This window comes from Bradyrhizobium sp. KZN70725, from assembly GCF_055264925.1.
In genome coordinates this window covers 55024-111168 of the sequence record NZ_JBUYWT010000020.1, presented here as the reverse complement: position 1 = coordinate 111168, position 56145 = coordinate 55024, and the positions used below count along the sequence as shown (strand labels likewise).

Below are 56145 nucleotides of genomic sequence, written 5' to 3'. Positions count from 1 at the left end.
CCAAGCCGCTCCGGCTGATCGTGCCGTTCCCGCCCGGCGGGCCGAACGACATCATCGCGCGGGTGATCGGGCAGAAGATCTCGGAGCTCGCAAGGCAGCCCGTGATCGTCGACAACCGCGCCGGCCAGGGCGGCGTGCTCGGCACCGACGCGGTCGCGAAGGCGGCGCCCGACGGCTACACGGTGGCGATCGCGAGCGCCGGCGCGCTGGCGATCAGCCCCAGCATGGAGAGGGTTGCCTACGACACGCTGAAGGATCTCGCGCCGGTGACGCTGGTCGCGACCGTGCCGGAGATGCTGGTGGTCGCCGCCAACGTGCCGGCGAGGAACATGAACGAACTGGTCGCGCTCGCCAGGGCGCAGCCGGGTAAGCTCAACTTCGCCTCCTCCGGCCCCGGCAGCCTGCCGCATCTCGCCTGCGAATTGTTCAAGCTGACGGCCAAGATCGACATCGTGCACGTGCCCTATCGCGGCGCCGCGCCGGCGGTGAACGACCTGTTGGGTCAGCAGGTGCAGATGACCTTCCTCGACCTGCCGGTGATCCTGCCGCAGATCAAGGCGGGCGCGCTGCGGCCGATCGCGCTCGGTGGGCGCGAACGCGCGCCGACCGCACCCGACGTGCCGACCACCACCGAGGCCGGCATGCCCGAACTGGTCATCGAGAACTGGTACGGCATGGTCGCGCCCGCACGAACGCCGCCCGCGATCGTCGCAAGGCTGAACCAGCTCGCCACCGCGGCGATGGCCGATCCGATGGTCAAGCAGAAGCTCGCCGAGCAAGGCCTGACGCTGGCCGGCGACACGCCGGAACATTTCCGCGACTTCATCGCCGCCGACATCAGGAAATGGGCGAAGGTGATCCAGGACGCCGGCGTGGTGACGACGAAATGAGCCAGCCGTCAGCGCTGCGCTTCGGCGCGCAGATAGTCCACAAGTTGCTTGGCCGCCCGCGGCAGCGCCTTGAAGCTGCGCGCGCAGATCGTCAGCCGGCGGTTGGCCCAGGCGTCGCGGATCCTTATCGTCGTGATCGGCATCGACGCCGCGCAGCGCCGCGCCGCGGTCTCCGGGATCACGGCGATGCCGACATCGGCGGCGACCATCTGGCAGATCGCGTCGAAGCCGCGCAGGCGGGCGCGGAAGCGCAGCCGCGCCCCGAGCTTTGCGGCATGCCGCGAGATATGAACCTGCAGCGCGGATGTTGCCGTGAGGCCGACGAAATCGCGGCCGACCACTTCCTGGAAGTCGATCTGGCGGCGGCCGCCGAGATCGCCGCGACGCGACGCCACCAGCATCAAGCGGTCCTCGCTGAACAGGAACCGCTCGACGCTGTCGGGCAGCGCGTGTTCCGCGGCGAAGCCGAGATCGGCGGCGCCGCTGGCGATCGCGGTCGCGATATCGGTGCTCTCGCGCTCCTCGACGTCGACGCTGATGTCGGGATGCTCGTGCAGGAAGGCCGCGAGCGCGCGCGGCAGATGCTCCGAAAGGCCCGAGGTGTTGGCGAGCAGCAGCACGTTGGCGCGCACGCCGCTGGCATAGGCGGCGAGATCGCTTTGCAGCGCCTCGACATTGTGGATCACGATGCGGGCGTGGCCGAGCAAGCTCTCGCCCGCCGCAGTAAGTTCGACGCCGCGGCGGCCGCGCTTGAGCAGCGCGACGCCGAGCGCTTCCTCGAGGCCCTTGATCCGCTCGCTGGCCGAAGCCAGCGCAAGGTTCGCGCGCGCCGCGCCCTGGGTGATGCTGCGCGCATCGGAAACCGCGATGAACAATTGCAAATCGGTCAGGTCGAACCGCATGACGTTTCCCACCCCATACCTTCGGGTCGTCCGAAGGCTAACTCCGTAACCTCCAGATTGTGCCGTTCGCATCGATCGGTCAATGTGCCGCCATGGTCGACCATCTCCTGATCTTCATCGCTTTCGCCTTCCTGCTCGCCGGCTTCGTCAAGGGGACGCTCGGCCTCGGCCTGCCGACGGTCGCGATGGGGCTGCTCGCAACCACGATGGCGCCGGGCCAGGCGATTGCTATCGTGATCGTGCCGGCGATCGTCACCAATATCTGGCAGACCTTCGTCGGCCCCTATCTGCGCGACATCATCAAGCGGCTGTGGCCGTTGATGCTCGGCACCGTGGCGGGCATCTGGATCAATGCCGGGCTGCTGACCGGGCCTTACGCGGCCTACGGCACCGTGGTGCTGGGCGTGCTGCTGGTGATCTACGCGATCGTCGGGCTGAGCCGGTTCAGCTTCAAGGTCGCGCGGCGCGACGAGAAATGGATCGGCGGCATCGTCGGCGTCATCACCGGGCTGATCTCGGCGGCGACCGGCGTTCAGGTCATCCCCTCGATGCCTTTCATGCAGGCGATCGGCATGGAGAAGGACGAACTGGTGCAGGCGCTCGGCGTGTTCTTCACCACTGCGACCGTGGCGCTCGCGTTCAACCTCACGGCATCGGGCCTGCTGACGGCAGCCACCGCGCTGCCGGGCGCGGTCGCGATGGCGGCGTCGTTCACCGGCATGTTCATCGGCCAGGCGGTTCGCACACGGATGCACCCCGAGGTGTTCCGCCGCTGGTTCCTGATCGCGATGATCCTGCTCGGCATCTATCTCGCCGGCAGCGCACTGCTCAAGATCCACGGCTAGAGCGGCAAAGCGAGAGCCTCAAGGCGCGAGCTAGCGCGCCTCCAGCGTCGCGACGCGGACGCCGAGATAGATGAAGAGCGCGCCGAGCGAGCGGTTGATCCAGGCGATCACGCCGGCCGATTGCCTGATGTGGCCGGCAGCCCGCGCCGCGAAGGCCGCAAGACCAAGGCACCACAGCGTGCCGCCGGTGATGAAGATCAGCCCGAGCACCAGGAAGGCGAGCGTCTTGTGCGGCGAATCGGCCGCCACGAATTGCGGCAGGAAAGCCAGGAAGAACAGCGCCACCTTGGGGTTGAGGATATTGGTCAGCGCCCCCTGCCAGAACACACGCGAGATCGAGGTCTCGCCGCCCTGCCCCGTGATGTCAGCGACTGGTCTGGCGCGCGCCAGCAGCATCTGCAGACCGGTCAGCACCAGATAGGCCGCGCCGACCAGCTTGACGGCCAGGAACGCGGTCGACGAGGCCATCAGCAGCGCCGACAGCCCGATCGCCGCACCCAGCACATGAACCAGGCAGCCGCAGCTGATTCCGACCGCCGCAGCGGCTCCGCCGCGCCATCCGAGCTGAATCGTGCGCCCGATGATATAGGCGGTATCCGGCCCCGGTGTGACGTTGAGCAGCAGGCCGGACAGGACAAACAGCCAAAGTTCGTGAATTCCCAGCATGGCAGTGAGATTAACCTATGCAAGTAACCGCCCGGAAAGGATGATCAGCCAGCCGGCGCCATCCCAGCGACACACGAATTCAGTAGAGAAACCACTGTACGATCCGTTGGTCGCATGCCAATTCCTGCTACTATGCATTATAGGTGCCTGCAAACCGGGCTTCCGCCGGACCCGGCCTGTCTTGTAAGTATCGGATTCGGTCACCTCGGCTAAGTGGCCATTCCAGGGCACAGGAGACATGGAAAGACGGCTCGCTGCCATTCTTTGCGCTGACATCGCCGGCTATTCCCGCATGATGGGTGCCGACGAGGCGGGGACGCATGCCTCGTTCAAGGCGCACCGCAGCGCGATTTACCCGATCATCCTCAATCATGGCGGCCGAATCGTCAAAAACACCGGCGATGGCTTCCTCTTGGAATTTCCGAGCATCATCGGCGCGATCGAGGCCGCCGTCGCGATGCAGACCCTGATGGCCGAGCGCAACGAACATTTGCCGGCCGACCGCGCCATGCACTTCCGGATGGGCGTCCACATGGGCGACGTGATGGCCGACGAGGACGAGGTGTTCGGCGACGACGTCAACATCGCAGTCCGTCTCGAGACGGTCGCAACGCCCGGCGGCATCGCGGTGTCGGACAAGGCCCGCACCGAAGCGGGACGGCGGCTTGCCGTCACCCTCGTCGACGCCGGCCCGCACCGCTTCAAGAACATCGCCGAGCCGGTCAATGTCTGGACCTGGGCGCCGGCCGGATCCGATGCCCAGGAGCAGGTTCCGGACGACGGCCCGCATCTGCCGGGGCAATACCGGACCGCAATCGTCGGCGTGCTGCCGTTCGACAATCTGAGCGGCGGCGCCGACGAATATTTCTCGGACGGCCTGACCGAGGACCTGATCCACGCGCTGTCGCTGCAATCCTTCTACCGCGTGCTGAGCCGCAACTCGACCTTCGCCTACAAGGGCAAGAACGTCTCGACGCGGCTGATCGCGCGCGAGATCGACGCGACCTATCTGATCCAGGGTTCGGTACGGCGCGCCGGCAACAAGATCCGCGTCTCCGCCGAGCTGATCGCGCCGGAGAAGGGCGAGCAGCTGTGGACCGGCCGCTACGACCGCGACATGGGCGACCTGTTCGCGATGCAGGACGAGATCACCGCGAATCTCTCCGCCGCCGTCGCGCAGGAGATCTATCGCGCCGAAGCATCGGCACCGGCGCGCTCGCCGAACGCCGAACTGACGGCGTGGGATCGCTTCCTGAAGGGGCTGTCGCACTACTACCAGCAGACCAAGGACGATTGCGAAACCGCGATCGCGCTGTTCAAGGAAGCGATCGAGCTCGACCCCGCGCTGTCGATCGCGCGCGCCTATCTGGCGCTGATTCAGATCCAGAGCATCCAGTTCGGCTGGATTCCGAGCACGCGCGAATTGTGGGCCTCGTCGGTCAGCCTGGCCGAGAGCAGCGTGCGGCTCGACCCGCGCTCCTCGTTCGCGTTTTCGCTGCTGGCCTATCTGCACGCGATGCAGGGCCATTACGAAGCCGCGATGGACGCCATCAAGCGGGCGATCGAGCTCAACCCCTACGACATGGGCGCGCGCGGCGTGCTGGGAATCTGCCACATGGTGATCGGCGACCATCGCAAGGCGGTCGATCTGTTCTCGACGGCGGTCCAGCGCGGCAACAGCGACCCGCGCTACCAATGGGCGGCGCTGAACGCGTTCAGCCATTATCTGCTCGGGCAATATGACGCGTCGCTGTCGTGGTCGCGCGAGGGGCTGTATCTGAACCCGAACCATCTGCAGTGCCTTGCGGTGCGCACCGCAGCGCTCGCCCAGCTCGGCCGCGCCGACGAGGCCGCGCAGGCGGCCGAGGCCCTGCTCGCCAACCATCCCGAGCTGACGGTCGAGCGTCACTTGCGCAATTTCCACTGGAAGAACCCGGCCGACATCGCGCATTATCGCGACGGCCTCTTGAAAGCCGGGCTGCCGTTCGGCAAACTCGCTCTGGTTGCATCCACCTCGAAATTCGCCGTCGACTCCTGAGCGAATTCATCCACCGGTAATGGATGCTTTTTAAGCTGAAGCTTTTCAGGATGTGGTTTGATGTCCGATACGGCTGCAAGCGCGGCGCCCGCCCCGCAGATTTCTCCTGACAATCCGTGCCCTTTCCTGCGGGCGCTCGCCGCCGGCAACTATGTCGGCGGCCATATCGTGCCGCTGCCTGAACTGACCGGGACCATCGGGCGCGCAACCGGCAAGACCGGGTTCGAGGGATTCACCGCGCGGGCGAAGATCTTCATGGTGGCGCAGATCGCCAACGGCCTCGGTCCTTTCAGCCAGCTGCGCAGCCTGTTCCAGGGCGCCATTCTCGACGCGTTACGCAACGGCCCGCTCGACAAGCACGGCGCCGGCTCGCGCATCCTCGACCAGCACGCGGTGGTCCATGAGGACGAGATCGCGCGGCTCGCGACCTTCGGCAGCGACCACAAGGCACCCGACGGCAGCGTCGAACGCGGGCTGTCGGCCGCCGAGATCAAGACCTTCATGGCGGCGAACTTCCAGCGCGCCAAGGACGAGCATCCGCCGTCCTACGGCATCCTGCACTGCTACTATCCGCTCCTGATGCTAGGCGAGTGGCCGGTGCTGCTCGACATCATGGGCAAGGGCGAAGGCAAGGACCGCTATCTCAGCGTCGCCGAGGTCAGGACGCTGTTCGTGGACAAGCGCTTTCCTGACCGGATCGTCGCGCTGCTACAGCGCTAGATTTTTGTTGGACGCGTTTTCTTCACGCGAACCGGTTTCCGCTTCGCTCGAAAACGCCATGTTTCACTTGAACAGCGGCGTGCCCGGCACGAACGCATCGAACGCCGCCCAGAATTGGCCGCGGTAGCGGTCCTGCTCCTGCAGGATTTCGTGCTTGGAGCCGGCGATCACCAGATGCGAACCGGCGCGCAAGTGATAGGCGAACTCCTCGATCGCGGCCGTCGACACCACCTCGTCATTGCTCGCCGCCAGCATCAGGATCGGCTGGCGGATTTCGGACGGATACGACGTGCCGCGGAAGGTGCGCATCGCGGTGAACGCGGTGTCGGCCCATGCGATCGTCGGCGCCGCGATGCCGAGCGTCGGATCTTCTTCCAGGATCGCCGCGTTGCGGGCATGGCGCACCGGATCGCTGGTGACGGGATTGCCGATGAAGGGCGCGAGGCCGACCAGTTCGTCGCTACCGCCGGGAACATAGCGGCCGCCCTGCCCGGCCAGCCGCATGATCCGAAGCAGCGCGCTCGGGAAGAACGACACGCGGCGGCGCGGCAGGTCGATCATCGGCGCCGACAGCACCATGCGGTCGAACCAGCGCTTGCCGGCATGCGCGAGGCGCAGCATCACCGCACCGCCCATCGAATGCGCCAGCGCGAAATAGGGCGGCGGGCAATCCGGCAGCACCACCTGCTGCACGAAGGTCTCGACGTCGACCTCGTAGTCGGCGAAGTCGCGCACATAGCCCTTGCGGGGATCGCGCAGCCGGCGCGACGAGTGGCCCTGCCCGCGCCAGTCGATCATCGCCACCGCAAAGCCACGGTCGCGCAGATCGCGCACGGTCTCGAAATATTTTTCGATCATCTCGCCACGCCCGCCGAACACGCAGACCGTGCCCTTGCGGCCGGGCGGCGGCGCCCAGCGCGCAAAGCGCAGCTCGGCCCCGTCTGGTGTCTTGATGGTACCACTGACAACGTCGTCCGGAACCGGGTTGGCGGGAATCGAGACGAGCGTCATGAAGGGGACCGGAGTGGTGAGACAGGGTGGAGATCAAGGACGCCGGCGCCGAAAAATGCGACGCGGTTTCCGCCTCTTGAACGCGACGTGACCCCTCCCATATCATTTCCGTGCAGGCCGCTACCAGTGCTTCGGAACCGAAACATCAGGCTGCACACATCTAAGCCCGGCCCGATGGCGGGCGGGTAACTGAAACAGTCGCTCAATGGAGGACTATTCCTATGCGTAGCTACGACCTCACTCCGTTCTATCGTTCCACCGTCGGCTTCGACCGCCTCTTCAACCTGCTCGATCAGGTGACCTCGGACGGCAGCCCCGGCTATCCCCCCTACAACATCGAGCGCACCGGCGAGAATGCTTACCGGATCAGCGTTGCGGTCTCCGGCTTCTCGCAGGCCGAGCTTTCGATCGTCGCGAAGGAGAACACGCTGACGATCAAGGGCGAGAAAACCGCCAACGAGAACTCCGGCAACGGCGCCGAAGTGCTCTATCGCGGCATCGCCTCCCGCGCCTTCGAGCGCGTCTTCCAGCTTGCCGACTTCGTGCAGGTGAAAAACGCTTCGCTCGAGAACGGTCTGCTCCACGTCGATCTCGTCCGCGAGATTCCCGAGGCCAAGAAGCCCCGCAGCATTCCGATCGGCGGGGGCGAGAAGGCTCCGCAGGTCGTTGACGGCTCGGGCGGCAAGGTCGCCGCCTAAGCAACAAATCCCGCGTCAGCAGATATTGGCTGATCGCGAAAACGCCCCGGGAAACCGGGGCGTTTTTTGTTGCCGGTAACCGCTACTCCAATCCCTGCACCTTGGGCATTGCCTGGGTCGGCAGGATCGCGGGCGCCGGCGGCGGAGCACCCTGACCGACGGTCGGAGCCTCGGCTTGCTGGACGGCTTGCTGCGCAGCCTGGGCCTCGGCCGGCTTCGGGGCTGCGGCCTGCTCGGCCGTCGCGGGTGTCGCTGCCTGAGCAGGCTGCGGCGTGGCCGCCTGCGGGACGGCGGCCTGGGCCGCCGGGGCCGGAGCCTGGGCTGCCGCCGGCGCTTGGGCTGCCGCCGGAGCCTGGGTCGCCGGAACCTGAGCCGCCGGAACCTGGGCTTTGGCCCCCAGCGGGTTCCGCTTCGGCACCGGCACGCGGCTGGCGACATGCGGGATGGGGAGTGGCGGGCGCGGCACCCGGGCCTGGATCGGCCGCGGCATCGGCCCGACGGGACCGTCGGTCGCGCTCATTTCCTCTTCGTAATTGTCGCCGAGCCGGGAGGCCGGCGTGAAGCGGATGATGTGGCCGTCGCGGGCATCGATCACCAGCCGGCCGTCGTCGCCGCCCTGGTCGATCACCGAGATCGTGTAGACGAACCCGCGCTGTCGGGGCGCGCCAAGCGGCAAATAGCCGTTCTCGCGGAGCACGGTATAGACCTCGACCGGCGGCAACAGGCTCGGGACCCGGCCAAAGCGCGGCGGCGGCGGAACCTCGGGCATGGCGGCATAGGGCCCGTCCATGTCGGATACCCTGACCAGAAGCGGGCTGCCGATCCGGGCGGACGTCGCCAGCTGGGCCTCGGCCGAGGCTGCGCTGAGCGCGAGGACGGCGGCAGCAACCGAACCTGTGAACAACTTCATCGCCGTAACTCCTGTCTGCCCCGCCCTGGAGCGTTTCCGCTCTCTTGCCGGCTTGCCCGGGGCAAAACTTCAGTTTCAAATTCGGCGGTCCTTGGTCCCTCCTTGGGCCAGATCACGGCGTGTTTGCTTCGAATCGGGGGCGCCACATGCCCGTCGAGCCGTTCGATCCGAGCATGCGGGCGAGGACTTCCTCGCGCTTGTGTGATAGACAAAAATTTGGCAAGGTCTAAGTTAGGACAGTAGAGCTGTCTCAATTTCGAGGCCATCCCGGCATAGGGATTGCAACGAGACCTCGGCGCCCCGAGCTCCGAGAATGCTGCAGGCAGGGCCGTTCCTCAGGGGACGTTGAAACGCCCGTCGTCTGAATTTAGGAAAATGCGGCTCGCGGCGGACGAGCGGTGGCCCGGTGGGTGCCGCAACGTCCAAGGTGCGCCAAATACGGTGGGGCCCTTACGAAAGGGAGAGGACACATGAGCGGGTCGGAATTCGAGCGCGAAAACATCGTGGCAGGAACGCTGTCGGCGACCGCGGACTCGAAAGCCGCCGAGCCCGCGCGTGAGTTGCATACTTGGCGCCCCGAAGCCGAGGGCCTGTACGATCCCAGCCTGGAAAAAGACTCCTGCGGCGTCGGCTTCATCGCCAACATCAAGGGCCAGAAGTCGCACCAGATCGTCTCCGACGCGCTGAACATCCTGTGCAACCTCGAGCATCGCGGCGCCGTCGGCGCCGACCCGCGCGCCGGTGACGGCGCCGGCATCCTGGTGCAGATCCCGCACGCCTTCTTCGCGCGCAAGACCGCGGAGCTCGGCTTCAAGCTGCCGCAGCCCGGCGAATACGCCATCGGCGCGCTGTTCATGCCGCGCGATGCCGCGTGGCGGAACGTGATCAAGAGCATCATCGCCGACGAGATCAAGAACGAGGGCTTCAGGCTGCTCGGCTGGCGCGACGTGCCCAGCGACAATTCATCGCTCGGCGTCACCGTGAAGCCGACCGAGCCCTACCACATGCAGGTCTTCATCGGCCGCAATGGTGCGGCCAAGACCGAGGACGATTTCGAGCGCCACCTCTACATCCTGCGCAAGTCGATCTCGCAGGCGATCTATCAGCGCCGCGACCGCGGCATGGCGGGCTACTATCCGTGCTCGCTGTCGTGCCGCACCGTGATCTACAAGGGCATGTTCCTCGCCGACCAGCTCGGCAAGTACTATCCCGACCTGCATGAGGCCGACTTCGACAGCGCGCTGGCGCTGGTGCATCAACGCTTCTCGACCAACACCTTCCCGACCTGGTCGCTGGCGCATCCCTACCGGATGATCGCCCATAACGGCGAAATCAACACGCTGCGCGGCAACGTCAACTGGATGGCGGCGCGACAGGCTTCCGTGCATTCGGAGCTCTACGGCAAGGACATCAGCCGCCTGTGGCCGATCTCCTATGAGGGCCAGAGCGACACCGCCTGCTTCGACAACGCGCTCGAATTCCTGGTGCAGGGCGGCTACTCGCTGCCGCACGCCGTGATGATGATGATTCCGGAAGCGTGGGCCGGCAATCCCCTGATGGATGAGCAGCGCCGCGCGTTCTACGAATATCATGCCGCGCTGATGGAGCCGTGGGACGGCCCGGCCGCGATCGCCTTCACCGACGGCCGCAAGATCGGCGCGACGCTCGATCGCAACGGCCTGCGCCCGGCGCGCTATCTCGTCACCAAGGACGACCGCATTGTGATGGCGTCCGAAATGGGCGTGCTGAAGATTCCTGAGGACCAGATCGTCACCAAGTGGCGGCTGCAGCCCGGCAAGATGCTGCTCGTCGACCTCGAGCAGGGCCGCCTGATTCCCGACGACGAGATCAAGGCCGACCTCGCCAAGAGCCATCCCTACAGCGACTGGCTGCATCGCACCCAGATCCAGCTCGAGGAACTGCCGGATGCGCCGGCCAAGGGCGTGCGCTCCAACCTGCCGCTGCTCGATCGGCAGCAGGCGTTCGGCTACAGCCAGGAAGACATCGCGATCCTGATGACGCCGATGGCCGCCACCGGCGAGGAAGCCGCCGGCTCGATGGGCAACGACACGCCGATCTCGGCGCTGTCGGACAGGCCGAAGCAGCTGTTCACCTACTTCAAGCAGAACTTCGCGCAGGTGACGAACCCGCCGATCGATCCGATCCGCGAGGAAATCGTCATGAGCCTCGTCTCGATCATCGGGCCGCGGCCGAACCTGTTCGACCTGCAGGGCGTCGCCTCGACCAAGCGCCTCGAGGTGCGGCAGCCGATCCTGACCGACGCGGATCTCGAAAAGATCCGCTCGATCTCCGACGTCGCCGAGACCCACTTCAAGTCGCGCACGCTCGACACCACCTTCCACGCCGGGTTCGGCGCTGCGGGCATGGAGCAGGTGCTCGACGAGCTCTGCGCGCGCGCCGAGGGCGCAGTGCGCGAGGGCATCAACATCATCATCCTGTCGGACCGCATGACCGGCACCGACCGGATTCCGATCCCGTCGCTGCTGGCCTGCGCCGCCGTGCATCATCACCTGATCCGCACCGGCCTGCGCACCTCGGTCGGCCTCGTCGTGGAATCCGGTGAGCCGCGCGAGGTGCATCACTTCGCCTGCCTCGCCGGCTACGGCGCCGAAGCGATCAACCCCTATCTCGCGTTCGAAACCATCCTCGCGATGAAGGACCGGCTGCCCGGCGCGCTCGACGACTACGAGATCGTCAAGCGCTACATCAAGTCGATCGGCAAGGGCCTGCTCAAGGTGATGTCCAAGATGGGCATCTCGACCTACCAGTCCTATTGCGGCGCGCAGATCTTCGACGCGGTCGGCCTGAAGGCCGACTTCGTCGCCAAGTATTTCGCCGGCACCCACACCCGAATCGAGGGCGTCGGCCTCGGCGAAATCGCCGAGGAGACCGTGCGGCGTCATACCGACGCGTTCGGCGACGGCCAGATCTACAAAAGCGCGCTCGATGTCGGCGGCGAATATGCCTACCGCACCCGTGGCGAGGACCACGCCTGGACCGCGGAATCGGTCTCGACGCTGCAGCATGCCGTGCGTGGCAATTCGCAGGAGCGCTACCGGGCGTTCGCCAAGATCCTCAACGAGCAGTCCGAGCGTCTCTTGACGCTGCGCGGCCTGTTCCGGATCAAGAGCGCCGAGGACGACAAGCGCAAGCCGGTCAAGCTCGAGGACGTCGAGCCGGCCAAGGACATCGTCAAGCGGTTCTCGACCGGCGCGATGTCGTTCGGCTCGATCTCGCGCGAGGCGCACACCACGCTCGCGATCGCGATGAACCGGATCGGCGGCAAGTCGAACACCGGCGAAGGCGGCGAGGAGTCCGACCGCTTCAAGCCGATGCCCAACGGCGACTCGATGCGCTCGGCGATCAAGCAGGTCGCCTCGGGCCGGTTCGGCGTGACGACGGAATACCTCGTCAACTCTGACATGATGCAGATCAAGATGGCGCAGGGCGCCAAGCCCGGCGAAGGCGGCCAGTTGCCCGGCCACAAGGTCGACGCGACGATTGCCCGCGTCCGGCATTCGACGCCGGGCGTCGGCTTGATCTCGCCGCCGCCGCATCACGACATCTACTCGATCGAAGACCTCGCCCAGCTGATCTACGACCTCAAGAACGTCAATCCGGACGGCCAGGTCTCGGTGAAGCTGGTGTCCGAGGTCGGCGTCGGCACGGTTGCCGCCGGCGTCGCCAAGGCGCGCGCCGACCATGTCACCATCGCGGGCTTCGAGGGCGGCACCGGTGCCTCGCCGCTGACCTCGATCAAGCATGCCGGCTCGCCGTGGGAGATCGGTCTTGCCGAGACCCATCAGACGCTGGTGCGCCAGCAGCTGCGCAGCCGCATCGCGGTTCAGGTCGACGGCGGCTTCCGCACCGGCCGTGACGTCGTGATCGGCGCGCTGCTCGGGGCCGACGAGTTCGGCTTCGCCACCGCCCCCCTGATCGCGGCGGGCTGCATCATGATGCGCAAGTGCCACCTCAACACCTGCCCGGTCGGCGTCGCGACCCAGGATCCGGTGCTGCGCAAGCGCTTCACCGGCCAGCCCGAGCACGTCATCAACTACTTCTTCTTCGTCGCCGAGGAAGTCCGCGAGATCATGGCGCAGCTCGGCTACAAGACGTTCGACGAGATGGTCGGCCAGGTCCAGATGCTGGACCAGACCGCGCTGGTCTCGCACTGGAAGGCCAAGGGCCTCGATTTCTCCAAGCTGTTCGTGCGGCAGAAGGAGGAGAAGGGCCAGACGATCTATCACTCGGAGAGCCAGAACCACCATCTGGAAGCCGTGCTCGACCGCCGGCTGATCGAGAGGGCGCAGGCCGCGCTCGATCGCGGCGCCCCGGTCAAGATCGAGGAAGAGATCAACAACACCGACCGTTCCGCCGGCGCGATGCTGTCGGGCGCGGTGGCCAAGATCTACGGCCATGCCGGCCTGCCGCTCGACACCATCCATGTCGGCCTGAAGGGCACGGCGGGACAGGCGTTCGGCGCCTGGCTCGCCAAGGGCGTCACCTTCGAGCTCGAGGGTGAAGGCAACGACTATGTCGGCAAGGGCCTCTCGGGCGGCTGCATCATCGTCAAGCCGCCGAAGATCTCCGGCATTGTGCCGGAAGAGTCGATCATCGTCGGCAACACCGTGATGTACGGCGCGATCGCGGGCGAGTGCTACTTCCGCGGCATCGCCGGCGAGCGCTTCGCGGTGCGCAACTCCGGCGCGGTCGCGGTCGTCGAGGGCGCCGGCGATCATTGCTGCGAATACATGACCGGCGGCATCGTCGTGGTGCTCGGCAAGACCGGACGCAACTTCGCGGCCGGCATGTCCGGCGGCATCGCCTATGTGCTGGACGAGGCCGGCGACTTCGACAAGCTGTGCAATCTTTCGATGGTCGAACTCGAGCCGGTGCTGTCGGAGGAGATGATCAACGCCGACACCTACCACCACTCCGGCGATCTCGAGGCGCATGGCCGGGTCGACGTGTTCCAGAACCTGCTCGACTCCGACGTGGAGCGGCTGCACGTCCTGATCACGCGTCACGCCAAGCTGACGGGTTCGAAGAAGGCGGCGGAGATCCTCGCCGACTGGAAGAGCTGGCTGCCGAAATTCCGCAAGGTGATGCCGGTCGAGTACCGCCGCGCGCTGAAGGAAATGAAGGCGAACGCCGACGCCGAGCCGAAGATCGCGATCGGCGCGTAGGGTTCATCACGCGTCATTCCGGGGCGCGCAAGGCGCGAACCCGGAATCTCGCAAGGCAACTTCAAGATTCCGGGGCGCGCAAGGCGCGAACCCGGAATGACGGAACAACTGAGATGCAGGGGCATCGGGTTTCAATGGGTAAGATCACAGGTTTTCTCGAGATCGAGCGGCATGACCGCAAGTACGAGCCGGTCGCCGATCGACTCAAGAACTTCAGGGAATTCGTCATTCCGCTGAGCGAGAAGGACACGCGCGACCAGGCTGCGCGCTGCATGAATTGCGGCATCCCCTATTGCCACGGCACCGGCTCGACCGCGCCGGGCACGCCGGGCTGCCCGGTCAACAACCAGATCCCCGATTTCAACGATCTCGTCTATCAGGGCAACTGGGAAGAAGCCTCGCGCAACCTGCACTCGACCAACAATTTCCCCGAATTCACCGGCCGCATCTGCCCGGCGCCGTGCGAGGCGTCCTGCACGCTCAACATCGACGACAACCCGGTCACCATCAAGACCATCGAATGCGCGATCGTCGACCGCGCCTGGGACAATGGCTGGCTGAAGCCGGAGATCGCTGCCGTTAAGACTGGCAAGAAGGTCGCCGTGATCGGCTCGGGTCCCGCCGGCATGGCCGCCGCGCAGCAGCTCGCGCGCGCCGGCCACGAGGTGCACGTCTACGAGAAGTTCGCCAAGGCCGGCGGCCTGCTGCGCTACGGCATTCCCGACTTCAAGATGGAGAAGGGCATCATCGATCGCCGCGTGGCGCAGATGGAAGCCGAGGGCGTCACCTTCCATTACGGCAAGGCCGTGGGCGGCTCGACGCCCGGCGCGATCGATCCGCAGGAGCTCGCCAAGCAGTATGACGCCGTGGCGCTGACCGGCGGCGCGGAAGCCCCGCGCGACCTGCCGATTCCCGGCCGCGAGCTTTCCGGCATCCACTTCGCGATGGACTTCCTGCCGCAGCAGAACCGCCGCGTCTCCGGCGAGCCGCTGAACGGTGCCGCCGACATCCTCGCCGGCGGCAAGCATGTCGTCGTGATCGGCGGCGGCGATACCGGCTCGGACTGCATCGGCACCTCCTTCCGGCAAGGCGCAAAGTCGGTGACCCAGCTCGAGATCATGCCGGCGCCGCCCGAGCACGAGAACAAGGGCGTGACCTGGCCGAACTGGCCGCTGAAGATGCGCACGTCGTCGAGCCAGGCCGAAGGCGCGGTGCGCGAATTCGCCGTGCTGACGACCAAGTTCGAAGGCGTCGACGGCAAGGTGACGAAGCTGCATTGCGTCAAGGTCGACGATAAGTTCAAGCCGCTGCCCGGCACCGAGTTCACGCTCGACGCCGAGCTCGTGCTGCTGGCGATGGGCTTCGTCCATCCGGTGCACGAGGGCCTGCTCAAGACGCTGGGCGTCGAGCTCGATCAGCGCGGCAACGTCCGCGCCTCTCTGCACGACTACCAGACCTCGCGCGCGAAGATCTTCTCCGCCGGCGACATGCGCCGCGGCCAGTCGCTGGTGGTCTGGGCGATCCGAGAAGGCCGCCTGTGCGCGCGCTCGATCGACACCTTCCTGATGGGGAAGACCGATCTGCCGGGGTGAGCCCTCGGCGGTTTCGGCAAGCTATCTCCACACACTGAACTGTCATCGCCTGCGAAAGCGGGCGATCCAGTATTCCAGAGACGTCAGAGAACAACGGAGAAGCCGCGGCATACTGCGTGCCCCGCGTTCGCGAGGCACGACACCTCATTTGAGATGCGACTTGCGCACCCTCGCCGCTAGTTCTGCACCCGCACGCCGAGCATCACCACCGTCGACGCCGAGCTCTGTCCCGGCTGGTTGGAATCCAGCCAGTCGCGGCGCAGCGTGCCCTTGATCCAGAGGCTGCGGGTCATCTTGTAGATCAGGTCGCCTGACACCGAGTAGATCGTGTCGTTGCGGTTGTCGCCCTGGTAGTCGAGCGTGCCGTAGGTGAACTTGCCGATGCCGGTCAGCCAGCGGCGGAAGTCGTGGTCGACCTCGACGGTGTAGGTGCGCGACAGCACGCCCGAGGTGCCGGGCAGCGTGGTCTCGCCGATCTGGGTGTCGGAATAGAATTTGGCCGTGGTCAGCGGCGTCGCGGTCCAGGTCAGCGAGGCCGTTGTGAGCAGGCCTTCGAGTCGGCTAAGCCGCGGGTCGACATAGTCGCGCATCGCATAGCCGATCGAGATCTCACCGAACAACAGCCGGGTGAACTCGAACGACGTACCGACCTTGGCATAACCGCCCGATGAATTGCGCGCGTAACCGTTGCGGTCGAGATAGAGATCGTGGAAGCGGCTGTCGCCCTCGACTTCGACAAAGGGCTTCACGGCTGGATTGAGCTCATAGCTGACGCGGCCGACGCCGCCGTATTGGGTGAAGTTGCGGTCGTCGTTCGACGAAGAGGTGCCGTCGGTGAGCTTCGACCATTGGTAGTCGGTGCGGTCGACGGTGCCGCCGAGCGAAACCTGCATGCGGTTGAAATGCTGGTCGATGCCGAAGGTGCCGCCGACCGTGGTGTAGATCGGATATCTGGCGAGGCCGGCCTGCACGTTCGGGCTGCCGGGATTGTCGGTCGAGACCAGCAGGCGGGCCTGCCCCAGCAGATGCGTGTCCTTGGTGACGTCGAGACGGCCGTCGATATGGCCGGTGAAGTTCGGACGGTCGATGTCGAGCGGCGCCGACAGCGGCGTGCCGTCGGCGTTCGGCGTCAGCCCGGAGCCATAGCCGTTGAAGGAGCCGCGCAAATCGGCGACGACGGCGTGACGCTCCCAGTCGGAGACCGCGAGGAATTCCGGCGCGACCATGTAGAACGCCCTGCCCTGCGGCGAGTAGAGCCGACCGGGGTTGGTGTCGTAGCCGGCCATCACCTCGACCGCGGTCTTGACCATGAACGAGCCGGCATAATCGCCGACCGCGCCGAACGGATCGTCGTCGATCCTGAGCCGCTTGCGCGGCGGCTGGCCGACGATGGTACCGGCCATCGCCGGCGGCAGCGGCGTCTTGTTGGCGGTCTCCGAGGGAGGGATCGACAGCCGCAGTTGTCCCGTGGCGTTCAATGGCGGCGACGTCGGCTGCGGCGAGCCCGGTCCGGCCGGCGGCTTCGGTTTGGCCTGGCCCGGGTAGTATTTCGGCTTCTGGCGTTTGCGGTTGAGCGAGTCATAGCCCGACGTCGAGGCGCCGTTCGCCGCGGGGAGCCCGTAGGTCGGGACCTGCCCGATCCGCGTCGTCGATGTTGATGTCGATGAAGACGAGGAGGAACGGCGTTCGCGATCGGCGTCGGGCAGCCTCAGGCCGTTGAGCGCATCCATGGCGTCGGCCGTGGTCCGGCGCAGCGGCGAATCCTGCGTGATCACCTGGCTCTGGCGATTGGGGCTGAACAGATCGGGCGTCACGGTCTGGGCCGCGGCGAACCCGGTGGTCACGGTCAGCGCCAGGACGGTCACGGCAGGGCATGGCAAAACCGCGCGGACGAGGCGTCCACGCCGGTCTTGGCCGCTTGCTGGCCGCCGCAACACGATGGAAAAACTCCAACGAATTCACATACTTGTCGGACGAACTCCACCGGGCGGCGGAAAACGTCGTTAATGGAGTTAAAACAATTATGGTTAATGAGCCGTTGAGGATCGGCCGCCGCGCGTCGCATCGCGGAATCGAACGTGCTAAGGGAGACGCCCGGGTGCAAAACCCTCCCTTGGAATCCTAAATGGCCAAACCGAAACCGCTGATGACCAAATCATCCGGCCCCGATGACGGCGCCGTTCAATCGGCGCTCCGCACCCTCGATGCCGAAGCAAGCGGCGTCGCAGCCCTCTCCGCGGCACTGAAGTCCGACCTCGGCGCGCCGTTCGCGGCCGCGTCCGAGTTGATCGGCAATGCCAAGGGACGGCTGATCGTCACCGGGCTCGGCAAGTCCGGCCATATCGGGCGCAAGATCGCCGCGACCTTTGCCTCGACCGGCACGCCGGCGTTCTTCGTGCACGCCGCGGAAGCGAGCCATGGCGATCTCGGCATGATCACGATCGATGACGTGATCCTGGCGCTGTCATGGTCCGGCGAGCAGCCGGAGATGCGCAACCTGATCGCCTATGCCGCCCGCTTCGGCATTCCGCTGATCGCGATGACGGCCGACAAGGACTCGACGCTGAGCAAGGCCGCCGACTTGCAGCTGACGCTGCCGAAGGCCCGCGAGGCCTGCCCGCACAATCTGGCGCCCACCACGTCCTCGCTGATGATGCTGGCGCTCGGCGATGCGCTGGCGATCGCGCTGCTCGAGGGCCGCGGCTTCACCTCGACCGATTTCAGCGTGCTGCATCCGGGCGGCAAGCTCGGCGCGCTCCTGAAATATGCCCGCGACCTGATGCATGGCGGCGACGCGCTGCCGCTGAAGCCGCTCGGCACCAAGATGTCGGATGCGCTGGTCGAGATGACCTCCAAGGGTTTTGGCTGCGTCGGCATCGTCGACCGCCACGGCCATCTCGTCGGCATCGTCACCGACGGCGATCTGCGCCGGCAGATGCGCCCCGACCTTTTGACGCTGTCGGTCGACGAGGTCATGACGAGGACGCCGAAGACGATCAGCCGCGACACGCTGGCCGGCGAAGTGCTGGAACTGCTCAACGCCTCGAAGATCACGACGCTGATCGTGACCGACGCCAAGAAGCCGGTCGGCATCATCCATCTGCACGATCTGCTGCGCGCGGGCGTGGCGTAGAGCCGCGCTTTCTTCCGTCATTGCGAGCGAAGCGAAGCAATCCATCTCTCCTCGCGCGGAGACATGGATTGCTTCGTCGCTTTGCTCCTCGCAATGACAACTATGCTGGAAATCTTGCCGCGGTTTCCTCCAGCGGCAGGGCCAGCGCGTTGGCGAGGTAGGAGACCGTGCGGTAGAAGCCGCACAACAGGATGATCTCCAGGATCTGGTCCTCATCGTAATGCGCCGACAGCGCCGCGAATTCCTCCTCACTCAATGTCGCGCGGGCATGCAGCGCGTCGACTGCCGTGATCATTGCCTGTTCGGCCTGCGACCAGCAGCCGGCATCGGCCGCACCGCGCACGGTGGCGTGGACCTGCTGCTCCGTCAGTTCGGCGGCCGCGCCGAACGCCGTGACGTGGACGCCCCATTCATATTCGCAGGCATTGAGTGCGCAGGTGCGGTCGATCACGATCTCCCGCGCCCGCAAGGGAAGCGGCCCGCGGTCCAACAGGCTGCCACCGCGAAACTTCTCCCAGGCACGCGGATGGCCGGCCAACATGCGGAACAGCACCAGCGGCGGCTTGCCGCGCATGATGCGATCGAAATGCTGTTGAACGTCCGCCGGATAAGGCGGATCGAGCGGCGCGAGGCGTGACATGGCCGGATCCAGTTGCTACATTTAATGTAGCAACACGCTACAATATCTGTAGCGGATCGCAAGAGGGATTCGAAAGGAATTCGCGACATGCCGAAGCAGGGCCCAGTCACAAGACCCGGCGTCCGCGGCTCGCGGTCCGGCCGCCCGATCATGGCGCTGCTCGATCTCTTGGGACGGCGCTGGACCTTGCGCATCATCTGGGAGCTGCGCGAGGGCGCGCTGACCTCGCGCGCGCTGCGCACCGCCTGCGACGAGGCCTCGCCGACGATCCTGCAGACGCGATTGACCGAGCTCCGCGAGGCCGGGTTCGTTGAACTATCGGAGGATGGTTACGGCCTCACCACGCTCGGCCGCGAGTTATTTGCGACATTCACGCCGCTCAACCGCTTCGCCGAGCGCTGGAGCAAGCAGGGCGGCAGCTAGACCTCGGCGGCCGTCAGTGTGTAGCCCGCATGAGCGGAGCGACATGCGGGCCCGGTTTCCCCGGGTATCACGGAGCCTGTCATCGGGCGCGCATGCGCGCGACCCGTTGGCTCACCCGGGCTACGGATTACTCGCCCGAAGCAGCATCGGACGCTCGGGGCCGAGTCGTCGTCGATGGCTCAGGCCAGACTAAGCGATCGCCACCGTCAGGCTGGCGCCGTCGGCGCGGACGACCTTCACCCGGCTGCCGGCCGGCGCATCGGGGCCGGCGACGCGCCACACCGTATCGTCGATCCGCACCGTGCCTGATCCGTCAACGATCGGCTTCTCCAGCGTGAATTCGCGGCCGACCAGGGCTTCGTTGCGGCGGTTGAGGAAGGGATTGGTCTTGCTTGCCGCCGTCGCGCCCTTCGCGAAATGCCGCCATGCCGGCACCGCCAGGGCGGCGAACACTGCGAACATCAAGAGCTGTATCTGCCAGGACGGCGTGAAGGCGAACGACAGCAGGCCGACCAGCAGTGCCGCGAGCCCGAGCCAGAACAGGAACACCCCGGGCGCCACAAGCTCCAGCGCCATCAGGATGAAGCCGAAGATCAGCCAGTTCCAGGTACCCAATGTCGAAAACATCTCGGCCATGACGTGACCTCTACCATTGCGGGCGCGACGCCGTCACGCCCTTACCGCTGCGGCGGCACCGGAGGCGGCGCCGTCGGGCCGGCCGGCGGCACCGAGCCGCCGCGCCGTGCTGCGGCCGTAGCGGACGCCGCACTCTCGCCGAAGGTAGCGCGGGCGATCTCGCCGATGCCGGCCAGCGAGCCCAGCACACTCGAGGTTTCGATCGGCAGCATCAAGACCTTCTGGTTCGGCGATTCCGCGAGTTGGCCGAACGCCTTGATGTACTTGTCGGCGATGAAATAGTTCAGCGCGGCGACGTCGCCCTTGGCGATCGATTCCGACACCATCTGGGTCGCCTTGGCCTCGGCCTCGGCAAGCCGTTCGCGCGCCTCGGCGTCGCGGAAGGCGGCCTCGCGGCGGCCCTCGGCCTGCAGGATCTGACCCTGCTTGGCGCCCTCGGCGCGCAGGATTTCGGATTGCCGCTGGCCCTCGGCCTGCAAAATGTCGGCGCGCTTGACGCGCTCGGCCTTCATCTGCCGGCCCATCGCCTCGACGAGGTCGGCCGGCGGCACGATGTCCTTGATCTCGATGCGGTTGACCTTGACGCCCCAGGGCGACACCGCGGCGTCGACCACGCGCAGCAGCCGCTCGTTGATCTCGTCGCGATGCGACAGCACCTGATCGAGATCCATCGAGCCCATCACCGAGCGGATATTGGTCATGGTCAGGACGGTGATCGCCTGGTTGAGATTGGCGACCTCGTAGCTCGCCTTGGCGGCATCGAACACCTGGTAGAACGCGACACCGTCCACCGTCACGGTGGCGTTGTCCTTGGTGATCACCTCCTGCTCGGGGATGTCGATCACCTGCTCCATCATGTTGATCTTGCGCCCGATGCGATCGAAATAGGGCACGATCAAATTGAGGCCGGGCGACAGCGTGCGGGTGTATTTGCCGAACCGCTCGATGGTCCAGTCAAAACCCTGCGGAACGGTCTTGATCCCGGCGAACAGCGTAACGATGACGAGAAGAACAAACGCGATCGCGAAAACGTCGAAGCCAGTCATAAAGTCCTCCAGGGCCGGCGAGACCGTCGCCAGTCACGGCGTGCATTGGTCGGCAGGACCGCTCCGCCGGTTCAGCCGGCTGTTGTTCTCCCTAGCACATAGGAAGCTGCTGTCGGATGACCAGATGCCAACGAATGCCCGTGCCCGGTGTCACGGATCGTTAACAATCAGATCCAGCCTTGTTAAATCCAGCCTTGTTAGATCCAACCTTGCAGCTCGCGCAGCACGAGCTGGCGGATCACGTCCATGCCGCCGTCGCTGTCGTTGAGGCAGGGGATTGCCGCAAACTGCTCGCCGCCATTGTGCCGGAAGATCTCGGCATTCTCCTGCGCGATCTCCTCTAGGGTCTCCAGGCAATCGGCGGAGAAGCCGGGCGTGACCACGGCAATGCGCCGCACGCCGTCCCTGGCCAGCTTCTCGACCGTCTTGTCGGTATAGGGCTGCAGCCACTCGGCCTTGCCGAAGCGTGACTGGAAGGTGAGGATCAGCTTGTCGGCATCGAGCCCGAGCCGCTTGCGCAGCGCATTGGTCGTGGCGATGCATTGCGCCTGATACGGATCGCCCTTGTCGACATACTCCTTCGGCATGCCGTGGAACGAGGCGACGATGATCTCGGGCTGGAACGGCAATGTCGCGAGGTGCGCATTGATCGAGACCGCAAGCGCCTCGACGTAGTCGGGATCGTCGTAGTAAGGCGGCGTCACCCGCAGGATCGGCTGCGCGCGCATGCCGGCCAGCACGCGAAACGCCTCGTCGCAGACGGTCGCCGACGTCGCGGCGGAATATTGCGGATAGAGCGGCACCACCAGCAGCCGGCCGCAGCCCTGCGCCGCGAGCGCCTCGATGCGCTCCTTGATCGAGGGGTTGCCGTAGCGCATCGCCCAGTCGACCACGACGTGATCGTGATCGGCGATCGCCTCCGCCAGCTTGTCGGCCTGCGAGCGCGTGATGGTCTTCAGCGGCGACTCGTTCTTCTCGGTGTTCCAGATCTTCAGATAGTCGCGCGCCTTGCGGGCCGGACGGACCCGCAGGATGATGCCGTTGAGGATCAGCTTCCAGAGCAGGCCCTGATCCTCGATCACCCGCGGATCGGACAGGAATTCCTTGAGATAGACCCGCACGCCGGCGGCATCCGCCGTATCGGGCGTGCCGAGATTGACCAGCAGCACGCCGACGCGTTCCGGCTTCGGCGCCGCGGCAGACTTCGCGCTCTCGAAGGGGATCACCGTGCTCATGATGGCCTTGCGCTTGATATCCTTCGCCTGGGAGCTTTGGGCTTCGCGCGTTGCTCCAACCTTGTCAAGCCGAGTGCGGGTTGGCTACGTTCCCTGCGGAATAAGGGGGAACCATGACGATCGCCGAATGGTGCGTCTTCGGGACGCTGATGCTCTCGTTGCTGACGATCGTGTCGGTGAAGTGGACCGGCTTCCGCAGCTTCGACAATGCCAGGCCGCGCGATCCCGACTTCTACGACGACCCGATCCGCTCGCGGGCGCTCGGCGCGCACCAGAACGGCATCGAGGCCTTCCCGTTCTTCGCCTTCGCCGTGCTGCTCGCCGAATTCCGCGTCGGCCCGCTGCGACTGATCGACGAGCTCGCCGTGCTGTTCCTGATCGTGCGGATCGCCTACGTCTTCACCTATATCGGCAATCGCCCGACGCTGCGCTCGATCCTCTGGAGCATCGGTTTCGCGATCAACATCGCGATCTTCCTGCTGCCGGCGATCAGGGGCTATCTGACGAGTTGAGCCTGTTTCTTCTCCCTCTCCCCGTTCTTACGGGGAGAGGGCTGGGGTGAGGGGCCGTCTCCGCAAATTCGATGGAAGCGAGCGTGCGGAGACTCCCCCTCACCCGAAATTCGCGCACGCGAATTTCGACCTCTCCCCGCAAGCGGGGCGAGGTGACTTCAAAGGCACGTCGCCCGTTCGGCCGCGACATAGCCGAACAGCAGCCCGAGCCCGAACAGCAGCACAAGGCCCGCGGCGGCGAACTCCAGGCCGCGCATGATGACCATGCCGCCGCCATCGCGCGCCGCGCTCAGCCGCTCCGCCACGCCGCGCGCCGACACCGCGACCAGCGCGATCGCGGCCACCGTGATGGCGGTGCCGAGCCCCATCACGAAGGTCGCGGCGATGCCGGCCCAGAACAGGCCCTGCGCCAGCGCGAACACCAGCACCAGGATCGCGCCCGAGCAGGGCCGGATCCCGACCGTGAGGATCGCGCCGAGCCCCCGCCGCCAGCCGCCAGGACCGGCGAGCTCGGCCGGCGTCGGCCCGTGCGAATGGCCGCAATGCTCGTCATGGACGTGCTGCGCGTCATGCCCGTGATCGTGATCATGATGATGCCCGTGATCGTCATGCGCGTGACGGTGATGGTGATCATGGCGGTGGTCGTGGTGATCGTGATCATGGTGGTCGTGATGATGCGCGCCGGCCATCGCCAGCGCCGGCCGCGGCGCCTGCAGGGCGCGGAAGAAGCTGCCGCCCTTGACCCAGACCAGCCGGGCGCCAAACGCCGCGATCAGCGCGTAGCTTGCGATCTCGATCGCCTTCTCCGCCCCGCACATCGTCTTCGCGGTCGCGTTGAGCAGCCAGGCACAGATGCCCACGATGAGAACGGCGACCACCGACTGCATGAGCGCCGAGGCGAACGACAGCGCGATGCCGCGCCGCGCGGTCTCGCGATTGGCGACCATGTAGGACGAGATCACCGCCTTGCCGTGGCCGGGGCCGGCGGCATGGAAAATCCCGTAGGCAAAGGAGATCGCAAGCAGGGTCCAGACCGCCGAACCGTCGGATTTCGCGGCGCGGATGGTCTGGGAGATCTCGCGGTAAAACTCCGACTGTTTCGCCAATAGCCAACCGACCAACCCGCCCTGCGGCTCCGCCGCGCGCGGCGCGCCGAACGGATTCTGTGCCAGCAGCGCATGAACGGCGCCATCGAGCAGCGCAAACGCCGTCAGTACGGCCGCGGACACGGCGAGGCCGCGCGTCATGCGCGAGACGATCGGCGTCATGGGCACTCCACCGAGACCTTGTTGGCGAACATCATGCCGAAATTGCCGTTGCCGCCGTCGAGAAAGGTCTGCTCGCCGAGCTTCTGCGCGGCGGCGGTGCCGTCGCTATTCGGCCGCTCGAACTGCATCTTGCAGTTCGCCGCGGCGCCGACCAGCTTGACCGGCTCCTTCTCGGCATACTGGAAGTCGATGAAATAGGTCGGGTCGAACACTTCGAGCGAGAGCTGCCTGGCCTTGAACGGCGTCTTCACCGGCAAGGTGAAGTGCAGCGTCAGCGCCGAATCCTTGTATTCGAGGAAATAGTCGATCGGCTCAGTGAATTTCTGCTTCTTGCCGTCGCCCTTGGCGAAGGTGAAGTAGGCGTATTCCTTCAGCGATTCGACATTGGTCTGCGCCAGCGGCGCCAGCTCCTCGCGGCTGTAGGCGCCCTTCACCTTGGTCTCGATGCCCTGCAGCGCGTAGGTCGAGAACATGTCGTCAAACGTCCAGGCGTGCCGGACCCCCGTGATGGTGCCGTCGGGCGCGTAGATCAGCTCGCTCCTGGCGACGATCCAGACATGCGGATGGGCCTCGGCGGCCGCCGTGCCGAGCACGACGGACACCGCAAGCACGAGCCAGCCGATCAGCCGGTTCAACGACGGCCGCACCTCAGGCCGCCTCAGGCGTTTCGAGCAGGCCGCGACGGCGCAGCAGCGCGTCCGGCTCGGGCTCGCGGCCGCGGAAGGCGACATAGGCCTCCTCCGGATCGCGCGAGCCGCCCGACGAATAGATGTCGTCATGCAGCCGCTTGGCGGTCGCGGGATCGAAGATGTCGCCGGCCTCCTCGAAGGCGCCGAAGGCGTCAGCATCCATCACCTCCGACCACATGTAGCTGTAGTAGCCGGAGGCATAGTGGTCGCCGGAGAAGATGTGGCCGAACTGCGTCGGCCGGTGCCGCAGCGAGATTTCGGCGGGCATGCCGATCTTCTCCAGCTCCTTCTGTTCGAAGGCGCGGACATCCCAGCTCGCCGCTGCCGGCTGGGTGTGGAATTCGAGGTCGATCAGCGCAGAGGAGACGAACTCCACGGTGGCAAAGCCCTGGTTGAACTTGCGCGCGGCAAGGAAGCGCTTGAGCAGGTCGTCCGGCAGTGCCTCCCCGGTCTCGTAGTGGCGGGCGAAGCGCTGCAGCACCTCGGGCCGCTCCTGCCAGTGCTCATAGAGCTGCGAGGGCAGCTCGACGAAGTCGGTGAACACGCTGGTTCCGGACAGTGACGGATAGGTCACGTTGGACAGCATGCCGTGCAGGCCATGGCCGAACTCGTGGAACAGGGTCCGCGCGTCGTCGGGCGACAGCAGCGACGGCGCGCCATCGGCGCCCTTGGCGAAGTTGCAGACATTGATGACCAGCGGCGCGACGGCGCCGTCGAGCTTCTGCTGGTCGCGCAGCGAGGTCATCCAGGCGCCGGAGCGCTTCGAGGGCCGCGCGAAGTAATCGCCGTAGAACAGCGCCTTGTGCTGGCCGTCGCGGCCCCTGACCTCCCAGACCCGGACATCCGGATGCCACACCGGGATATCCTTGCGCTCCTCGAAGGTGACGCCGAACAGGCGGGTAGCGCAGTCGAACGCGGCCTCGATCATGTGGTCGAGCACCAGATAGGGCTTGATCGCGGAATCGTCGAAATTGGCGCGGCGCTGGCGCAGCTTCTCAGCGTAATAGCGCCAGTCCCAGGACGCCAGGGTGAAATTGCCGCCCTCCTCCGCGATCAGCGCCTGCAGCGCGTCGCGGTCGGCGAGCGCCCGCGCTCGCGCCGGCTTCCAGACCCGCTCCAGGAGGCCGCGTACGGCCTCCGGCGTCTTGGCCATGGAATCCTCGAGGCGGTAGGCGGCGTAGGTCGGGAAGCCCAGGATCTTGGCGGTCTCCTCGCGCAGCCTGAGGATCTCCACGATGGTCGCGTTGTTGTCGTTGGCGTTGCCATTGTCGCCGCGCGCCGTGAAGGCCTTGTAGACCTTCTCGCGCAGGTCGCGCCGCGACGAGCTCTGCAGGAACGGCTCGACCGAGGAGCGCGACAGCGTCACGATCGCCTTGCCTTGCAAACCGCGCTCTTCCGCCGCAGCCTTGGCAGCCGCCACAAATGTGTCGGAGAGGCCGGCGCGGTCGGCCTCGCCGAGCTCCATGAACCACTCCTGTTCGTCGCCGAGCAGATGATGGCTGAACGAGGTGCCGAGATGGGCGAGGCGCTCGTTGATCTCGGCCATGCGGGCCTTTGCCGCATCGTCGAGGCCTGCGCCGGAGCGGCGGAAGCGGGTGTAGGTGCGTTCCAGCAGCCGCATCTGCTCGCCGGTCAGGCCGAGGGAGGCGCGCTTCTCGTGCAGCATGGCGATGCGGCCAAACAGCACAGCGTTCATCATGATCGGATTCCAGTGCCGCGCCATCCGGGGCGACACCTCCTTGTCGATCTCCAGGATCGCCGGGCTCGAATGCGCCGAGACCAGGTCGTAGAACACCGCCGAGACCTTCGACAGCAGCTTGCCGGAGCGCTCCAGCGCGGTGATGGTGTTGTCGAAGTCGGGCAGCGCCGGATCATGGGTGATCGCAGTCACTTCCGCGGAATGATCGGCGAAAGCCTGCTCGAAAGCGGGGAGGAAATGCTCCGGCTTGATCTCGGCGAACGGCGGCGTCTCGAGCGGCGTCCGCCATGCCTTCAGGAGGGGGTTGGCAAGAGCCTGAGCCTTGGCGTCTGCGCTGGTTTCTGACATCGAATGTCCCGTTTTTCGCCTTGAAAATGCTGCCCAATCTATATCACGCGATACGGCATTTTTGGGCCTTTTGCGCTTGATAGATGGGCACTTTTCGGAGAGATTGCGCCCCCTGAACAGGACCTATTTCATGACCATGCAGCCCTCCAACTCAGGCAACCGCACCATCGCCTGGCCAAGCGTCATCACCGTGATCTCGGCGGCGATCCTGATCGGCGCGGAAGTGTTCGGCGCGGCGTTCGCCGGCGGCTGGGCGCTCGCGATTCTGCTCGGGCTCGACGACGTCGCCGCGCACATCCTGCAGGCGGTGCTGTTCGGCATCGGCGTGCTGATCATGATCGCCTTCATCCGCGCAGCGCAGCGCGTCGAGCCGTTCACGCGTCGCGCGTGAGCTTGAGCGATTCAAGAAAGCGCTGCGGCACAGGGCTAAAACGCACACACGCTTCGTTAGTGATTCTTAACAGCCGTTCATCTTCAGCGCATCCGACGCGTGCTGCGCGCGACATCGCAAGCACGCGTTAGGGAAATTTGCCGCTATCGCAAAAAAATTCTTGCGCCACGAAGTCAAAAGACTTATTTCCTGCCTTGCCCAATTTCGCACGTGCCTGTGGTCGTGTGTCAGTCGGTAGGTATCCGGACAAGAGGCCGGACAGCCGCCAAGGGGTGGAAGAACCGAGGGTCGCTTACGTCCATCAGGACACGAGGCGGCCAGCATCTCTCTCCAGGGATGCCGTTGAAGGTCTCACCATTCTTTGCAACCGTGACTGGCAGCCGGAGGCGAACCGGCGCACCCCGCTCTCAACGGGGGACGCGACTTAAAGCAACGACGGATCGGGCTTTTTTGGTCTCTACCGGCGGTCCAACGCCGGCCCGGGCTACTGAAAAGGCTTGTCCTTCATTGCCAGGTGATCGGGCGGGAAACTCTCCCAACCAATCCACGGCAGCACAGTCTGGTTTGAGTCTCTTGGCCTCAACGCGCCTCCATCGCGCGATGTGGCCGAAGCGCTCTTACCCGACGTCACGTTGATGCGGATCCCGTCGCTGGGGCCGTTGGAGAGTGCCATGACTGAACGTATCCAGGAATTCCTGCGCCACCGCCGCCAGGATGGTCTCGACACCGAGCCGTGCCTCGTCGTCGACCTCGAAGTCGTGCGCGACAACTACCAGACCTTCGCCAAGGCGCTGCCGGACAGCCGCGTGTTCTACGCGGTGAAAGCCAACCCGGCGCCCGAAGTGCTGTCGCTGCTGGCCTCGCTCGGCTCCTGCTTCGACACCGCGACGGTTGCGGAAATCGAGATGGCGCTGGCCGCCGGTGCGACGCCGGACCGCATCTCCTATGGCAACACGATCAAGAAGGAGCGCGACATCGCGCGTGCCTTCGCGCTCGGCATTCGCCTGTTCGCGGTCGATTGCGCCGCCGAGGTCGAGAAGATCGCCCGCGCCGCCCCCGGCGCCAAGGTGTTCTGCCGCATCCTCTATGACTGCGCCGGCGCCGAGTGGCCGCTGTCGCGCAAGTTCGGCTGCGACCCGGAGATGGCGGTCGACGTGCTCGACCTCGCCAAGCGCCTGGGCCTGGAGCCGTGCGGCATCTCGTTCCATGTCGGCTCGCAGCAGCGCAAGGTGAAGGCGTGGGACCGCGCGCTCGCGATGGCGTCGACCGTGTTCCGTGACTGCGCCGAGCGCGGGATCAACCTCACCATGGTCAACATGGGCGGCGGCTTTCCGACCAAGTACCTCAAGGACGTTCCTCCGGTCCTGCAATATGGCCGGTCGATCTTCCGCGCGCTGCGCAAGCATTTCGGCAACCAGATTCCGGAGACGATCATCGAGCCGGGCCGCGGCATGGTCGGCAATGCTGGAATCATCGAGACCGAAGTCGTTCTGATCTCGAAGAAGAGCGACGAGGACGAGGTGCGCTGGGTCTATCTCGACATCGGCAAGTTCGGCGGTCTCGCCGAGACGATGGACGAGTCGATCCGCTACGCCATCCGCACCCCGCATGACGGGGCGGACATGACGCCGTGCGTGCTCGCGGGCCCGACCTGCGACAGCGCCGACGTGCTGTACGAGAAGCTGCCGTATCCGCTCCCGGTGACGCTCGAGATCGGCGACAAGCTGCTGATCGAAGGCACCGGCGCCTATACGTCGACCTACTCGTCGGTGGCGTTCAACGGCATTCCGCCGCTGAAGACCTACCACATCTGACCCGCCTCCTTTTCGAGGCCCGATAAACCGGGAGCCGGCCCCGCCGGCTCCTCCCCGATCATTTTTGATTTTCCTGAACGACGCTTGCCGCGGCGTACGACATGCCGTTGCAAGCGGGGACTGACGTGCCATGACTGCAAAACGGAACACCCCCGTTGCCCTCATCCGAGATGCCGCCCCGTTCGCGATCCGTGCGGAGCGTGGCTCGGACGTCGTCGCACGCGAAGCGCTGCTGGATGCCTGCTTTGGCTGTAATCGCCATACGCGCACCTGCCAGCGCCTGCGCGACGGACGCGCGCCCGCCGAAGGCCTGAGCCTTGCGGCCGTGCGCCAGGACGGCCGGCTGGTTGGAACCGTGCGGTTGTGGCACGTCAGCGCGGGGGGCCGCAGCGCGCTGATGCTGGGGCCGCTGGCAGTCGATGACGACTGCCGCGGCCTCGGCGTCGGCGCCGCGCTGATGCGGCGTGCGCTGGCGGTGGCCAAGGCGCGCGGCCACGGCGCCGTGATCCTGCTTGGCGATGCGCCCTACTACGCCCGCTTCGGCTTCACGGCGGCCAAGACCGGCGAGCTGTCGCTGCCGGGCTCGTTCGAGCGCGAGCGGCTGCTCGGCGTCGAGCTTGTCGCAGGCGCGTTGGATGGCGCCTGGGGCATGATCACGCCGACCGGCGCGCCGCTGCCCGAGGCCAAGGCATCGCGGACGCGATCCCGGACCCGGAAGGCACCGCTCGCCGTGCCGCACGCGGCGTAAGGCGGGCCGCCATGTCGGAGCACCTTCCCATCACCGATGGCGCGCGCCCGCGTTGGCGCGGCCTCGTCACCACAGTCATGCTGATCCTGATCTCGGTGATGATCGTCAGGGATATCCTGGTCCGGCGCTGGACCGGCACGCCGCCATCGCCGCCGGACGCCACGCAGCAGTCCCGCTAACGCCGCCCGCGCCAGGCCTGAACCAAGGGGTTGCGCGGGCGCCAAAAATGCCCGTAAACCCCGCGCAAAGCCATTTTCAGTCGAGGTCCAATATGTCCCGCCGCCTGATTTCCACCGGCTCGCCCTTTGAGAAGACCGCCGGCTACAGCCGTGCCGTGATCGACGGCGACTTCGCCTTCGTCGCGGGAACCACCGGCTATGACTACGCCACGATGACCATGCCATCAGATGTCACGAGCCAGTCACGGAACTGCTTCAAGACCATCGAGGCCGCCCTCAAGGAGGGAGGCTTTGCGATGGCCGACATCGTCCGCGCGACCTACTACCTCACCGACGCCCGTGACGTGGATGCCCATTTCGCGGTCTGCGGCGAGGTCCTCGGCGACATCCGCCCGGCCGCAACGATGCTGATCGTCGCGGGGCTCTACAAGCCCGAGATGAAGGTCGAGATCGAAGTCACCGCGAAGCGTCGCAACCCCTGATCCACCCTATCCGCCGCTAGGCACTCTCCTGGAGAAAATGATGAGCCCCGCCTCGCAGATCTACGCGAAGATCACAGGTCCCATTGTTATGATCGGCTTCGGCTCGATCGGCAAAGGCACGCTGCCTTTGATCGAGCGGCATCTCGATTACGACAAGTCGCGCGTCACCGTGATCGACCCCAAGGACGAGGGCCGCAAGGCGCATTGCGAGAAGCACAACGTCAAATTCATCCAGAAGGCCGTGACCAAGGACAATTATCGCGACCTGCTGAGCCCGCTGCTCACTGAAGGCGGCGGCCAGGGCTTTTGCGTCAATCTGTCGGTCGATACCGGCTCGACCGACATCATGGAGCTGTGCAACGAACTCGGCGCTCTCTACATCGACACCGTCAACGAGCCCTGGCTCGGCTTCTATTTCGATTCCTCGAAGGGCCCGGAAGCGCGCTCCAACTACGCCCTTCGCGAAGTGACGCTGGCCGCCAAGAAGGCGCGCCCCGCGGGCTCGACGACGGCCGTCTCCTGCTGTGGCGCCAATCCCGGCATGGTCTCGTTCTTCGTCAAGCAGGCGCTGCTCAACGTCGCCGCCGATCTGAAGCTCAATGCCCCGAAGCCGAAGACCAAGGCCGAATGGGCGGACTTGATGCGGCAGGCCGGCGTGAAGGGCATCCACATCGCCGAACGCGACACCCAGCGCTCCAAGTCGCCGAAAGAGCCTGACGTCTTCGTCAACACCTGGTCGGTGGAAGGTTTCCTGTCGGAAGGCGTGCAGCCGTCCGAACTCGGCTGGGGCACCCATGAGAAATGGATGCCCGAGAATGCGCATACCCACGAAGCCGGCTGCGGCGCCGCCATCTATCTGATGCAGCCCGGCGCCAACACGCGCGTACGCACCTGGTGCCCGACCCGCGGCGCGCAGTATGGCTTCCTCGTCACCCACAACGAGTCGATCTCGATCGCCGATTACTTCACGGTGCGTGACGCATCGGGCACGGCGATCTATCGGCCGACCTGCCACTATGCCTATCACCCGGCCGACGACGCCGTGCTGTCGCTGCATGAAATGTTCGGCCGCGCAGCGAAGATGCAGGAAAAGCATCACATCCTCGACGAGAACGAGATCGTCGACGGCATCGACGAGCTCGGCGTGCTGCTGTTCGGCCATGACAACAATGCCTACTGGTACGGCTCGCAGCTCTCCATCGAGGAGACCCGCAAGCTCGCGCCCTATCAGAACGCCACCGGCCTGCAAGTGACCTCCGCCGTGCTCGGCGGCATGGTGTGGGCGCTGGAAAACCCGAACGAAGGCATCGTCGAGGCCGACGAGATGGACTTCGATCGTCTGCTGGAAATCCAGCTACCCTATCTCGGCCCCGTGAAGGGTTTCTACACCGACTGGACCCCGCTGACGGATCGTCCGGGACTGTTTCCGGAAGATATCGACACCAGCGATCCCTGGCAGTTCAAGAATATTCTGGTGCGCTGACAGGGTCATCCCGGGATGCGCGCTTAGGCGCGCAGACCCGGGATCTCGAAATCGTGGCGCGAGATTCGCAGGTGCGCGAGTGCGCACCATGGTCCATCGCCGACGCGATGCCCCGGAATGACTTCGTCATCTCGCCATGTAGTCGAACGCGACCGAGCCGAGGCCGAGGGTCAGGTCTGCCTTGAAATGCAGCGCCGAGACCACCTCGCGCACCGGCAGGCGGGCGACATCGCATAGCGCGTGCGGAAACAGGCCGAGCGCGGCGGGGCCGGTCCAGGCCTCCTTCAGCGTGATGTCTTCCAGATAAAACCGCACCAGCTCGCAGATCCGCGGGCTGCCGTCGACATGCGGGATGATCTTCAGAATGAAGTTCGGCGCCGTCATCGACTTCAAGACGGTGTCGTGGTCGACCTTGCGATGCTTGTAGCCCATGGTGGCGGAGGCGCAGAGCACCGAGCCGTAATGCAGCGAGCCGACCAGCACGTCGCTCTCGACCTCGATCCTGGGCTTTGCCAGCTTCTTCGGAAATCCCCACAACTCGCGGCCGCCGGCGATCGGGCCTTCATCGTCGAGATACATCGCGTGGGTGTAGGCGCCCTCCTCGCCCCTGAAGCGAACCGGGATCACCTGCCCGGTCTCGGTGTAGTCGCCGAAACCAGTCGAGTCCGGCATGCGGATGAACTCGTACTTCACTACCGGCTCGGCGACCTCGAGCGGCTCCGGCACCACGGCGGCGAGCGCTTCCGGGTCGGTCTTGTAGGTGATGATGAAATATTCGCGGTCGAAGAACCGGTAGGGCCCCGGCGGAAACGACGGGTTGGTAAGCGGCATCGAATAGGCGGTGCGCCGGACGTCCTCGATCTTCATGGCAGGCCCCATCTGTCGTTGGCGAGACGACAGATTATGGAGTGTGCCGGTGGCGGAGGCGAGACCGTATAATCGGCAGCGTCCGTCAAATCCGCGTCACAATGCGGGCCGCGGCGCGCTTACTTTTTCTCGATCGGCGGCGCGGTCTTCTCCGCGGGCGCGGGCGGCAGCACCGGCTTGGCGCCGGCCTTCCGTGCCTCATCGTCGGGACGCGCGGGCTGCGGCGCCGGCGTGGTCGGCCGCTCGCCGCCCGGCTTCGACTCGGCCGGCGGCGCCGTCTGCTGCGGCTCGGGCGTCGGCGTCGGTTGCAGCGGCTGGGTCGCCTGCGCGATCTCCTGCGGCGGAGCGGCATAGATCGCGTGCAGCGAAAGCACCGCGATCGCAACGCCCGCTGCCACCAGCGTCGAGGCGATCAGCATGTCGATTCGCAACCTGGTCCGATCCACAGCCATCTCGTTCACCTGCGCCTTGTCCACGGGGTCAACGATCCCGCCACGGCATGGTTCCGAAGCGGTGCCTGCGGGAACCTCGGCTCAATCCGTGGTGCTGACTTCCCAGGTCGCGTGCCGCACGCCGGGCTGATGCTGCAGGTCGACCACCACGGCATTCAGCTCGTTGGGCTCGACCGCGGTCGAGACCAGCGTCGCCACGATCTCGAGGAAGTCGTCGCCGGCCTCGACCACGTCGACATCGGCAACCGGGTAGTTCGCTGCCTCCAGCTTCTCGACCAGGCGATCGCGCATGTCTGGCAGCGCTTCCGGGGTAACCGCGAGCTTGAAGTAGTAGGTCGCCTCCGAGGCCTTCTCGTTCAGCGGGATGCGGTTGATGGCGTTGACCAGCGGACGCAGCAGAGTGTTGCCGGCGATCACGAACACGGTCAGCGCCGCCGCCTGCGCCACGAGGTCGGCACCGGCGCAGGAGCCGACCGCGGCCGAGGCCCACAGCGTGGCCGCGGTGTTGAGGCCGCGCACATCCATGCCCTGCTTCATGATGACGCCGGCGCCGAGGAAGCCGATTCCCGACACCACATAGGCGATCACCCGCACCGCGCCGTCGGCGCCGGCCAGATGCATCGCGAGGTCGACGAAGGCGGCAGCGCCGACCGCGACCAGCACATTGGTGCGCAGACCCGCGGTGCGCTGTCGGTACTGCCGCTCGGCGCCGATCAGGGTGCCGAATACAAAGGCCGTGGTCAGGCTGACCAGCGTGTCGATGAAGTCGGCGAGTTGGAACGTGGTGAGAAATCGCATGACGCTGCGGCCCCGGCGCGAGTTTCGTCTTTTGACGCGTTTTCTTCATGCGAACCGGTAGTCACTTCGCTCGAAAACGCTTCGTCTGCCGCGATCTCTTACATTTCCGCGATGCCCGCGTCACCATCTTCCGTGCCGAAGGCGAGCAGCGTGCCCTTGGCATTCCATCCGAGCGCCGACACCGCCGTGCCGGCGTTCCGGCGCACCAGGATCTCGGCGCCGTCCTCGAGGCGGACCATCAGCACGGTGCCGTCGGCATAGCCGACCGCCATGATGTCGTTCTTCGGATGGCAGGCGACCACGGCGACCCGCGCCGGCATCGGCGCCAGCATCGCCGGCTCCTTGCCCATCGGGCCGTCCTTGCTGGTGAACGGCCAGACGATCACGGTATCGGCGCCCGAGGTCGCGAGCCCCTTGCCGCCGACGCTCCATGACATCGAGCGCACCCGGCCGGGATAGCCGCTCATCCGCATATGCCGGTTGTCGGCGAGCCGCCAGCCATGCATCGCGGGCTCGTGCATCGCGGTGACGAGGAATTTGTTGTCCGGGCTGAACATGACGGCGAGATGCGAGCCGGCCCATTCCAGAAACTCCGGATTGGCCGCCATGTTGGGAAACCACAAGGTCACGCCGTTGTAATGCGCGATCGCAAGCCGCAGGCCCTTCGGCGCAAAAGCAAGCCCGCCGACGGTCGACGGCACCTCGAAGGTTTTCTCCTCGCCCTTGGGATTGCGCACGAAAGCGGTCTTGCCCGCCGACCATGCTAGCGTGCCGTCGCTGTGCAAGGCGACATTGTCGATCCAGCGCCGCTTGGCGTCGGTCGCAATGACAGCGGTCTCGCCCTTGGCGTCGATCGCGACCAGCTTGCCGTCGTCACCGCCGGTGACGAGCCGCTTGCCGTCGGAGGCGGCGCACAGGATGGCGCCGAAATGCGTCTGCGTCCGTGTGATCTCGCCTTCGGCGGTCGCGATCGCAACACCCTCCTCGGCGCCGACGAAGAACGCGCGGTCGCCGAGGAAATGTACCGAGCTCACCGCCGCGCCGAGCGGCAGCGGCTTGACGCGGTCGGTGATCGAAACGATGGAAGAAGGGGCCTCGCCCGGATCGAACTCTTTCATCACGTGGTGATGCACTGCTCGAAGCCGTCGCGGATCGCCTGCTCGGGCAGTTCGCGACCGATGAACACGACGCGGCTCTCGCGCTTCTCGCCGTCCTTCCATTTCCGCTGATGGTCGCCCTCCAGCATCATGTGGACGCCCTGGAACACGTAGCGGTCGTCATCGCCGGTGAAAGCGAGGATGCCCTTCGAGCGCAGGATCTTCTGGCCCTCGGTGGCGACGAGCTGCTGCAGCCAGGGCATGAACTTGGTCGGGTCGAGCGGCTTCTCGGAACGCAGCGACAGCGATTGCATGTCCTCGTCGTGATAATGCTTCAACCCGCCATGGCCATGGTCGTGATCATGGTGGTGGTGATCATGGTCATGGTGATGATGATCGTGATCGTGATCATGGTCGTGATCGTCGCCGGCCTCGAGGAAATCGGGCTCGATCTCCAGGATGCGGTCGAGATCGAACGCGCCGCGCTCCAGCACGTCGGTCAGCCCGACCTGGCAACGCTCGGTGCGGTGCAGCTTGGCATAGGGATTGATGCCGCGGATGCGGGCTTCGACCTCGGCGAGTTCGGGCTTTGAGACCAGGTCGGTCTTGTTCAGCACGATGACGTCGGCGAACGCGATCTGGTTCTTGGCTTCCGGCGCGTCCTTGAGGCGGTCGCTCAGCCATTTGGCATCGGCGACGGTCACGACCGCGTCGAGCCGGGCGTTCTTCTGCACGTCCTCGTCGACGAAGAAGGTCTGCGCGACCGGCGCCGGATCGGCAAGGCCGGTGGTCTCGACGATGATGGCGTCGAACTTGCCCTTGCGCTTCATCAGGCCGTCCATGATGCGGACGAGGTCGCCGCGCACCGTGCAGCACACGCAGCCATTGTTCATCTCGAACACTTCCTCATCGGCGCCGATGATGAGGTCGTTGTCGATGCCGATCTCGCCGAATTCGTTGACGATGACGGCGTATTTCTTGCCGTGGTTTTCCGACAGGATGCGGTTCAACAGCGTGGTCTTGCCGGCGCCGAGATAGCCCGTCAGCACGGTCACAGGAATTTTTTGCGAAGCTTCAGCCATAACAACTCCGAAGGAACTCTTTGTTTGAACATGATCTTATCGGAAAACCGGACCCCACTTTTCCGGATCATGCTGGTCCGCGCTCAACCCCGGCAGGGAGGCCCCTGCCCTACTCGGCGAGCGCGCTGGTCAGGGCCTTTATATTGTGCCTGACCATATCAATGTAAGTGGGTGCATCGCCCTTTTCGGCCGTCAGACCGTCCGAATACAGGGTGCCGCCGACCCGGGCGCCGGTCTCGGCCGCGATCCGCTCGATCAGGCGGGGATCGCTGATATTTTCGAGAAAAACTGCCGGAATTTTCGCAACCTTGATCTGGGCGATGATGGCGGCGATATCGCGCGCGCTGGGCTCGGAATCCGTGGACACGCTGAGCGGCGAGAAGAACGTGACGCCGTAGGCGTCAGCGAAATAGCCGAAGGCGCCATGGGTCGAGATCACCTTGCGCCGCGCCTCCGGCACTTTCGCCACCGCCTCATGCACCTCGCGGTCGAGCGCCTCGAGCTTGGCCAGATAGGCGTCGGCATTGGCCTTGAAGATGGCTGTCTGGTCGGGGGCCGCGGCGATCAGCCCGTCGCGAATATTGACGACGTAGATCTTCGCATTGGCCACGGATTGCCAGGCATGCGGATCGTCATGGCCGCCCATCTTCCGTGGCATGATCCCCTTGGTCGCCACCGCGACCGGTGCCTTGCTGCCCGAGGCCTGCAGCAGCCGCGGCATCCAGCCCTCGAAGCCGAGACCATTAATCACCACGAGCTTGGCGTCGGCGACCTTCCTGGCATCCGCCGGCGTCGGCGCGTAGACATGCGCGTCGCCGTCGGGCCCGACCAGCGCCGTCACGTCGACATTATTGCCGCCGACATTGCGCACCATGTCGGCGAGGATCGAGAAGCTCGCGACGACATTGATGCGTTCGGCGGCGCGCGCCGGTCCACTCGCCAGCAGCAGCGCCAGACCAATCAAACCGAACAATCGCCGCATCGTACTCACGCCTCGAGATGGCGGCCGGGAAACAGCTGCCGCACCAGGCCGCTGACATTACCGAACAGCAGCGACACAATATACAGCCCCGCCGCGACCAGGATGATCGCGGGGCCGGATGGAATCCGGGTCTGGTACGACAGCACCAGTCCGGCATAGCCCGACAGCATCGCGCTCACCACCGCGATGCAGATCATGGTGGTGATGTCGCGCGACCAGAACCGCGCAATGCCCGCGGGCAGGATCATCAGTCCGACTCCGAGCAGCGTGCCGAGCGCGTGGAAGCCGTTGACGAGGTTGACCACGACCAGCGCGAGGAAGGCGAGATGCGCCGGCGCGCCGGCCCGGCTCACGGTGCGCAAAAACACTGGATCGACGCATTCGATCACCAGCGGGCGATAGATCACCGCGAGCACCAGGAGCGTGAGGGTGGCGTTGAACGCGATCACCAGCAGCGTCTGGTCGTCCATCGCCAGGATGTTGCCGAACAGCACGTGCAGCAGGTCGATATTGGTGCCCTTGATGGACACGATGGTGACGCCGAGCGCGAGCGAGACCAGATAGAAGGTCGCAAGCGAGGCGTCCTCCTTCAATTCGGTGGTGCGGGCGACGAGGCCGGCGAGCAGCGCCACGGCAAAGCCCGCGATCAGGCCGCCGGTCGTCATCGCGAACAGGTTGAGCCCGGACAGCAGGAAGCCGATCGCCGCCCCCGGCAGTATCGCATGCGCCATGGCGTCGCCGACCAGGCTCATCCGCCGCAGCATCAGGAACACGCCGATCGGCGCACCGCCGAGCGACAGCGCGATCACCGCCGCCAGCGCGCGGCGCATGAACTCGAATTCGGTGAAGGGCGTGACCAGCGCGTCGGATAGCATCGGCGTCAGGCGGCCCGCGAGCGTGGATCGGCGGCGCAGGCCGCGGCGCTATCGTCGAACGCCTCGCACATCCGCATTGCGACCATCAGATTGTCCGCCGTCAGCGCCTCGGCGGTCGGTCCCCATTCGACCGGGCCGCGCGCCAGCAGCAGCGTCTCCGGGAAATTGTTGCGCACCATGTCGAGGTCATGCAGCGCCGCCAGCACGGTGCGCCCCTCGCCGTTCCACCGCTTCACCAGCGCCAGCAGGTCGGCGGTGGTCTTGGCGTCGATGGCGTTGAACGGCTCGTCGAGCACGATCAGCCGGGCATCCTGCAACAGCACGCGCGCGAACAGCATGCGCTGGGTCTGGCCGCCGGACAGCGTGCCGATCGGGCGGTTCTCGAATCCGTTGAGGCCGACGGCGGCGAGCGCCGCCAAAATCTTCTCGCGCGCGGCCTTGCCGATGCCGCCGAAGAAGCCGGTGGAGCGCCACAACCCGGTGCCGACGAAATCGAACACCGAGATCGGGAAGCTGCGGTCGATGTCGGCAGATTGCGGCAGATAGGCGATGTCGCGATGATCCAGCCCGTCGAGATCGATCACGCCCGAGAGCGGCTTGAGCACGCCGGCGATGCCGCGCAGCAGGGTCGACTTGCCGGCGCCGTTCGGGCCGATCACGGCGAGCAGCGCACCGGCCTCGACGGCGCCATTGAGATGATGCACCGCCGGGTGGCGGTCATAACCGAGCGTGACGTCACGGAAGGTAACAAGAGCAGCCACCGGTCTCACCTCATCGCCAGCCAGACGACAGCCCACAGGCAGGCACTGACCGCGAGCGCCGCGAGCAGTCGGCCCGGCACGGGCATGCGCAGGATCGACCAGTGCGCGGCCTGCGCCGGATGCGCGTGCGGGGCGTGGCTGTGCCCGTGGGGGGCGTGGCCGTGATGGTGGTCCTCGTGGGTGTGCGTATGCGCCATGGAACGACTGTTATATTATAACATAACGCGAGTCTACAAAGGAGGAACTCATGGCGGACCCGCAAAACCGAGGAGATTTGAGCCGCGCCGGCAGAGTGACGTCCCGGTCGACAGCTTTGCCGGAAACCTGCCTGGATGGGAACCGTTGGCTACCTGCGCCGGAGCGACGGCGGACCCGTGCGCAGTTCTCTCCGCGTCGTCCTGGCGAAGGCCGAGACAACGGCGAATCCGTGGTGCAGATTGCGAGGCCCGCCTGCGCGCCTCAAATTCAGTGTCGTCCGGCGCAGGCCGGGACCCATACGCCGCGGCGGGTGTTGTTGACGGGACCCGTTATTCCAACGGTGCGTAACAATCGGCATTTGTGGTTATGGGTCCCGGCTTTCGCCGGGACGACACTGAGTGTGTGGAGCCGCGAGTAAGACAAACTTCTGCGCTCTCGCGATATGAATTGCCCGAGCTTTGACTTTTCAATCCGCCCTCTCTTGAACTGAGGGCGCGGGAAAGCCGGGTGTCGATCGCACCCATGGGCTCCGTGCGGGGACTTGACACGTTTTGCTGAGTTGTCCGTCGGCAAATCACCGATTGGCGTGGGGAAAATACCGGCGGAACGCCTTCGGCGACGGAGAGGCTGCCCTATGCGAAGAGGCAGCCCTATGCGACCAGCACATAGACCAGCATGGCAGCGGTGATCGCCATCCAGACGAGCGAGAGGCGGAAATACAGCAGGTCCCAATTCATGGGCGCGAGCGTACACGCCCGCGCTTACGTCAACCTTTCACCAAGTTAAGGCATCGCGGATTTAGTAACTAAGCACGCCAGCGGAATGGATTGGTGGTTGGCACGCCGGAAGACACAGCTCCGGCCCTCAATTTATGAACATGGCAATCGCCACGAGGATGACCGGGCTTAGCCCCATCAGTACGACAAACACGCTGTAAAGTAGGTTGCCCATAACGCCGCCCTACGTTGGAAGGGGAAGCTATGCCGGGCGGAACTCGGCAAGCCAGTGCAGTTTGTGCCAGCGGTGTTTGAGCTTTGGGAATTACCCAGTTATCTCCGGGGCCTAGCTGGACATCCCCGTAACACTACGGGGGCGACACAGCTCAGGCAGAGAAAAGGGCGACGAGCGCCACCACCGCCAAAGCGGTAGCGACGCACCCTGCGATCATGACCCAGTCCTGACGCTTCGCCATGCCGGGCACGCTCACCCGGCCAGCGCAGGTCGTGTTGACCTAGGTCAACCGGCCAAAATCATTCATCGGCCGTCGAGGCATCACGCAACGAGGCAGCCTCACGCCTCGCGCGCGTAACTCTTCAACCTTGCCTCAAGCACCGCGATCACCTGGTCGCGGACCGGATCGCGGGAGCCTTTCAGCCAGGCGGCGGCGAGCGGCAGGCGGCCGGCGCTGCTGCCGCGCGTCAGGCGGAGCGGCACAAAGCGGACGCCTGATATCGCCATCCGTGCGGTCCAGCGCGGCACGATGGCGACGCCGAGCCTTGCTGCGACCATGTTGACGATGGTCTGCTTCTCGTCGGCGATCTCCTGGATAAGCGGCGTCAGCCCGGCCTCGAACAGCTTTTTATGCAGCCAAGACGTTATGCCCGGCGCAAGGCCGGGCATAACGCGTTGTGGGGGAAGCGATCGAGCTCGTGTGCTCTCCGGCAAGAGCCGGGCGCGTCGTCACAGTGCGGGGGTCCACCTGTTGCGATGACGGTAGAGCTTTGACAGGCTGAAGTTTCCGACCTCTTGTTCGCCCTTGCGGAAAATGGCTATCGCCTTCTGAACGCTCATTTCCGAAATGATATCGGGCCGGCTTCCACAGAGCATGACGAGCTCGAAGATCAGATTGGTGAGGGCGGGCATATCGGTCCATTGCTGCGTCTGATAGGGCTCCTCCCAATGAGCCCAGGCCCAATCTTCGATCAGATAGAGACCATCGCTCTTGAGATAATGGAAGGACGCCTCGAAGCTTGCTCGCGAGAGCTCGTATTGATGCGAGGCGTCGTCGATAATCATATCTATTCGCTGGCCGGGGAATTCCGTCCTGATGATGGTCTGGACGCGCGCGGTGTCGCCTTGCGACGTATTGTAGTATAATTTGACGCGGTCCGTCAGACCGTGGTCGCGGATCAGGCCAAGCACCGCTGGGCTCGCAGGTCTGATATCGATCCCGACGAACTTGATACGTTCCTCGATCGCGGCAAGAAGCAAAGCCGAACCACCTTCGAAGATGCCGAATTCCAGGATATTGGTAACCCCGTTCTCGCGAATGAGGCTTTTGTAGCGATCAATCATCCCGCGGTTCTTGATGATCGCGATGGAATCCTTCGTCGTCCTGGCATCATTGAAGTTCTGCCTGATCAGGCCAAACTTCATGTTGTTGATCACGAAGGTATTCTCATCACTCCAGACTTCATCCATTGGGAACCCCCTGTCGATATTGACTCAATTAACTGATCGCTGTTGTTTGCCCTGTGGCGTGCAGAGCCTCTCCTGCCAGATAAGCGGTATTTTTTCTCCATCCTCGGACGGTGCTTGGCGCAATTCCTCGCCTGCAATCTGCATGCCTGGCGGACATGGCCACGCAGTTGTCATCGAATCACTGGCCGATTTGCATCCGGCGCCAGCCGTTGTAGTTGAGATCGATGACGAACCGACGGCACACGCCTTCGGATCGATCCGCGTCGGCCACACCAGCTTGAACGGCGGAAGTGTCGGGCGTCGGCCCGCCGCGTTGGCGATCACTTTGAGACGCCGCACGCCTTCAGACAGCGTCGGCTGAATCCAGCCGCCTTCGGAGCTCTCGTTCCAGGCATAGATCACAACGCTCTTGAAGCGATCGTTGCGCGGATTGTTGGCCGCCTGACTGATTGCAGCACGGATTTGCCGTGTCCATTCCTCATCGGTGGCAGGTTGACACCAGTCCGGATTCGGCTTGCGAGTTTTCAGTTCCTGAGGATCGCGCAAAGCCGGTCGATAATCCCAGCCAAGCGTCACGGTTGGTAGGAAGCCTCCAGAACCATTCTGGGCTTCGGCTTGCCAGGCTTTCTGTGCGAGAGCCGCGCAACTGGCGTACGGCAGGGATTTTCCATTCGACCCAAGGGCGGTCGCATATGTACTCGCCGCATCAAATCCTATCCTGTGAGCAACGGGCTCCGTCTCGGACAGGTTGAAGAGCAAGGCAACCAGGTAGAGATCTCGGCCGGTCGCGGCCTTGACCCGATCCCTCATATCCTTCAGGGCCGCCTTTGTACCCTCTTCACCCCCAAGCCCCTTTATCCACGGGGTCATCGTACCAAGCAGGAAGAACACAGGCGCCGAGCCGTCGCTCGCCCGCATGTAATCCGGCCCGGCTACCGCTTTGCTGATTGCATCACTCACCATCGGCACATCACGAGGGGGGAATGACAGGTTGAAATTCAGCGCGTATTTGATGCCGAGCTTGTCTGGAAGCCGAAGAAAATTTCCCAACGCCCGATTGAGCGCCACGGCTCGACTGGGATCGCGTCCCCAGGACGAACTCTCCAGGTAGTAGCCGAAGATGAAATAATCCAAGCCTGCGGACTTCGCGTAATGCACGTCCGCATTCAGTGCTCGTTCGGTGTTTCCGGGAAAACCGAGATTTCCGTTCGGCAGACGCTCTGTGTAATACGGAGCGCGCGCGCGCAATCCAGGGTCGGCCAGGACCTGCCCATAGGGACTGTCGAGACTCCAATTGTCCCACCGAATGGCACCTAATGAGACCTTGCTCGACGAGGCCGGTGCCGCAGTTGGTGCGGCGGGCGCTGCGGGTGCCACGGCGGAAGGACTGCCCTTGCTCACCTGAGCCATGGCTGGGAATGAGGAGACTGCCGTCGCAAGCACAACAAGCAGACGGATCGAGCAGTGTCGGGCTGTCCACATCATCACTTTCCCTTGGTCCAAAGCCGCCATGATGCGGCTCGGGATTTCGGTTGTTACTCGACATGCATTCAAGAAGTAACAAAGGGCGCTTATGTGGCGGCGCACTGCAATCGGATCCGTTGAAGCGGAACATCGATGCAACAGCGTGACATCAGACTTGCCTTGGTTCTCGCGAGCATTGCGTCGCGATTCACATAGGTCGAAACAGAACGGGATCGGTGGAACTTTCTGCGCCATGCGTTTCAGTTGATCGAGGAACTTTCTGCCGCCGAAATGGGCACAGGCGTTACCGCGCTCCATGCCTCGCGACGACACGGTTGAAAAATCGAATGATCCTTCCATTGGTTGAAGACAGAGGCTCCGCGTTTTGCAACACAGGTCCCGAATCCATCGATCCGCAAAACGCGTGGTGGAATGGATTCCGAGCTCGCGCTTCGCACGCCCCGGAATGAAGAGAGAGAGAGAGACGTGTTCACGCCTCGCGCGCGTAACTCTTCAACCTTGCCTCAAGCACCGCGATCACCTGGTCGCGGACCGGATCGCGGGAGCCTTTCAGCCAGGCGGCGGCGAGCGGCAGGCGGCCGGCGCTGCTGCCGCGCTTCAGGCGGAGCGGCACAAAGCGGACGCCGGGGATCGCCATCCGCGCGGTCCAGCGCGGCACGATGGCAACGCCGAGCCTTGCCGCGACCATGTTGACGATGGTCTGCTTCTCGTCGGCGATCTCCTGGATATGCGGCGTCAACCCGGCCTCGTCGAACAGTTTTGTCGTCAGATCGTGGCTATGCGGCCGCGAGCGGCGTTCCGGCACGATCAGGGGCTGATCCGCGATGTCGGGCAGCACGATCTGCTTGCGCCGCGCCAGCGCGTGCTTGTGCGACAGCGCCACCACGGCGGTCTCCTGCAACAGCGGGACAAATTCGATGCGGCGGTCGGGCCGCTCCGGCGGGCGCACGAAGGCGAGGTCGAGCGCACCAGACAGCAGCTTCGGCAGCAGGCGGATGGTCTTCTCCTCGAGCAGTTGCACGGCAACATCAGGATGGGCGGCGCGGAGGTCGCGCAGCAGCGGCGGCAGCAGGCCGGCCGCCGCGCTGTCGATCGCGCCGATCCGGAAGCGGCGCGCCTGTGGCTTGCGCAGCCGACGGCGAAAGCCGTTCTCGATCGCCTCAGCGCGGCCGAGCAGCGCGCGGCTCTCGCGCAGCAGCACAGCGCCGTCCTCGGTCAGCGACACCGCGCGCGTGGTGCGCGCGAACAGCCGCACCCCGAGATCCTCCTCCAGCAGCTTGATGTGGCGGCCGAGCGCCGACGGCATCATCTGCAGGCGCTGCGCCGCGCGGCCGAAATGCAGTTCCTCGGCAGCCGCGACGAAGCAGCGAAGCTGGTGCAGTTCCAAGACGTCGCTTCCTTATGCCCCGCGTTCGTCATGGCCGGGCTTGTCCCGGCCATCCACGTCTTTCTTTGCCGCCAAGACGTGGATGTCCCGCACAAGGCCGGGCACGACGCCAAGTGAGACCGGGTCCGATTATATCATTTTTTTGTATAAACCGGCGTGGGTTGAAGCGGAAGGGCGCGAGCTTCTAGGCTTTCCGATGGCGCGCGACAGGCGCCGTCCCAACAAACAAGACGAACCCGGGGGAAGAAGCCCATGGAAAGCCAGCTTGGCGCGCGCGTATTGCGCAAGATCTCACTGCGCATCGTGCCGTTCATCATGCTGCTGTACTTCGTGGCGTTCATCGACCGCGTCAATATCGGCTTCGCCTCGCTGACCATGAACAAGGACATCGGCCTGTCGCCGACCGTCTATGGCTTCGGCGCCGGTATCTTCTTCTGGGGCTACTTCCTGTTCGAAGTGCCCTCCAACATCATCCTGCACAAGATCGGCGCGCGGATCTGGATCGCGCGGGTGATGATCACCTGGGGCCTGGTCTCGGCGGCGATGGCGCTGGTGCAGGGCGCGACTAGCTTCTACGTGCTGCGCTTCCTGCTCGGCGCCGCCGAAGCCGGCTTCTTCCCCGGCATCATCCTCTATCTCTCCTACTGGTTCCCGGCGCGGCAGCGCGCCGCCGTCACCGCGCTGTTCATGGCGGCGGCGCCGCTGTCGACCGTGCTCGGCTCGCCGCTCTCCGGTGCGCTGCTGGAGATGGACGGACTGCTCGGCTTCAAGGGCTGGCAATGGCTGTTCGTGCTGGAGGCCGTGCCCGCCGTGCTGCTCGGCTTCGTCGTGCTGGGCTTCCTGACCGACCGGCCGGAGCAGGCCAGATGGCTGGCCGACGACGAGCGCGCCTGGCTGGTCAAGACCATGAAGGCCGAGAACGACGGCAAGGCCACGACCGCAAGCCACAGCATCTGGCGCGGCCTCGCCGACCCGCGGGTGCTGGCGCTGGCGCTGGTCTATTTCGGCACCTCGGCCGGGCTCTACACACTTGGGGTGTGGGCGCCGCAGATCATCAAGGCGTTCGGCCTGTCGTCGATCCAGGTCGGCTTCCTCAACGCGGTACCGGCGACGGTTGCCGTGATCGCGATGGTGCTGTGGGCGCGGCATTCCGACCGCACCGGCGAGCGCACCTGGCACGTCGTGCTGGCGTGCCTGATGGCCGCGGCGGGACTTGCGCTCGCCGGGCTGTGGACCGGCCTTGCCGCCGTGATCGCGGCGCTGACCCTGGTCAATATCGGCATCTCCTCGTCGAAGCCGCCGCTATGGAGCATGCCGACCATGTTCCTGTCCGGCTCGGCCGCCGCGGCCGGGATCGCCACCATCAACTCGATCGGCAATCTCGGCGGCTTCGTCGGGCCGGCGATGATCGGCTGGATCAAGGAACGCACCGGCAGTTTCGACGGCGGTCTTTATTTCGTCGCCGGCCTCCTGGTGCTCTCGGCCGTGCTCACGCTGCTGCTGTCGCGCGCGCAGAGCGCGCCGGCACAATCCGAACCGCAACCAAATCCCATGCGAACCCGCTAACCACTCATCCGGAGACAACCCATGCGTACCCATTCCATCGCCGCCATCCCCGCCGACGGCATCGGCCCCGAAGTGATCTCCGCGGGCGTCCGCGTGCTGGAGGCTCTGGCGAAGCGCAGCGGCGACATCAGCTTCAACGTCAAGACCTTCGACTGGGGCTCGGACTATTACAAGAAGCACGGCGTGATGATGCCGGCCGACGGGCTCGCGGAGCTGAAGAACTTCGACGCGATCTATTTCGGCGCGGTCGGCGCACCCGATGTGCCCGACCACATCACGCTGTGGGGCCTGCGGCTGCCGATCTGCCAGGGCTTTGACCAATACGCCAATGTGCGGCCGACCAAGATCCTGCCCGGCGTCGCCTCGCCGCTGCGCAATGTCGGCGTCGGCGATCTCGACTGGGTGATCGTGCGCGAGAATTCCGAAGGCGAATATGCCGGCATGGGCGGCCGCGCGCACAAGGGCCTGCCGGAAGAGGTCGGCACCGAAGTCGCTGTCTTCACCCGGGTCGGCGTGACGCGGATCATGCGCTATGCGTTCCAGCTCGCGCAGTCGCGGCCGCGCAAATTCCTCACCGTGGTGACCAAGTCGAACGCGCAGCGCCACGGCATGGTGATGTGGGACGAGATCGCGGCCGAGGTGGCGAAGGACTTCCCCGACCTCACCTGGGACAAGATGCTGGTCGACGCCATGACGGTGCGGATGACGCTCAATCCGAAGAGCCTCGACACCATCGTCGCGACCAATCTGCACGCCGACATCCTCTCCGACCTCGCCGGCGCGCTGGCCGGCAGCCTCGGCGTCGCGCCGACCGGCAACATCGACCCGCAGCGCCGCTATCCCTCGATGTTCGAGCCGATCCACGGCTCGGCCTTCGACATCACCGGCAAGGGCATCGCCAACCCGGTCGCGACGTTCTGGACCGGTGCGCAGATGCTGGAGCATCTCGGCGAGAAGGACGCCGCGGCGCGCCTGATGGCCGCGGTCGAGAAGGTGTGCGCGGCCGGCGTACTGACGCCCGATGTCGGCGGCAAGGCGACGACGAAGGAAGTCACCGATGCGGTGATTGACGCGATCCATGGGTCGAATGTGTAAGGCGGCGACGGTCCCGTCGCATCACGCAGTGAGGCGAGCGCGCTAGTCGGACTCCTTTCCCCCTTGTGGGGGAGGGTTGGGGAGAGGGGTACCGCTTGCTCCGCTCTCCATGAGGATTAGCGCCACCCCTCACCCCACCCTCTCCCACAAGGGAAGAGGATGCCTGAGAGGGGTGCTCACCTCACGAAAGCGTGCCCGCCTCCGCGCAATTGGTCAGCCGCGCGGGCACGCCGATGGCGGTGCAGCCGGCGGGCACATCCGTCGTCACCAGCGCGCCGGCGCCGATCCTGGCGAAATCGCCGATCGAGAGATGTCCGATCACCGTGGCGCCGGCGCTGAGCAGCACGCCGTGGCCGATCTTCGGCGCGCGGCGCGGATCATCCTGATGCCGCGCGATGGTGACGTTCTGCAAAATCGTGACCTCGTCGCCGACCGAGGCCAGCGCGCCGATGATGATGCCGGTGCCGTGATCGAGGAAAACCGCCGTTCCAATCCGGGCCGACGGGTGAATGCTGATCTGCAATTGGTCCGCCGTCGCGCCTTGCATCATGAGCGCAAGGTCGGGGCGGTCCTGGCGCCACAGCCAGTTCGACACCCGCCAGGCCTGCAGCGCGACGAAGCCCTTGAAGTTGAGCAGCGGCGGCAGGAAGCCCGTGATCGCGGGATCACGGCGCACGATGGCCGTGAGATCGGTGGCCGCGGCATCGACCAGTACGGGCTCGGCCGCATAGGCTTCGCGGGTGGTCCGCGCGAACTGTGCGCGATCCTCTTCCGCGCGGCTGATATGCCGGCCGATCAGAAAAGCGAGCGCCCCGCCGAGGTCGCCCTGATCGAGAATGAAGGCGGCCGACGCCTCGAGGAACGGATCGGCAGCGATCGCCGCCTCCGCCTCGCGCCGGATCGCAAGCCAGAGCTCGCCGGCCGTCACTGTCGCTGATCCCGCCATAGTCTCCACCTCATCGTCCGGATCCCAAACGATAGAGTGGGCGTCACCATCCCAAAATGCAAACCGCCCGCTTGCTCATCGCAAACGGGCGGCTCAGGGCCATCAGGTTCTATGGGGGCACATCGCCTGAAGGCTAGCGCTTGCCTCGCGCGATCAGCTCTGCGGCGGCTGGTCAGTCGGCGGGGTCGGACGGGTCTTGTGCTGCGCCATGAAGGCGTCGAACTCTTCCTTGTCCTTGGCGTGGCGCAGGCGATCGAGGAAGTTCTTGAACTCGACCTGCTCCTCCTCGAGACGGCGCAGCGTGTCCTGGCGGTACTCGTCGAAGGCACGGTTGCCGCTGGAGGGCGGACCGAAGCCGCCGAACGGGAAGCCGCGGCGCTCCATGCGGCTCTTCATCCGCTCCATCTTGTCCTGCATGCGCTCCATCTTGTTCGCCCAGCGATCCTGATCGTAGTGACTCCAACAGGCCATCTTTCTGCTCCCGAGTGTGAAAAAGAGAAGGGCGAGGCCGATCGGCCACCAGATCATGAAGCCGAGGATGATCCCGGCGATCTTCAGGGGATGCCACGGCGTCGCGTAGAAGTAGGGACGGTAGGGCTCTTCGACGGGGCCGCGCCAGCGATTGACATCAGCGGTGTAGGCCATTTCCTTCTCCATCACGGCATCACGCCGTTGTGAATGTAAATAACATTTACATAGGTAGCCGATCCCTTGGGAAAGTCAAGCAGCGCGGGTGACGCACCCCTCGGATTATTTTTGGCTTGGCCGTTGAACCTTATTTCGGCTTGCCCCAGGGACCAGACCTTTCGCCGGCCGGCTTGTCGTCGGCGGCCGCGGTTCCAGGCCGGCGGTCAGTCGGGAAGCCGAGGCCGCGCAGGTAGATCAGCACTTCGGCCTCGAGCAGATCCTCCGGCGACATCGGCAGCTTGCGCCGCGCGGCATCGCCGCGGCCGAACAGCGAAGCGACGCCGTGCGACATCGCCCAGATGTGCAGCGCCATCATCATCGCCGGCGGACGCGGCATGCCGGGCGGCGCCAGTGCCGCGAGCCGTTCGGCAGCGGCGCGGATGATCGCGAAGGCGCGCTCGCTTGCGGCCATCAAGGTCGGATTGGAATCGACCGGCAGGCCGGATTCGAACATCGCGGAATAGAACGCCGGCTCCTCGCGGGCGAAGGCGAGATAGGCCTTGCCGACCCGCTCGAACGCCGTGACGGTATCGGGGCGGCCGTCGTCCCAGGCCTGCGTCAGCAGCGATTCGAACTGCTCGAAGCCGCGCTGCGCGATGCTGGCGATCAACTCGTCGCGGTCGCGGAAGTGGCGGTACGGCGCGGCCGGGCTGACGCCGGCCATCCGCGCGGCATCGGCGAAGGTGAAGCCGGCCGGCCCCTTCTTCGAGATCAGGTCGAGGGCGGCCTGCAGCAACGCCTCTTTGAGATTGCCGTGATGATAGCCGCGCTCGGCGCGGCCTTGGTCCTTGCGCCAGCTCATGTGAACGGCTTTTACATGAGCCCGCGGTAAAGGTCACTAGCGGGGCGGCAACGCGTCCATCAAGATTAACGGGTGTGACGCGGCCTCGCTGCACGCGCTTGACGGCAGTAGCCCGGCTCAAGCATGGCTCGATCTTCTCCTTCCCCCTGAAAGGGGGTCAGCCGCAGTCGACGCTGTATGCGGGGAGAGCAGATCCCACCCGCTTTGCTCTGGCGAGCAAAGCGACCCCCTTTTCAAGGGGAGGTGAATTCTCCCGCCTTAGCGGCCCGGGATCGGTAGCACCGGCATGATCTCCACGGCCTCGCCCGGGAAGATCGAGAAATGCGGGTGGTTCTCGAACAGCTTTGCCGCCGCTTCATGCGAGGGCGCGCGCACCACGGTGAAACCGGTCATCAGATTGGCGATGTCGGTGACGCCGCCCTGCCCGACCTGCTTGGTCTTGCCGAGCGGTCCGCCCATCTCGACGATCACGTCATGATGCTTCTCGACCCAGGCGCCCCAGGCCGCCATGCCCTGCTGCTCCTTGGCACGGCGTTCGGCCTCGGGCAGCGCGTTCCAGGCTGCCATCCGCGAGCCGGTTTTACCGCCGCCGAGATAGACGGCGAGGAAGGTGTTGGTGCTCATGTTGCGTCTCCGTTGTGGTCGTTGTTGGTGGACGATGGTTCGGTGATACGGTGACGCTTTGAAGCGGCATCGTTTCTCGTTGAATGTTCAGCGCAGCGCCTTGCCCCAGCCGCCCTGCGGATGCTCGAAGGTGGCGGCCGCCTGCTGCACCTCTTCGGAGAAATCGGCCATCTCCTGCACCTGGCGGATCTCGATCATCTCGTTCGCGGTGGCCGGGCACTTCCTGGCCCATTCGATGGCCTCGGCGCGCGAGGCGACCTCGATCATCCAGAAGCCGCCGATCACTTCCTTGGCCTCGGTGAACGGGCCGTCGATCACGACCGGCACGCCGGTGTCGAACTTGACGCGCGCGCCGGCGGCCGGCGGATGCAGGCCTTCCAGCGTGATCAGCACGCCGGCGTCCTTCAGCGCCTGATTGTACCGCATCATCGCGGCGACCCGTTCGGGGTCGAGCTCGAGCTTGGCCGGCGCGGACTCGTAGCCGAGCGGGATCATCAGCATCATGAAACGCATTGGTCGGATTTCCTTGCCTGTTGAGTAACTCGCAATCTTCACCCTCGTCATGCCGGGAAGCCCCACGCGGCGCCGGCCCGGAATCCACGACTTGCGACGATGATCATGTATTCCGGGCGCATCGCCGGTGCGATATCGCGGAATGACGTCGGGTGTCATTTCTTGCCCACCTGCGCACGCAGGCGCTCTCCCCGCTCGCGCAGCTCGGGCGTCAGCGCCTCGCCGAAATCCTCCGCGGCAAACACCTGGCGGATTTCGATCTCGGAGCCGCCGTCGAACGGCGCGCGCTTCATCCAGTCGATCGCTTCATCGAGCGACTTGGTCTCGATCAGCCAGAAGCCGGCGACCAGATCGCTGCTCAGGCCGAACGGGCCGCGCGACACCGTGCTCTGCCCGCCGGCATATTTGACGCGGGCACCCTTGCTGGTCGGATGCAGCCCCTCGCCGGCCTGCATCACGCCGGCCTTGACCATCTCCTCGTTGAACTTGCCCATCGCCGCGAGCAGCTCGGTGCTCGGCATCACGCCGGCCTCGGTGTCCCTGTTCGCCTTCACGATCACCATGAACTTCATCGTCCTGCTCCGTTGTCTTGTTCAGCTGCTTTGCCGGTATCTCCGGTGCTCGTCTCAAGGACGACGCGGGGCTTGCCACGCCGACAGGCCAAGCGAAATTATTTGGGAGGTCATTGCATCGCGCGCCACAGCCCTCAGCGGTCCTGCCTGACAAGTTCGCCGTCCTGGTGCGACGGGCCGAAATAGACGTCGATGCGCGACACCTTGTCGCCGTCGAACACGAAGAACTCGGTGTTGCGAAAGCTCTTGCCGTCGCGGGCGACGCAGCGATAGGTGACGAAGGCCTCGACGCCGTCGACCATGATGCGCTCGATCTCGTGGCGGCCGATCCAGCCGGAGTCGCGCCAGCACTCGGCGAAATAGGTCGGCTTGTCGATGTTCTCGCCATAGGGCGTCGAGAAGCGGAAATCCTCGGCGAACGCCGCCTCCACGCTCGCGCGGTCATTGGCGAGGTAGGCGGCGAAGAGGGAGCGGATGATCTCCGCCCTGTTGCCAGCTGCAGCCATGTCGTCTCCCACACGTATCGCCCGGGGCCCCGGAGCGGCCAGCGCTCCGGAAACCCGGGCCTCAGCGAGATGACGAACGGGGCGGCGCGAAAGCGACATCCCGCCACGATTTATTTTTGGAACCGGGTCGGAGGCCGGCTTGCGTCAGGTTTCCCGCGGGAACATGCCGAAATAGGGCTCGGCCTCCCTCAGCACGCGCGCGAAGGACGGCCGCGCCATCAGCCGCTCGAGATAGGCGGCCAGATGCCGATGGCCATCTCCGAACGGCTCGACCTTGTTGCCGTAGAACATCGTCGGCGCGGCCGCGCAATCGGCCAACGAGAAATGCTCGCCCATCATCCAGCCGCCACGCGCGCGTTGCGGATCGAGCTGCTGATCCAGGATCGCATAGGAGGTGCGGAGTTGCGCCCGCGCCTCGGCGACGCCATGCGGATCCTTGCTGTCCGCAGGCCGCAGCCGGTCGCCGACGACCTTCTGCATCGGCAGGTGGACATAGAGATCGAGGAAGCGATCGCGCAGCCGGATTTGCAGCGCGAGGTCCGGGTCCTCGGGGATCAGCCTGACGGCACCGGGATAATGCCGGTCGAGATATTCGATGACGATGCTCGATTCCGGCACCGTCTCATCCCGCGTCTCGTCGCGGAGCACCGGAAATCGGCCGATCGGCGACAGCGCGAGCAGCGCCGCGCGCTCGGCGGGATCGGCGAGATTGACCATGTTCGGCGTGAATGGCGTGCCGTTCTCATAGAGCGCAATCAGCGCCTTCCAGCAGAACGAGGACAGCGGATGGTAATGCAGGGTAAGCGACATCGGAACTCCATCATGGAATGAGTGACCGGAGGACGAGGCCGGGACCGCCCTTCCGACATCTCTTGCCGCGATATTTTTTTCGTATGGCGATACTTTATTGCGGTCGGCGGGCGTGGAAACCCAAGCATCGAACGCGACGCACATTCATCGAGCACGCGAATCAAATCGCTGCATCGATCGGTGAAAAGCGGCCGGCAATATCAGGCTTCGTAATAGGTCCATCAGCATCGCTGAAGTAGACGCGCTTCAATCACCCGCATCAGACGAAAGTCATCATCGATTTTCGTCCGTATGATTACGGTGAACATCGCGTGCTGCCGGTGGATGATAACGTGCGCTCTGAAAAAAACCTTTGCGAATTGAGGCGGATGCATGCGCGGAACTTGGCGTTATGCAATTCATGCCAGGCGCGCACGAGCAACAGGCTTTACCGATGCTAAACGGCTCGCTGCAACCTTTCCGTGAGTTGCCGCGATCCGCTTTTCCCCATCCCTTTCATTTGAACCTTCACGGAGCCCTGATGTTCAGTTTCAGCAACAAGGCCAAGATCGAGAATGCGCTGGCGCAGACTGCCGCGATCGGCAAATCGCAGGCGGTGATCGAGTTCAAGCTCGACGGTACCATCGTCGACGCCAACGAGAACTTCCTCAATGCGATGGGCTATACGCTCGACGAGATCAAGGGCAAGCACCACAGCATGTTCGTCGATCCGGCCACGCGCGGCAGCCAGGACTATCGCGCGTTCTGGGCCGACCTGAACCGCGGCGTATTCCAGGCCGCGCAGTACAGGCGCATCGCCAAGGGCGGCCGCGAGATCTGGATCCAGGCCTCCTACAACCCGATCCTGGACAAGGGTGGCAAGCCGGTCGGCGTGATCAAGTTCGCCACCGACATCACCGCGCAGAAGATCGACAGCATGGAGGATGCCGGCAAGATCGCCGCGATCGGCCGGGCGCAGGCGGTGATCGAGTTCGACATGGACGGCACCATCGTCAATGCCAACGAGAACTTCCTCGTCGCTATGGGCTATTCGCTCGCCGAGATCCGGGGCAAGCACCACAGCATATTCGTGCCGCCGGCCGACCGCGACAGCGTGGCCTATCGCGATTTCTGGGCGCGGCTGAACCGGGGCGCGTTCGAGGCCGGCGAATTCAAGCGGCTCGGCAAGGGCGGCAAGGAAATCTGGATCCTCGCCACCTACAACCCGATCCTCGACGACCGCGGCAAGCCGTTCAAGGTCGTCAAGTTCGCCACCGACGTCACCCAGCAGAAGGTGAAAACCGCCGACAATGACGGCCAGATCGATGCGATCGGCAAGTCGCAGGCGGTGATCGAGTTCAACATGGACGGCACGATCCGCACCGCGAACCCGAACTTCCTCGCCGCGATGGGCTATTCGCTTGCCGAGATCCAGGGCAAGCATCACAGCATGTTCGTCGAGCCCACTGAGGCGAGCGCGGCCGGCTACCGCGAGTTCTGGGGCGCGCTGAACCGCGGCGAATTCCAGGCCGCCGAATACAAGCGTATCGCCAAGGGCGGCCGCGAGATCTGGATCCAGGCCTCCTACAACCCGATCCTCGATCTCAACGGCAAGCCCTACAAGGTGGTGAAGTACGCCACCGACATCACCGCGCAGGCGATCGGCCGCAAGAAGGCCGACAGCGCGCGCGGCCTGATCGAGGCGGTCGCCGCCGGCAGCGAGGAGATGAGCGCCTCGATCCGCGAGATCTCGGAAACCATGACCAAGTCGAAGCAGAACGCCGCGGTCGCCACCGGCCGGGTCGAGGCTGCCGACGGACAGGCGCAGAAGCTCAATGCCGCAGCGCAGGCGATGAGCGGCATCGTCGAGATGATCTCGAGCATCACCGGGCAGATCAACCTGCTGGCGCTCAACGCCACGATCGAGTCGGCGCGTGCGGGCGAAGCCGGCCGCGGTTTCGCCGTGGTCGCCTCCGAGGTGAAGAGCCTCGCCAATCAGGCCAAGCAGGCGACCGACACGATCTCCTCGGAAATCGACGCGCTGAACTCGATCGCCGCCGAAGTGGTGAGCTCGCTGTCCGAGATCAAGGCGGCGATCGCCGGCGTCAACGAATACATCACCTCCACCGCCGCCGCGGTCGAGGAGCAGAGCATCGTCACGCAGGACATGTCCACCAACATGCAGCGCGCCTCTGCCGAACTCGCAGCGTAAGCCACGGTGCGATCCTCGAAGGATGGGCGGCCCGGGCTGGGGGCCGTGCATCCTTCGAGACGCGCCGCTTTGCGGGCTCTTCAGGATTGCGGCGAGAGGGTCGGCGTGCCGTAGGAAGCCGATACTCCACACTCCCCGGCTGGTGGCCGTGCACCCTTCGAGGCTCGCTACGCTCGCGCCTCAGGGTGACGGAGAGAGAGCATGCCGCGTGTCGCCGTCGGGTTGACACGTCGGAGTAAAGGTCGCAGACGGTCGGGACTTCCTGCCCGAACCGATGGACCATCCGATGAATTCCGCTTCCCCCAAAGTCGCACTCGTGACCGGCGCCGCGCGTGGCATCGGGCTTGCCGCGGCGAAACGCTTTCTCGCCGACGGCTGGCGCGTCGCGCTGCTCGACATCGAGGGCGAATTGCTGCGCGCGGCGGTCGCGGCGCTGAAGCAGCCCGACGACACGCTGGCGCTGACCTGCGACGTATCAGATGCCGCTGGCGTGGCAGCCGCGATCTCTGCGATCACGGACCGGTTCGGCCGGCTCGACGCGCTGGTCAACAATGCCGGCATTGCCGTGTTCACGCCGGTGCTGGAGACCTCGGACGCCGACTGGAGCCGGATCATGGCGGTCAACCTCACCGGCCCGTTCCTGTGCACCAAGGCGGCCGCGCCGTTAATGCGGGAGCATGGCGGCGGTGCAATCGTCAACATCACCTCGATCTCGGCGGTGCGCGCCTCGACGCTGCGCTCGGCTTACGGCACCAGCAAGGCCGGCCTCGCGCATCTCACCAAGCAGCTCGCGGTCGAACTCGCCTCGCTCGGCATCCGCGTCAACGGCGTCGCGCCCGGGCCGGTCGAGACCGCGATGGCCAAGGCCGTCCACACGCCGGAGATCCGCGCCGACTATCATGACGCCATCCCGCTCAACCGCTATGGGCTGGAGGAGGAGCTGGCGGAAGCGATCTTCTTCCTGTGCTCGGATCGCGCCAGCTACATCACCGGACAGATCCTCGCCGTCGACGGCGGCTTCGACGCCGCCGGCATCGGCCTGCCGACCCTGCGCGGCGCGCGGCGGAATGGGTAACGGTTGATCGAACGAACTAATGTCACACCGCGACGGGACTGCACTCCCTCGCCCCGTTCTTACGGGGAGAGGGTTGGGGTGAGGGGCCCTCTCCGCGCGCGCAGTACCAGTTAGTCTCGCGGAGACTCCCCCTCGCCCGGAACGCATC

53 protein-coding genes (1 of these 53 only partly in view) are annotated in these 56145 nt (G+C 65.2%); 20 read left to right on the top strand and 33 right to left on the bottom strand.

Annotation, left to right across the window (positions count from 1 at the left end; all coding sequences use genetic code 11):
• On the top strand, window positions 1–890 hold the 3' portion of the coding sequence (locus ACZBJS_RS20755; RefSeq protein ID WP_316398660.1) for a tripartite tricarboxylate transporter substrate binding protein. The gene continues 79 nt to the left of window position 1, outside the view; 890 of the gene's 969 nt are visible here — the last part of the coding sequence; its start codon lies beyond the left edge, outside the window; it ends in the stop codon at window positions 888–890.
• 8 nt (window positions 891–898) lie between these two features.
• On the opposite strand, the gene ACZBJS_RS20750 is transcribed toward ACZBJS_RS20755, so the two are convergent.
• Complete coding sequence (locus tag ACZBJS_RS20750; RefSeq protein WP_076827672.1) at window positions 899–1792, bottom strand: LysR family transcriptional regulator; 894 nt, start codon at window positions 1790–1792, stop codon at window positions 899–901.
• Between the two features lie 92 nt (window positions 1793–1884).
• On the opposite strand from ACZBJS_RS20750, the gene ACZBJS_RS20745 reads away from it, so the two are divergent.
• A complete protein-coding gene (locus tag ACZBJS_RS20745; protein WP_456777749.1) occupies window positions 1885–2637 on the top strand; it encodes a sulfite exporter TauE/SafE family protein in 753 nt (250 codons plus the stop codon).
• Between the two features lie 30 nt (window positions 2638–2667).
• On the opposite strand, the gene ACZBJS_RS20740 is transcribed toward ACZBJS_RS20745, so the two are convergent.
• Complete coding sequence (locus ACZBJS_RS20740) at window positions 2668–3303, bottom strand: LysE family translocator (RefSeq protein ID WP_316398658.1); 636 nt, start codon at window positions 3301–3303, stop codon at window positions 2668–2670.
• Between the two features lie 238 nt (window positions 3304–3541).
• Between ACZBJS_RS20740 and ACZBJS_RS20735 the strand changes: the two genes are divergently transcribed.
• Window positions 3542–5341 (top strand): adenylate/guanylate cyclase domain-containing protein, encoded by a 1800-nt coding sequence (locus ACZBJS_RS20735; RefSeq protein ID WP_057016253.1) that lies wholly within the window; start codon window positions 3542–3544, stop codon window positions 5339–5341.
• 60 nt (window positions 5342–5401) lie between these two features.
• Entirely contained in the window at window positions 5402–6061 is a 660-nt protein-coding gene (locus ACZBJS_RS20730; protein ID WP_316398657.1) for a hypothetical protein, read from the top strand.
• Between the two features lie 63 nt (window positions 6062–6124).
• On the opposite strand, the gene ACZBJS_RS20725 is transcribed toward ACZBJS_RS20730, so the two are convergent.
• A complete protein-coding gene (locus ACZBJS_RS20725) occupies window positions 6125–7072 on the bottom strand; it encodes an alpha/beta fold hydrolase (RefSeq protein ID WP_057016251.1) in 948 nt (315 codons plus the stop codon).
• Between the two features lie 221 nt (window positions 7073–7293).
• On the opposite strand from ACZBJS_RS20725, the gene ACZBJS_RS20720 reads away from it, so the two are divergent.
• On the top strand, window positions 7294–7770 hold the full coding sequence (locus ACZBJS_RS20720) for an Hsp20 family protein (RefSeq protein ID WP_092087522.1): 477 nt from the start codon (window positions 7294–7296) through the stop codon (window positions 7768–7770).
• A gap of 82 nt (window positions 7771–7852) precedes the next feature.
• On the opposite strand, the gene ACZBJS_RS20715 is transcribed toward ACZBJS_RS20720, so the two are convergent.
• Window positions 7853–8680 carry a hypothetical protein gene (locus ACZBJS_RS20715; protein ID WP_316398656.1) on the bottom strand — a complete coding sequence of 276 codons (828 nt, stop codon included), beginning with the start codon at window positions 8678–8680 and terminating at the stop codon, window positions 7853–7855.
• A 470-nt stretch (window positions 8681–9150) separates the two neighbouring features.
• Between ACZBJS_RS20715 and gltB the strand changes: the two genes are divergently transcribed.
• Both gltB and ACZBJS_RS20705 read left to right on the top strand, forming a co-directional pair.
• Window positions 9151–13887 carry a glutamate synthase large subunit gene (gltB, locus tag ACZBJS_RS20710; RefSeq protein ID WP_463439077.1) on the top strand — a complete coding sequence of 1579 codons (4737 nt, stop codon included), beginning with the start codon at window positions 9151–9153 and terminating at the stop codon, window positions 13885–13887.
• A gap of 134 nt (window positions 13888–14021) precedes the next feature.
• The gene (locus ACZBJS_RS20705) at window positions 14022–15479 is read left to right on the top strand and encodes a glutamate synthase subunit beta (RefSeq protein WP_168857876.1); all 1458 of its coding nucleotides are present in this window, start codon (window positions 14022–14024) and stop codon (window positions 15477–15479) included.
• Between the two features lie 176 nt (window positions 15480–15655).
• Here ACZBJS_RS20705 and ACZBJS_RS20700 read toward each other — a convergent pair whose 3' ends face one another.
• On the bottom strand, window positions 15656–17344 hold the full coding sequence (locus ACZBJS_RS20700; RefSeq protein WP_463439076.1) for an outer membrane beta-barrel protein: 1689 nt from the start codon (window positions 17342–17344) through the stop codon (window positions 15656–15658).
• A gap of 260 nt (window positions 17345–17604) precedes the next feature.
• Here ACZBJS_RS20700 and ACZBJS_RS20695 point away from each other — a divergent pair, with 260 nt between their 5' ends.
• Window positions 17605–18612, top strand: coding sequence for a KpsF/GutQ family sugar-phosphate isomerase (locus tag ACZBJS_RS20695; protein WP_463439075.1), 1008 nt, complete (start codon window positions 17605–17607; stop codon window positions 18610–18612).
• A gap of 100 nt (window positions 18613–18712) precedes the next feature.
• Here ACZBJS_RS20695 and ACZBJS_RS20690 read toward each other — a convergent pair whose 3' ends face one another.
• Window positions 18713–19252: a carboxymuconolactone decarboxylase family protein gene (locus ACZBJS_RS20690; RefSeq protein WP_316398654.1), complete on the bottom strand. Its 540-nt coding sequence runs from the start codon at window positions 19250–19252 to the stop codon at window positions 18713–18715.
• Window positions 19253–19339: 87 nt separating this feature from the next.
• Here ACZBJS_RS20690 and ACZBJS_RS20685 point away from each other — a divergent pair, with 87 nt between their 5' ends.
• On the top strand, window positions 19340–19675 hold the full coding sequence (locus ACZBJS_RS20685; protein ID WP_316398653.1) for a winged helix-turn-helix transcriptional regulator: 336 nt from the start codon (window positions 19340–19342) through the stop codon (window positions 19673–19675).
• A gap of 189 nt (window positions 19676–19864) precedes the next feature.
• Here the strand turns inward: ACZBJS_RS20685 and ACZBJS_RS20680 are convergent, their stop codons facing one another.
• The 3 genes from ACZBJS_RS20680 to hemH all read right to left on the bottom strand — a co-directional run bounded on the left by ACZBJS_RS20680 (window position 19865) and on the right by hemH (window position 22592).
• A complete protein-coding gene (locus tag ACZBJS_RS20680) occupies window positions 19865–20311 on the bottom strand; it encodes an NfeD family protein (RefSeq protein ID WP_057016243.1) in 447 nt (148 codons plus the stop codon).
• Window positions 20312–20352: 41 nt separating this feature from the next.
• Window positions 20353–21357, bottom strand: a complete 1005-nt coding sequence (locus ACZBJS_RS20675) for an SPFH domain-containing protein (RefSeq protein ID WP_076827695.1) — start codon at window positions 21355–21357, stop codon at window positions 20353–20355.
• A 197-nt stretch (window positions 21358–21554) separates the two neighbouring features.
• Window positions 21555–22592, bottom strand: coding sequence for a ferrochelatase (gene hemH / locus ACZBJS_RS20670; RefSeq protein WP_316398652.1), 1038 nt, complete (start codon window positions 22590–22592; stop codon window positions 21555–21557).
• Between the two features lie 113 nt (window positions 22593–22705).
• Here hemH and ACZBJS_RS20665 point away from each other — a divergent pair, with 113 nt between their 5' ends.
• Complete coding sequence (locus ACZBJS_RS20665) at window positions 22706–23104, top strand: MAPEG family protein (protein WP_016842609.1); 399 nt, start codon at window positions 22706–22708, stop codon at window positions 23102–23104.
• 158 nt (window positions 23105–23262) lie between these two features.
• Here ACZBJS_RS20665 and ACZBJS_RS20660 read toward each other — a convergent pair whose 3' ends face one another.
• From ACZBJS_RS20660 to ACZBJS_RS20650, 3 genes are read right to left on the bottom strand one after another with little or no spacing between them, the layout of a single operon-like run.
• Window positions 23263–24372 carry a nickel/cobalt transporter gene (locus tag ACZBJS_RS20660; RefSeq protein WP_316398987.1) on the bottom strand — a complete coding sequence of 370 codons (1110 nt, stop codon included), beginning with the start codon at window positions 24370–24372 and terminating at the stop codon, window positions 23263–23265.
• Window positions 24369–25007, bottom strand: a complete 639-nt coding sequence (locus tag ACZBJS_RS20655) for a DUF1007 family protein (protein ID WP_316398988.1) — start codon at window positions 25005–25007, stop codon at window positions 24369–24371. Before ACZBJS_RS20655 ends, ACZBJS_RS20660 begins: the two co-directional genes overlap by 4 nt.
• Before the next feature lie 13 nt (window positions 25008–25020).
• A complete protein-coding gene (locus tag ACZBJS_RS20650) occupies window positions 25021–27108 on the bottom strand; it encodes a M3 family metallopeptidase (RefSeq protein WP_316398986.1) in 2088 nt (695 codons plus the stop codon).
• Between the two features lie 130 nt (window positions 27109–27238).
• Between ACZBJS_RS20650 and ACZBJS_RS20645 the strand changes: the two genes are divergently transcribed.
• From ACZBJS_RS20645 to ACZBJS_RS20620, 6 genes are all read left to right on the top strand, one after another.
• Window positions 27239–27499: a hypothetical protein gene (locus tag ACZBJS_RS20645; RefSeq protein ID WP_168857868.1), complete on the top strand. Its 261-nt coding sequence runs from the start codon at window positions 27239–27241 to the stop codon at window positions 27497–27499.
• A gap of 671 nt (window positions 27500–28170) precedes the next feature.
• On the top strand, window positions 28171–29313 hold the full coding sequence (locus tag ACZBJS_RS20640) for a type III PLP-dependent enzyme (RefSeq protein WP_229192892.1): 1143 nt from the start codon (window positions 28171–28173) through the stop codon (window positions 29311–29313).
• A 130-nt stretch (window positions 29314–29443) separates the two neighbouring features.
• Window positions 29444–30061, top strand: coding sequence for a GNAT family N-acetyltransferase (locus tag ACZBJS_RS20635; RefSeq protein WP_463439074.1), 618 nt, complete (start codon window positions 29444–29446; stop codon window positions 30059–30061).
• 11 nt (window positions 30062–30072) lie between these two features.
• Complete coding sequence (locus tag ACZBJS_RS20630) at window positions 30073–30240, top strand: hypothetical protein (protein WP_229192890.1); 168 nt, start codon at window positions 30073–30075, stop codon at window positions 30238–30240.
• A gap of 92 nt (window positions 30241–30332) precedes the next feature.
• Window positions 30333–30722 carry a RidA family protein gene (locus tag ACZBJS_RS20625; RefSeq protein WP_028332860.1) on the top strand — a complete coding sequence of 130 codons (390 nt, stop codon included), beginning with the start codon at window positions 30333–30335 and terminating at the stop codon, window positions 30720–30722.
• Between the two features lie 40 nt (window positions 30723–30762).
• A complete protein-coding gene (locus tag ACZBJS_RS20620) occupies window positions 30763–32205 on the top strand; it encodes a homospermidine synthase (protein ID WP_028341360.1) in 1443 nt (480 codons plus the stop codon).
• Window positions 32206–32331: 126 nt separating this feature from the next.
• Here the strand turns inward: ACZBJS_RS20620 and ACZBJS_RS20615 are convergent, their stop codons facing one another.
• The 13 genes from ACZBJS_RS20615 to ACZBJS_RS20555 all read right to left on the bottom strand — a co-directional run bounded on the left by ACZBJS_RS20615 (window position 32332) and on the right by ACZBJS_RS20555 (window position 44610).
• Window positions 32332–33072 carry an acetoacetate decarboxylase gene (locus ACZBJS_RS20615; RefSeq protein WP_316398984.1) on the bottom strand — a complete coding sequence of 247 codons (741 nt, stop codon included), beginning with the start codon at window positions 33070–33072 and terminating at the stop codon, window positions 32332–32334.
• A gap of 119 nt (window positions 33073–33191) precedes the next feature.
• The gene (locus ACZBJS_RS20610) at window positions 33192–33524 is read right to left on the bottom strand and encodes a hypothetical protein (RefSeq protein ID WP_168857865.1); all 333 of its coding nucleotides are present in this window, start codon (window positions 33522–33524) and stop codon (window positions 33192–33194) included.
• Window positions 33525–33605: 81 nt separating this feature from the next.
• Window positions 33606–34322, bottom strand: coding sequence for an MgtC/SapB family protein (locus tag ACZBJS_RS20605; RefSeq protein ID WP_038384367.1), 717 nt, complete (start codon window positions 34320–34322; stop codon window positions 33606–33608).
• 98 nt (window positions 34323–34420) lie between these two features.
• Window positions 34421–35440: a WD40 repeat domain-containing protein gene (locus tag ACZBJS_RS20600; RefSeq protein WP_316398983.1), complete on the bottom strand. Its 1020-nt coding sequence runs from the start codon at window positions 35438–35440 to the stop codon at window positions 34421–34423.
• A complete protein-coding gene (locus tag ACZBJS_RS20595; RefSeq protein ID WP_316398982.1) occupies window positions 35440–36501 on the bottom strand; it encodes a CobW family GTP-binding protein in 1062 nt (353 codons plus the stop codon). Before ACZBJS_RS20595 ends, ACZBJS_RS20600 begins: the two co-directional genes overlap by 1 nt.
• Window positions 36502–36610: 109 nt before the next feature.
• Window positions 36611–37483, bottom strand: coding sequence for a metal ABC transporter substrate-binding protein (locus ACZBJS_RS20590; RefSeq protein WP_229192807.1), 873 nt, complete (start codon window positions 37481–37483; stop codon window positions 36611–36613).
• Between the two features lie 5 nt (window positions 37484–37488).
• The gene (locus ACZBJS_RS20585; RefSeq protein ID WP_168857863.1) at window positions 37489–38358 is read right to left on the bottom strand and encodes a metal ABC transporter permease; all 870 of its coding nucleotides are present in this window, start codon (window positions 38356–38358) and stop codon (window positions 37489–37491) included.
• 5 nt (window positions 38359–38363) lie between these two features.
• Window positions 38364–39119 carry a metal ABC transporter ATP-binding protein gene (locus tag ACZBJS_RS20580; RefSeq protein ID WP_028332852.1) on the bottom strand — a complete coding sequence of 252 codons (756 nt, stop codon included), beginning with the start codon at window positions 39117–39119 and terminating at the stop codon, window positions 38364–38366.
• A 5-nt stretch (window positions 39120–39124) separates the two neighbouring features.
• Window positions 39125–39316 (bottom strand): hypothetical protein, encoded by a 192-nt coding sequence (locus ACZBJS_RS20575; RefSeq protein WP_057016232.1) that lies wholly within the window; start codon window positions 39314–39316, stop codon window positions 39125–39127.
• A gap of 1291 nt (window positions 39317–40607) precedes the next feature.
• Window positions 40608–40937: a LysR substrate-binding domain-containing protein gene (locus ACZBJS_RS20570; protein WP_057016231.1), complete on the bottom strand. Its 330-nt coding sequence runs from the start codon at window positions 40935–40937 to the stop codon at window positions 40608–40610.
• Between the two features lie 60 nt (window positions 40938–40997).
• The gene (locus ACZBJS_RS20565; protein WP_057016230.1) at window positions 40998–41738 is read right to left on the bottom strand and encodes a class I SAM-dependent methyltransferase; all 741 of its coding nucleotides are present in this window, start codon (window positions 41736–41738) and stop codon (window positions 40998–41000) included.
• 24 nt (window positions 41739–41762) lie between these two features.
• The gene (locus ACZBJS_RS20560) at window positions 41763–43562 is read right to left on the bottom strand and encodes a glycoside hydrolase family 71/99 protein (protein ID WP_316398981.1); all 1800 of its coding nucleotides are present in this window, start codon (window positions 43560–43562) and stop codon (window positions 41763–41765) included.
• A 130-nt stretch (window positions 43563–43692) separates the two neighbouring features.
• Complete coding sequence (locus tag ACZBJS_RS20555; protein ID WP_316398980.1) at window positions 43693–44610, bottom strand: LysR family transcriptional regulator; 918 nt, start codon at window positions 44608–44610, stop codon at window positions 43693–43695.
• 252 nt (window positions 44611–44862) lie between these two features.
• On the opposite strand from ACZBJS_RS20555, the gene ACZBJS_RS20550 reads away from it, so the two are divergent.
• Together ACZBJS_RS20550 and ACZBJS_RS20545 are read left to right on the top strand one after the other, a co-directional pair.
• The gene (locus ACZBJS_RS20550) at window positions 44863–46176 is read left to right on the top strand and encodes an MFS transporter (protein ID WP_057016227.1); all 1314 of its coding nucleotides are present in this window, start codon (window positions 44863–44865) and stop codon (window positions 46174–46176) included.
• 21 nt (window positions 46177–46197) lie between these two features.
• A complete protein-coding gene (locus tag ACZBJS_RS20545; RefSeq protein ID WP_316398979.1) occupies window positions 46198–47271 on the top strand; it encodes a tartrate dehydrogenase in 1074 nt (357 codons plus the stop codon).
• A gap of 181 nt (window positions 47272–47452) precedes the next feature.
• Here ACZBJS_RS20545 and ACZBJS_RS20540 read toward each other — a convergent pair whose 3' ends face one another.
• The 8 genes from ACZBJS_RS20540 to ACZBJS_RS20505 form a co-directional block, all read right to left on the bottom strand.
• A complete protein-coding gene (locus ACZBJS_RS20540) occupies window positions 47453–48217 on the bottom strand; it encodes a serine acetyltransferase domain-containing protein (protein ID WP_316398978.1) in 765 nt (254 codons plus the stop codon).
• Window positions 48218–48370: 153 nt separating this feature from the next.
• Window positions 48371–48862: a DUF2852 domain-containing protein gene (locus ACZBJS_RS20535; protein ID WP_057016264.1), complete on the bottom strand. Its 492-nt coding sequence runs from the start codon at window positions 48860–48862 to the stop codon at window positions 48371–48373.
• A 130-nt stretch (window positions 48863–48992) separates the two neighbouring features.
• Complete coding sequence (locus ACZBJS_RS20530) at window positions 48993–49706, bottom strand: TetR/AcrR family transcriptional regulator (RefSeq protein ID WP_050385230.1); 714 nt, start codon at window positions 49704–49706, stop codon at window positions 48993–48995.
• 258 nt (window positions 49707–49964) lie between these two features.
• Window positions 49965–50330 (bottom strand): YciI family protein, encoded by a 366-nt coding sequence (locus tag ACZBJS_RS20525; RefSeq protein WP_057016224.1) that lies wholly within the window; start codon window positions 50328–50330, stop codon window positions 49965–49967.
• 87 nt (window positions 50331–50417) lie between these two features.
• Window positions 50418–50843, bottom strand: a complete 426-nt coding sequence (locus ACZBJS_RS20520; RefSeq protein WP_028332843.1) for a YciI family protein — start codon at window positions 50841–50843, stop codon at window positions 50418–50420.
• 155 nt (window positions 50844–50998) lie between these two features.
• Window positions 50999–51415 carry a YciI family protein gene (locus ACZBJS_RS20515; protein ID WP_057016223.1) on the bottom strand — a complete coding sequence of 139 codons (417 nt, stop codon included), beginning with the start codon at window positions 51413–51415 and terminating at the stop codon, window positions 50999–51001.
• Window positions 51416–51549: 134 nt separating this feature from the next.
• Window positions 51550–51921: a nuclear transport factor 2 family protein gene (locus tag ACZBJS_RS20510; protein WP_057016222.1), complete on the bottom strand. Its 372-nt coding sequence runs from the start codon at window positions 51919–51921 to the stop codon at window positions 51550–51552.
• 144 nt (window positions 51922–52065) lie between these two features.
• Window positions 52066–52731: a glutathione S-transferase family protein gene (locus ACZBJS_RS20505; RefSeq protein ID WP_463439073.1), complete on the bottom strand. Its 666-nt coding sequence runs from the start codon at window positions 52729–52731 to the stop codon at window positions 52066–52068.
• A 520-nt stretch (window positions 52732–53251) separates the two neighbouring features.
• Between ACZBJS_RS20505 and ACZBJS_RS20500 the strand changes: the two genes are divergently transcribed.
• Window positions 53252–54922 carry a methyl-accepting chemotaxis protein gene (locus tag ACZBJS_RS20500; protein WP_316396508.1) on the top strand — a complete coding sequence of 557 codons (1671 nt, stop codon included), beginning with the start codon at window positions 53252–53254 and terminating at the stop codon, window positions 54920–54922.
• A 286-nt stretch (window positions 54923–55208) separates the two neighbouring features.
• Window positions 55209–55997: an SDR family NAD(P)-dependent oxidoreductase gene (locus ACZBJS_RS20495; protein ID WP_028341382.1), complete on the top strand. Its 789-nt coding sequence runs from the start codon at window positions 55209–55211 to the stop codon at window positions 55995–55997.
• Window positions 55998–56145: the final 148 nt, after the last annotated feature.

Excerpts from the sequence above, each read along its gene's own strand:
- ACZBJS_RS20750 (WP_076827672.1), bottom strand. The coding sequence starts at position 1,792 with ATGCGGTTCGACCTGACCGATTTGCAATTGTTCATCGCGGTTTCCGAT.
- ACZBJS_RS20745 (WP_456777749.1), top strand. The coding sequence starts at position 1,885 with ATGGTCGACCATCTCCTGATCTTCATCGCTTTCGCCTTCCTGCTCGCC.
- ACZBJS_RS20740 (WP_316398658.1), bottom strand. The coding sequence starts at position 3,303 with ATGCTGGGAATTCACGAACTTTGGCTGTTTGTCCTGTCCGGCCTGCTG.
- ACZBJS_RS20735 (WP_057016253.1), top strand. The coding sequence starts at position 3,542 with ATGGAAAGACGGCTCGCTGCCATTCTTTGCGCTGACATCGCCGGCTAT.
- ACZBJS_RS20730 (WP_316398657.1), top strand. The coding sequence starts at position 5,402 with ATGTCCGATACGGCTGCAAGCGCGGCGCCCGCCCCGCAGATTTCTCCT.
- ACZBJS_RS20725 (WP_057016251.1), bottom strand. The coding sequence starts at position 7,072 with ATGACGCTCGTCTCGATTCCCGCCAACCCGGTTCCGGACGACGTTGTC.
- ACZBJS_RS20720 (WP_092087522.1), top strand. The coding sequence starts at position 7,294 with ATGCGTAGCTACGACCTCACTCCGTTCTATCGTTCCACCGTCGGCTTC.
- ACZBJS_RS20715 (WP_316398656.1), bottom strand. The coding sequence starts at position 8,680 with ATGAAGTTGTTCACAGGTTCGGTTGCTGCCGCCGTCCTCGCGCTCAGC.
- gltB (WP_463439077.1), top strand. The coding sequence starts at position 9,151 with ATGAGCGGGTCGGAATTCGAGCGCGAAAACATCGTGGCAGGAACGCTG.
- ACZBJS_RS20705 (WP_168857876.1), top strand. The coding sequence starts at position 14,022 with ATGGGTAAGATCACAGGTTTTCTCGAGATCGAGCGGCATGACCGCAAG.
- ACZBJS_RS20695 (WP_463439075.1), top strand. The coding sequence starts at position 17,605 with ATGGCCAAACCGAAACCGCTGATGACCAAATCATCCGGCCCCGATGAC.
- ACZBJS_RS20690 (WP_316398654.1), bottom strand. The coding sequence starts at position 19,252 with ATGTCACGCCTCGCGCCGCTCGATCCGCCTTATCCGGCGGACGTTCAA.
- ACZBJS_RS20685 (WP_316398653.1), top strand. The coding sequence starts at position 19,340 with ATGCCGAAGCAGGGCCCAGTCACAAGACCCGGCGTCCGCGGCTCGCGG.
- ACZBJS_RS20680 (WP_057016243.1), bottom strand. The coding sequence starts at position 20,311 with ATGGCCGAGATGTTTTCGACATTGGGTACCTGGAACTGGCTGATCTTC.
- ACZBJS_RS20675 (WP_076827695.1), bottom strand. The coding sequence starts at position 21,357 with ATGACTGGCTTCGACGTTTTCGCGATCGCGTTTGTTCTTCTCGTCATC.
- hemH (WP_316398652.1), bottom strand. The coding sequence starts at position 22,592 with ATGAGCACGGTGATCCCCTTCGAGAGCGCGAAGTCTGCCGCGGCGCCG.
- ACZBJS_RS20665 (WP_016842609.1), top strand. The coding sequence starts at position 22,706 with ATGACGATCGCCGAATGGTGCGTCTTCGGGACGCTGATGCTCTCGTTG.
- ACZBJS_RS20660 (WP_316398987.1), bottom strand. The coding sequence starts at position 24,372 with ATGACGCCGATCGTCTCGCGCATGACGCGCGGCCTCGCCGTGTCCGCG.
- ACZBJS_RS20650 (WP_316398986.1), bottom strand. The coding sequence starts at position 27,108 with ATGTCAGAAACCAGCGCAGACGCCAAGGCTCAGGCTCTTGCCAACCCC.
- ACZBJS_RS20645 (WP_168857868.1), top strand. The coding sequence starts at position 27,239 with ATGACCATGCAGCCCTCCAACTCAGGCAACCGCACCATCGCCTGGCCA.
- ACZBJS_RS20640 (WP_229192892.1), top strand. The coding sequence starts at position 28,171 with ATGACTGAACGTATCCAGGAATTCCTGCGCCACCGCCGCCAGGATGGT.
- ACZBJS_RS20635 (WP_463439074.1), top strand. The coding sequence starts at position 29,444 with ATGACTGCAAAACGGAACACCCCCGTTGCCCTCATCCGAGATGCCGCC.
- ACZBJS_RS20630 (WP_229192890.1), top strand. The coding sequence starts at position 30,073 with ATGTCGGAGCACCTTCCCATCACCGATGGCGCGCGCCCGCGTTGGCGC.
- ACZBJS_RS20625 (WP_028332860.1), top strand. The coding sequence starts at position 30,333 with ATGTCCCGCCGCCTGATTTCCACCGGCTCGCCCTTTGAGAAGACCGCC.
- ACZBJS_RS20620 (WP_028341360.1), top strand. The coding sequence starts at position 30,763 with ATGAGCCCCGCCTCGCAGATCTACGCGAAGATCACAGGTCCCATTGTT.
- ACZBJS_RS20615 (WP_316398984.1), bottom strand. The coding sequence starts at position 33,072 with ATGAAGATCGAGGACGTCCGGCGCACCGCCTATTCGATGCCGCTTACC.
- ACZBJS_RS20610 (WP_168857865.1), bottom strand. The coding sequence starts at position 33,524 with ATGGCTGTGGATCGGACCAGGTTGCGAATCGACATGCTGATCGCCTCG.
- ACZBJS_RS20605 (WP_038384367.1), bottom strand. The coding sequence starts at position 34,322 with ATGCGATTTCTCACCACGTTCCAACTCGCCGACTTCATCGACACGCTG.
- ACZBJS_RS20600 (WP_316398983.1), bottom strand. The coding sequence starts at position 35,440 with ATGAAAGAGTTCGATCCGGGCGAGGCCCCTTCTTCCATCGTTTCGATC.
- ACZBJS_RS20595 (WP_316398982.1), bottom strand. The coding sequence starts at position 36,501 with ATGGCTGAAGCTTCGCAAAAAATTCCTGTGACCGTGCTGACGGGCTAT.
- ACZBJS_RS20590 (WP_229192807.1), bottom strand. The coding sequence starts at position 37,483 with ATGCGGCGATTGTTCGGTTTGATTGGTCTGGCGCTGCTGCTGGCGAGT.
- ACZBJS_RS20585 (WP_168857863.1), bottom strand. The coding sequence starts at position 38,358 with ATGCTATCCGACGCGCTGGTCACGCCCTTCACCGAATTCGAGTTCATG.
- ACZBJS_RS20575 (WP_057016232.1), bottom strand. The coding sequence starts at position 39,316 with ATGGCGCATACGCACACCCACGAGGACCACCATCACGGCCACGCCCCC.
- ACZBJS_RS20570 (WP_057016231.1), bottom strand. The coding sequence starts at position 40,937 with ATGCCCGGCCTTGCGCCGGGCATAACGTCTTGGCTGCATAAAAAGCTG.
- ACZBJS_RS20565 (WP_057016230.1), bottom strand. The coding sequence starts at position 41,738 with ATGGATGAAGTCTGGAGTGATGAGAATACCTTCGTGATCAACAACATG.
- ACZBJS_RS20560 (WP_316398981.1), bottom strand. The coding sequence starts at position 43,562 with ATGGAAGGATCATTCGATTTTTCAACCGTGTCGTCGCGAGGCATGGAG.
- ACZBJS_RS20550 (WP_057016227.1), top strand. The coding sequence starts at position 44,863 with ATGGAAAGCCAGCTTGGCGCGCGCGTATTGCGCAAGATCTCACTGCGC.
- ACZBJS_RS20545 (WP_316398979.1), top strand. The coding sequence starts at position 46,198 with ATGCGTACCCATTCCATCGCCGCCATCCCCGCCGACGGCATCGGCCCC.
- ACZBJS_RS20540 (WP_316398978.1), bottom strand. The coding sequence starts at position 48,217 with ATGGCGGGATCAGCGACAGTGACGGCCGGCGAGCTCTGGCTTGCGATC.
- ACZBJS_RS20535 (WP_057016264.1), bottom strand. The coding sequence starts at position 48,862 with ATGGCCTACACCGCTGATGTCAATCGCTGGCGCGGCCCCGTCGAAGAG.
- ACZBJS_RS20530 (WP_050385230.1), bottom strand. The coding sequence starts at position 49,706 with ATGAGCTGGCGCAAGGACCAAGGCCGCGCCGAGCGCGGCTATCATCAC.
- ACZBJS_RS20525 (WP_057016224.1), bottom strand. The coding sequence starts at position 50,330 with ATGAGCACCAACACCTTCCTCGCCGTCTATCTCGGCGGCGGTAAAACC.
- ACZBJS_RS20520 (WP_028332843.1), bottom strand. The coding sequence starts at position 50,843 with ATGCGTTTCATGATGCTGATGATCCCGCTCGGCTACGAGTCCGCGCCG.
- ACZBJS_RS20515 (WP_057016223.1), bottom strand. The coding sequence starts at position 51,415 with ATGAAGTTCATGGTGATCGTGAAGGCGAACAGGGACACCGAGGCCGGC.
- ACZBJS_RS20510 (WP_057016222.1), bottom strand. The coding sequence starts at position 51,921 with ATGGCTGCAGCTGGCAACAGGGCGGAGATCATCCGCTCCCTCTTCGCC.
- ACZBJS_RS20505 (WP_463439073.1), bottom strand. The coding sequence starts at position 52,731 with ATGTCGCTTACCCTGCATTACCATCCGCTGTCCTCGTTCTGCTGGAAG.
- ACZBJS_RS20500 (WP_316396508.1), top strand. The coding sequence starts at position 53,252 with ATGTTCAGTTTCAGCAACAAGGCCAAGATCGAGAATGCGCTGGCGCAG.
- ACZBJS_RS20495 (WP_028341382.1), top strand. The coding sequence starts at position 55,209 with ATGAATTCCGCTTCCCCCAAAGTCGCACTCGTGACCGGCGCCGCGCGT.